This window comes from Comamonas sp. UBA7840, from assembly GCF_002501455.1.
GTDB classification, from domain to species: domain Bacteria; phylum Pseudomonadota; class Gammaproteobacteria; order Burkholderiales; family Burkholderiaceae_C; genus Comamonas; species Comamonas jiangduensis.
On the sequence record NZ_DLTI01000012.1, the window covers coordinates 56,858 to 111,756 of the forward strand.

At 58.8% G+C, this 54,899-nt stretch carries 63 protein-coding genes and 2 tRNA genes (2 of these 65 running past the window's edge); 12 read left to right on the plus strand and 53 right to left on the minus strand.

Features of this window, described 5'->3' with window-relative positions; translation table 11 throughout:
* Positions 1-143, minus strand: the start of a protein-coding gene (locus B3R00_RS02475) for a lytic transglycosylase domain-containing protein (protein WP_286997234.1). Its footprint begins 508 nt before the window's first position; only the first 143 of its 651 coding nucleotides appear in the window; the start codon lies at positions 141-143; its stop codon lies off the left edge, out of view.
* 115 nt (positions 144-258) lie between these two features.
* Positions 259-2,001, minus strand: a complete 1,743-nt coding sequence (locus B3R00_RS02480; RefSeq protein WP_286997235.1) for a proline--tRNA ligase — start codon at positions 1,999-2,001, stop codon at positions 259-261.
* A gap of 93 nt (positions 2,002-2,094) precedes the next feature.
* Between B3R00_RS02480 and B3R00_RS02485 the strand changes: the two genes are divergently transcribed.
* Entirely contained in the window at positions 2,095-2,754 is a 660-nt protein-coding gene (locus B3R00_RS02485) for an RNA pyrophosphohydrolase (protein ID WP_286997236.1), read from the plus strand.
* A 78-nt stretch (positions 2,755-2,832) separates the two neighbouring features.
* Here B3R00_RS02485 and proB read toward each other — a convergent pair whose 3' ends face one another.
* The 4 genes from proB to rplU all read right to left on the minus strand — a co-directional run bounded on the left by proB (position 2,833) and on the right by rplU (position 5,884).
* Positions 2,833-3,969: a glutamate 5-kinase gene (gene proB / locus B3R00_RS02490; protein ID WP_286997237.1), complete on the minus strand. Its 1,137-nt coding sequence runs from the start codon at positions 3,967-3,969 to the stop codon at positions 2,833-2,835.
* Positions 3,970-4,048: 79 nt separating this feature from the next.
* Positions 4,049-5,122 carry an Obg family GTPase CgtA gene (cgtA, locus tag B3R00_RS02495; protein ID WP_286997238.1) on the minus strand — a complete coding sequence of 358 codons (1,074 nt, stop codon included), beginning with the start codon at positions 5,120-5,122 and terminating at the stop codon, positions 4,049-4,051.
* A gap of 171 nt (positions 5,123-5,293) precedes the next feature.
* Positions 5,294-5,554, minus strand: coding sequence for a 50S ribosomal protein L27 (rpmA, locus tag B3R00_RS02500; protein WP_042416998.1), 261 nt, complete (start codon positions 5,552-5,554; stop codon positions 5,294-5,296).
* An 18-nt stretch (positions 5,555-5,572) separates the two neighbouring features.
* A complete protein-coding gene (gene rplU, locus B3R00_RS02505) occupies positions 5,573-5,884 on the minus strand; it encodes a 50S ribosomal protein L21 (RefSeq protein ID WP_174862979.1) in 312 nt (103 codons plus the stop codon).
* Between the two features lie 210 nt (positions 5,885-6,094).
* On the opposite strand from rplU, the gene B3R00_RS02510 reads away from it, so the two are divergent.
* From B3R00_RS02510 to B3R00_RS02540, 7 genes are all read left to right on the plus strand, one after another.
* The gene (locus B3R00_RS02510; protein WP_286997380.1) at positions 6,095-7,024 is read left to right on the plus strand and encodes a polyprenyl synthetase family protein; all 930 of its coding nucleotides are present in this window, start codon (positions 6,095-6,097) and stop codon (positions 7,022-7,024) included.
* A gap of 148 nt (positions 7,025-7,172) precedes the next feature.
* Positions 7,173-8,915, plus strand: a complete 1,743-nt coding sequence (pilB, locus tag B3R00_RS02515; RefSeq protein WP_376747638.1) for a type IV-A pilus assembly ATPase PilB — start codon at positions 7,173-7,175, stop codon at positions 8,913-8,915.
* Between the two features lie 89 nt (positions 8,916-9,004).
* Complete coding sequence (locus B3R00_RS02520; protein ID WP_286997245.1) at positions 9,005-10,228, plus strand: type II secretion system F family protein; 1,224 nt, start codon at positions 9,005-9,007, stop codon at positions 10,226-10,228.
* Complete coding sequence (locus B3R00_RS02525; RefSeq protein ID WP_286997247.1) at positions 10,228-11,097, plus strand: prepilin peptidase; 870 nt, start codon at positions 10,228-10,230, stop codon at positions 11,095-11,097. Before B3R00_RS02520 ends, B3R00_RS02525 begins: the two co-directional genes overlap by 1 nt.
* 2 nt (positions 11,098-11,099) lie before the next feature.
* Entirely contained in the window at positions 11,100-11,708 is a 609-nt protein-coding gene (gene coaE / locus B3R00_RS02530) for a dephospho-CoA kinase (RefSeq protein ID WP_286997249.1), read from the plus strand.
* Between the two features lie 94 nt (positions 11,709-11,802).
* Positions 11,803-12,558: a cell division protein ZapD gene (zapD, locus tag B3R00_RS02535; RefSeq protein WP_286997251.1), complete on the plus strand. Its 756-nt coding sequence runs from the start codon at positions 11,803-11,805 to the stop codon at positions 12,556-12,558.
* A gap of 27 nt (positions 12,559-12,585) precedes the next feature.
* A complete protein-coding gene (locus tag B3R00_RS02540) occupies positions 12,586-12,801 on the plus strand; it encodes a DNA gyrase inhibitor YacG (protein WP_286997252.1) in 216 nt (71 codons plus the stop codon).
* An 84-nt stretch (positions 12,802-12,885) separates the two neighbouring features.
* Here B3R00_RS02540 and B3R00_RS02545 read toward each other — a convergent pair whose 3' ends face one another.
* From B3R00_RS02545 to secA, 4 genes are all read right to left on the minus strand, one after another.
* Entirely contained in the window at positions 12,886-13,350 is a 465-nt protein-coding gene (locus B3R00_RS02545) for an NUDIX domain-containing protein (protein ID WP_286997253.1), read from the minus strand.
* A gap of 16 nt (positions 13,351-13,366) precedes the next feature.
* Positions 13,367-14,257: an ATP-binding protein gene (locus B3R00_RS02550; RefSeq protein ID WP_286997382.1), complete on the minus strand. Its 891-nt coding sequence runs from the start codon at positions 14,255-14,257 to the stop codon at positions 13,367-13,369.
* A 326-nt stretch (positions 14,258-14,583) separates the two neighbouring features.
* Positions 14,584-15,813 (minus strand): bifunctional glutamate N-acetyltransferase/amino-acid acetyltransferase ArgJ, encoded by a 1,230-nt coding sequence (gene argJ, locus B3R00_RS02555; RefSeq protein ID WP_286997254.1) that lies wholly within the window; start codon positions 15,811-15,813, stop codon positions 14,584-14,586.
* Positions 15,814-15,936: 123 nt separating this feature from the next.
* Positions 15,937-18,660 carry a preprotein translocase subunit SecA gene (gene secA / locus B3R00_RS02560; RefSeq protein ID WP_286997255.1) on the minus strand — a complete coding sequence of 908 codons (2,724 nt, stop codon included), beginning with the start codon at positions 18,658-18,660 and terminating at the stop codon, positions 15,937-15,939.
* A 232-nt stretch (positions 18,661-18,892) separates the two neighbouring features.
* Here secA and B3R00_RS02565 point away from each other — a divergent pair, with 232 nt between their 5' ends.
* Positions 18,893-19,219 carry a hypothetical protein gene (locus B3R00_RS02565; RefSeq protein ID WP_219163740.1) on the plus strand — a complete coding sequence of 109 codons (327 nt, stop codon included), beginning with the start codon at positions 18,893-18,895 and terminating at the stop codon, positions 19,217-19,219.
* A gap of 63 nt (positions 19,220-19,282) precedes the next feature.
* Here B3R00_RS02565 and B3R00_RS02570 read toward each other — a convergent pair.
* From B3R00_RS02570 to petA, 7 genes are all read right to left on the minus strand, one after another.
* Positions 19,283-19,358, minus strand: a tRNA-Thr gene (locus B3R00_RS02570).
* Between the two features lie 66 nt (positions 19,359-19,424).
* Positions 19,425-19,500: transfer RNA gene (locus B3R00_RS02575), tRNA-Thr, on the minus strand.
* Positions 19,501-19,548: 48 nt separating this feature from the next.
* Positions 19,549-20,091, minus strand: a complete 543-nt coding sequence (locus tag B3R00_RS02580) for a ClpXP protease specificity-enhancing factor (RefSeq protein ID WP_286997256.1) — start codon at positions 20,089-20,091, stop codon at positions 19,549-19,551.
* 51 nt (positions 20,092-20,142) lie between these two features.
* A complete protein-coding gene (locus B3R00_RS02585) occupies positions 20,143-20,754 on the minus strand; it encodes a glutathione S-transferase N-terminal domain-containing protein (RefSeq protein ID WP_054067369.1) in 612 nt (203 codons plus the stop codon).
* Between the two features lie 107 nt (positions 20,755-20,861).
* A complete protein-coding gene (locus B3R00_RS02590) occupies positions 20,862-21,620 on the minus strand; it encodes a cytochrome c1 (RefSeq protein ID WP_286997257.1) in 759 nt (252 codons plus the stop codon).
* A gap of 18 nt (positions 21,621-21,638) precedes the next feature.
* Positions 21,639-23,054 carry a cytochrome b gene (locus B3R00_RS02595; protein WP_286997258.1) on the minus strand — a complete coding sequence of 472 codons (1,416 nt, stop codon included), beginning with the start codon at positions 23,052-23,054 and terminating at the stop codon, positions 21,639-21,641.
* A 15-nt stretch (positions 23,055-23,069) separates the two neighbouring features.
* Complete coding sequence (gene petA, locus B3R00_RS02600; RefSeq protein WP_286997259.1) at positions 23,070-23,666, minus strand: ubiquinol-cytochrome c reductase iron-sulfur subunit; 597 nt, start codon at positions 23,664-23,666, stop codon at positions 23,070-23,072.
* 146 nt (positions 23,667-23,812) lie between these two features.
* On the opposite strand from petA, the gene mscL reads away from it, so the two are divergent.
* Positions 23,813-24,241, plus strand: coding sequence for a large conductance mechanosensitive channel protein MscL (gene mscL, locus B3R00_RS02605; RefSeq protein WP_286997260.1), 429 nt, complete (start codon positions 23,813-23,815; stop codon positions 24,239-24,241).
* A 66-nt stretch (positions 24,242-24,307) separates the two neighbouring features.
* Here the strand turns inward: mscL and pdxA are convergent, their stop codons facing one another.
* The 3 genes from pdxA to B3R00_RS02620 all read right to left on the minus strand — a co-directional run bounded on the left by pdxA (position 24,308) and on the right by B3R00_RS02620 (position 27,599).
* A complete protein-coding gene (gene pdxA / locus B3R00_RS02610) occupies positions 24,308-25,375 on the minus strand; it encodes a 4-hydroxythreonine-4-phosphate dehydrogenase PdxA (protein WP_286997262.1) in 1,068 nt (355 codons plus the stop codon).
* 48 nt (positions 25,376-25,423) lie between these two features.
* On the minus strand, positions 25,424-26,182 hold the full coding sequence (locus B3R00_RS02615; protein WP_286997264.1) for a Nif3-like dinuclear metal center hexameric protein: 759 nt from the start codon (positions 26,180-26,182) through the stop codon (positions 25,424-25,426).
* Positions 26,183-26,267: 85 nt separating this feature from the next.
* A complete protein-coding gene (locus B3R00_RS02620) occupies positions 26,268-27,599 on the minus strand; it encodes an MFS transporter (protein ID WP_286997265.1) in 1,332 nt (443 codons plus the stop codon).
* Positions 27,600-27,967: 368 nt separating this feature from the next.
* On the opposite strand from B3R00_RS02620, the gene B3R00_RS02625 reads away from it, so the two are divergent.
* Complete coding sequence (locus B3R00_RS02625; protein WP_286997266.1) at positions 27,968-29,116, plus strand: trypsin-like peptidase domain-containing protein; 1,149 nt, start codon at positions 27,968-27,970, stop codon at positions 29,114-29,116.
* A 233-nt stretch (positions 29,117-29,349) separates the two neighbouring features.
* Here the strand turns inward: B3R00_RS02625 and tatC are convergent, their stop codons facing one another.
* From tatC to B3R00_RS02780, 31 genes are all read right to left on the minus strand, one after another.
* Positions 29,350-30,144: a twin-arginine translocase subunit TatC gene (tatC, locus tag B3R00_RS02630; RefSeq protein ID WP_284214105.1), complete on the minus strand. Its 795-nt coding sequence runs from the start codon at positions 30,142-30,144 to the stop codon at positions 29,350-29,352.
* A gap of 120 nt (positions 30,145-30,264) precedes the next feature.
* Positions 30,265-30,762: a Sec-independent protein translocase protein TatB gene (tatB, locus tag B3R00_RS02635; protein ID WP_286997267.1), complete on the minus strand. Its 498-nt coding sequence runs from the start codon at positions 30,760-30,762 to the stop codon at positions 30,265-30,267.
* Between the two features lie 40 nt (positions 30,763-30,802).
* A complete protein-coding gene (gene tatA, locus B3R00_RS02640) occupies positions 30,803-31,036 on the minus strand; it encodes a Sec-independent protein translocase subunit TatA (RefSeq protein ID WP_286997269.1) in 234 nt (77 codons plus the stop codon).
* Positions 31,037-31,140: 104 nt separating this feature from the next.
* Positions 31,141-31,518, minus strand: coding sequence for a histidine triad nucleotide-binding protein (locus B3R00_RS02645; RefSeq protein WP_286997270.1), 378 nt, complete (start codon positions 31,516-31,518; stop codon positions 31,141-31,143).
* 64 nt (positions 31,519-31,582) lie between these two features.
* Entirely contained in the window at positions 31,583-32,623 is a 1,041-nt protein-coding gene (locus B3R00_RS02650; protein WP_286997272.1) for a patatin-like phospholipase family protein, read from the minus strand.
* Positions 32,624-32,669: 46 nt separating this feature from the next.
* Positions 32,670-33,062, minus strand: coding sequence for a DUF4870 family protein (locus B3R00_RS02655; protein WP_174862962.1), 393 nt, complete (start codon positions 33,060-33,062; stop codon positions 32,670-32,672).
* Entirely contained in the window at positions 33,059-33,457 is a 399-nt protein-coding gene (locus B3R00_RS02660; protein ID WP_286997273.1) for a phosphoribosyl-ATP diphosphatase, read from the minus strand. The genes B3R00_RS02655 and B3R00_RS02660 overlap by 4 nt, the downstream gene beginning before the upstream one ends.
* A gap of 5 nt (positions 33,458-33,462) precedes the next feature.
* The gene (gene hisI / locus B3R00_RS02665) at positions 33,463-33,852 is read right to left on the minus strand and encodes a phosphoribosyl-AMP cyclohydrolase (protein ID WP_286997275.1); all 390 of its coding nucleotides are present in this window, start codon (positions 33,850-33,852) and stop codon (positions 33,463-33,465) included.
* 113 nt (positions 33,853-33,965) lie between these two features.
* Positions 33,966-34,766: an imidazole glycerol phosphate synthase subunit HisF gene (gene hisF / locus B3R00_RS02670; protein ID WP_174862961.1), complete on the minus strand. Its 801-nt coding sequence runs from the start codon at positions 34,764-34,766 to the stop codon at positions 33,966-33,968.
* A gap of 47 nt (positions 34,767-34,813) precedes the next feature.
* A complete protein-coding gene (locus B3R00_RS02675) occupies positions 34,814-35,665 on the minus strand; it encodes a D-hexose-6-phosphate mutarotase (RefSeq protein ID WP_286997277.1) in 852 nt (283 codons plus the stop codon).
* Positions 35,662-36,423: a 1-(5-phosphoribosyl)-5-[(5-phosphoribosylamino)methylideneamino]imidazole-4-carboxamide isomerase gene (gene hisA, locus B3R00_RS02680; RefSeq protein WP_174862959.1), complete on the minus strand. Its 762-nt coding sequence runs from the start codon at positions 36,421-36,423 to the stop codon at positions 35,662-35,664. The genes B3R00_RS02675 and hisA overlap by 4 nt, the downstream gene beginning before the upstream one ends.
* A gap of 63 nt (positions 36,424-36,486) precedes the next feature.
* Positions 36,487-37,155, minus strand: coding sequence for an imidazole glycerol phosphate synthase subunit HisH (gene hisH / locus B3R00_RS02685; protein ID WP_286997280.1), 669 nt, complete (start codon positions 37,153-37,155; stop codon positions 36,487-36,489).
* An 84-nt stretch (positions 37,156-37,239) separates the two neighbouring features.
* The gene (gene hisB, locus B3R00_RS02690; protein ID WP_286997281.1) at positions 37,240-37,878 is read right to left on the minus strand and encodes an imidazoleglycerol-phosphate dehydratase HisB; all 639 of its coding nucleotides are present in this window, start codon (positions 37,876-37,878) and stop codon (positions 37,240-37,242) included.
* Positions 37,875-38,993, minus strand: coding sequence for a histidinol-phosphate transaminase (gene hisC / locus B3R00_RS02695; RefSeq protein ID WP_286997282.1), 1,119 nt, complete (start codon positions 38,991-38,993; stop codon positions 37,875-37,877). Before hisC ends, hisB begins: the two co-directional genes overlap by 4 nt.
* Before the next feature lie 66 nt (positions 38,994-39,059).
* A complete protein-coding gene (locus B3R00_RS02700) occupies positions 39,060-39,503 on the minus strand; it encodes a PIN domain-containing protein (protein WP_219163720.1) in 444 nt (147 codons plus the stop codon).
* Complete coding sequence (locus B3R00_RS02705) at positions 39,500-39,769, minus strand: hypothetical protein (RefSeq protein WP_286997283.1); 270 nt, start codon at positions 39,767-39,769, stop codon at positions 39,500-39,502. The genes B3R00_RS02700 and B3R00_RS02705 overlap by 4 nt, the downstream gene beginning before the upstream one ends.
* A 136-nt stretch (positions 39,770-39,905) precedes the next feature.
* Complete coding sequence (hisD, locus tag B3R00_RS02710) at positions 39,906-41,222, minus strand: histidinol dehydrogenase (protein ID WP_286997285.1); 1,317 nt, start codon at positions 41,220-41,222, stop codon at positions 39,906-39,908.
* A 32-nt stretch (positions 41,223-41,254) separates the two neighbouring features.
* Positions 41,255-41,905, minus strand: a complete 651-nt coding sequence (gene hisG, locus B3R00_RS02715; protein WP_174862953.1) for an ATP phosphoribosyltransferase — start codon at positions 41,903-41,905, stop codon at positions 41,255-41,257.
* On the minus strand, positions 41,906-43,171 hold the full coding sequence (murA, locus tag B3R00_RS02720) for a UDP-N-acetylglucosamine 1-carboxyvinyltransferase (RefSeq protein WP_219163717.1): 1,266 nt from the start codon (positions 43,169-43,171) through the stop codon (positions 41,906-41,908).
* A gap of 86 nt (positions 43,172-43,257) precedes the next feature.
* The gene (locus B3R00_RS02725) at positions 43,258-43,500 is read right to left on the minus strand and encodes a BolA family protein (protein ID WP_174862952.1); all 243 of its coding nucleotides are present in this window, start codon (positions 43,498-43,500) and stop codon (positions 43,258-43,260) included.
* 64 nt (positions 43,501-43,564) lie between these two features.
* Positions 43,565-44,320 (minus strand): ABC transporter permease, encoded by a 756-nt coding sequence (locus tag B3R00_RS02730; protein ID WP_286997383.1) that lies wholly within the window; start codon positions 44,318-44,320, stop codon positions 43,565-43,567.
* A gap of 11 nt (positions 44,321-44,331) precedes the next feature.
* On the minus strand, positions 44,332-45,237 hold the full coding sequence (locus tag B3R00_RS02735; protein WP_286997287.1) for an ABC transporter ATP-binding protein: 906 nt from the start codon (positions 45,235-45,237) through the stop codon (positions 44,332-44,334).
* Positions 45,238-45,296: 59 nt separating this feature from the next.
* Positions 45,297-45,596, minus strand: a complete 300-nt coding sequence (locus tag B3R00_RS02740; protein ID WP_286997288.1) for an STAS domain-containing protein — start codon at positions 45,594-45,596, stop codon at positions 45,297-45,299.
* Entirely contained in the window at positions 45,593-46,240 is a 648-nt protein-coding gene (locus tag B3R00_RS02745) for an MlaC/ttg2D family ABC transporter substrate-binding protein (RefSeq protein ID WP_286997289.1), read from the minus strand. The genes B3R00_RS02740 and B3R00_RS02745 overlap by 4 nt, the downstream gene beginning before the upstream one ends.
* A 42-nt stretch (positions 46,241-46,282) precedes the next feature.
* The gene (locus B3R00_RS02750; protein WP_286997290.1) at positions 46,283-47,011 is read right to left on the minus strand and encodes an MlaA family lipoprotein; all 729 of its coding nucleotides are present in this window, start codon (positions 47,009-47,011) and stop codon (positions 46,283-46,285) included.
* 40 nt (positions 47,012-47,051) lie between these two features.
* Positions 47,052-47,531, minus strand: coding sequence for an outer membrane lipid asymmetry maintenance protein MlaD (mlaD, locus tag B3R00_RS02755; RefSeq protein ID WP_219163712.1), 480 nt, complete (start codon positions 47,529-47,531; stop codon positions 47,052-47,054).
* Positions 47,532-47,559: 28 nt separating this feature from the next.
* On the minus strand, positions 47,560-48,336 hold the full coding sequence (gene mlaE / locus B3R00_RS02760) for a lipid asymmetry maintenance ABC transporter permease subunit MlaE (protein WP_219163711.1): 777 nt from the start codon (positions 48,334-48,336) through the stop codon (positions 47,560-47,562).
* Positions 48,333-49,139, minus strand: a complete 807-nt coding sequence (locus B3R00_RS02765) for an ABC transporter ATP-binding protein (RefSeq protein WP_219163710.1) — start codon at positions 49,137-49,139, stop codon at positions 48,333-48,335. The genes mlaE and B3R00_RS02765 overlap by 4 nt, the downstream gene beginning before the upstream one ends.
* Positions 49,140-49,352: 213 nt before the next feature.
* Positions 49,353-50,129, minus strand: a complete 777-nt coding sequence (locus tag B3R00_RS02770) for an amino acid ABC transporter ATP-binding protein (protein ID WP_286997291.1) — start codon at positions 50,127-50,129, stop codon at positions 49,353-49,355.
* On the minus strand, positions 50,110-50,763 hold the full coding sequence (locus B3R00_RS02775) for an amino acid ABC transporter permease (RefSeq protein WP_174862947.1): 654 nt from the start codon (positions 50,761-50,763) through the stop codon (positions 50,110-50,112). Before B3R00_RS02775 ends, B3R00_RS02770 begins: the two co-directional genes overlap by 20 nt.
* A 137-nt stretch (positions 50,764-50,900) precedes the next feature.
* Complete coding sequence (locus tag B3R00_RS02780) at positions 50,901-51,707, minus strand: amino acid ABC transporter substrate-binding protein (RefSeq protein WP_286997293.1); 807 nt, start codon at positions 51,705-51,707, stop codon at positions 50,901-50,903.
* A 184-nt stretch (positions 51,708-51,891) separates the two neighbouring features.
* Here B3R00_RS02780 and B3R00_RS02785 point away from each other — a divergent pair, with 184 nt between their 5' ends.
* Positions 51,892-52,314, plus strand: a complete 423-nt coding sequence (locus B3R00_RS02785) for a DUF3293 domain-containing protein (protein ID WP_286997294.1) — start codon at positions 51,892-51,894, stop codon at positions 52,312-52,314.
* Positions 52,315-52,528: 214 nt separating this feature from the next.
* On the opposite strand, the gene B3R00_RS02790 is transcribed toward B3R00_RS02785, so the two are convergent.
* Together B3R00_RS02790 and B3R00_RS02795 are read right to left on the minus strand one after the other, a co-directional pair.
* Positions 52,529-54,004: a glutamate synthase subunit beta gene (locus tag B3R00_RS02790; RefSeq protein WP_286997295.1), complete on the minus strand. Its 1,476-nt coding sequence runs from the start codon at positions 54,002-54,004 to the stop codon at positions 52,529-52,531.
* 78 nt (positions 54,005-54,082) lie between these two features.
* Positions 54,083-54,899 carry the 3' portion of a glutamate synthase-related protein gene (locus B3R00_RS02795; protein ID WP_286997296.1) on the minus strand. The gene runs 3,920 nt beyond the window's last position, so 817 of the gene's 4,737 nt are visible here — the last part of the coding sequence; its start codon lies beyond the right edge, outside the window; it ends in the stop codon at positions 54,083-54,085.

Genomic DNA, 54,899 nt, shown 5'->3' on the forward strand with positions numbered 1-54,899 from the left:
CTCAAGGCACTGCGCACAGAATCGGCCAGCGGTTCTTCCAACTGCGCCCCAGCCCATGCAGGCGCAGCCACGCTGGCCGCGCAGGCAGACAGCGCCCCCAGCCATTGGCGGCGCGTACAGATTCGGTGGGGGACTTCCCTCATGGTGTGTGATGCGGTCGTTGTTATGGGCTTTGCAGCACGCAGTGTGGCGCAGTTCTTGGCTGCCATCAATGCAAAAAGGCAGCCAAAGCTGCCTTTTGTGTGGCGCTGCGGCTAATTACAAGCCCAGCTTGGCCTTGAGGTGGGCCAGCACATCGCTAGGTGCAATCTTGGTGGCCTCGGTATCCCGGCGGGCTTGGTATTCCACCACGCCTTCCTTCAAGCCTCGGTCACCCAGCACCACGCGGTGGGGCACGCCAATCAGTTCCCAATCGGCCAGCATGGCGCCAGGGCGCTCGTCGCGGTCGTCCAGAATCACGTCCACGCCCAGTGCCAGCAGTTCGGCGTACAGCTTTTCCGCTTCGGCCTTCACGGCTTCGCTGCGGCCCATGCCGATGGGGCAGATCACCACGGTGAACGGCGCGATGGCATCGGGCCAGATCATGCCGCGCTCGTCATGGTTTTGCTCGACAGCCGCTGCAGGCAGGCGAGTCACGCCAATGCCGTAGCAGCCCATTTCGAAGTGCTGGGGTTTGCCGTTGTCACCCAGGAAGGTGGCGTTCATGGCCTGGGAGTACTTGGTGCCCAGATAGAAGACGTGGCCAATTTCAATGCCGCGCTCAATGGCCAGCTCGCCCGCGCCGTCGGGGGACTTGTCGCCCGCCACCACATTGCGCAGGTCGGCCACCACGGTGGGCTCGGGCAGGTCACGGCCAAAGTTCACGCCAGTGATGTGGAAGTCTTCCTCGTTGGCACCGCAGACCCAGTCGGCCATCACAGCCACTTCACGGTCCACCACCAGCTTCACGGGCTGCTTCAGGCCGATGGGGCCCAAGTAGCCGGGCTTGCAGCCAAAGTGCGCTTCAATCTCGCCCACGGTAGCAAAACGGAAGCCCGCCAGGCCCTCGACCTTGCAGACCTTGATCTCGTTCATTTCATGGTCGCCACGCAACAGCAGCAGCCAGACCTGGGTCTTGACGATTTCGCCCGCTTCATTGGTCTCATCAGTAGCCAGCACCAGCGACTTCACGGTGTGGCTCAGCGGCAAGCCCAACTGCGCCGCCACGGCTTCGCAGGTGCTATTGCCGGGGGTCGCCACCTTTTCCATGGCCTTGGTCGCCGCAGGGCGGGGGCCAGCTGGCGGCAGGCACTCGGCCTTTTCGATATTGGCGGCGTAGTCGCTGTTAGGGCAGTAGACGATGGCGTCTTCACCCGTGGAAGCGATCACCTGGAACTCTTCACTCAGGTCACCGCCGATGGCGCCCGAATCGGCACGCACGGCGCGGTACTGCAGACCAAAGCGGTCAAAGATGCGCTTGTAGGCTTCGCGCATGGTCTGGTAGCTGATCTGTGCGCTGTCGCGGTCTTTGTCGAAGGAATAGGCGTCCTTCATGATGAACTCGCGACCACGCATCAGGCCAAAGCGGGGGCGGCGCTCGTCGCGGAACTTGGTCTGAATTTGGTACAGGTTCTTGGGCAGCTGTTTGTAGCTCTTGAACTCCTGGCGCGCGATATCGGTCACCACCTCTTCGGAAGTGGGCTGAATCACAAAGTCGCGGCCATGGCGATCCTGGATGCGCAGCAGCTCAGGGCCCATCTTCTCAAAGCGGCCGGTTTCCTGCCACAGCTCGGCGGGCTGCACCACGGGCATGGTCACCTCAATGGCACCAGCACGGTTCATTTCCTCGCGCACGATGGCTTCCACCTTGCGGATCACGCGCAAGCCCATGGGCATGTAGTTGTAGATGCCTGCACCCAGCTTTTTGATCATGCCAGCCCGCGTCATGAGCTTGTGGCTGACCACTTCGGCATCGGCCGGAGCTTCTTTGAGGGTGGAGATAAGAAATTGGGAGGCTTTCATGGAACTGGCAATTCAGTGGAAATAGGCATGGCCCGCTTGTCGATCACAAGGGGCCATGCATAATGAACGCAATATATAAATTGGGGTTCGATTATGCTTGACCGGGACGGATTTCGCCCGAACGTCGGCATCATCCTGCTCAACCAGAAGAACCAGGTGTTCTGGGGCAAACGCATTCGCACCCACAGCTGGCAGTTTCCGCAAGGCGGTATTGATCGGGGTGAAACCCCTGAGCAAGCCATGTTCCGGGAATTGCATGAAGAAGTGGGTCTCATGCCCAACCACGTTCGCGTGGTAGCAAGAACAAGGGACTGGTTGCGCTACGAGGTGCCAGATCGTTACATACGCCGTGATGCGCGTGGTCATTACAAGGGGCAAAAGCAGATTTGGTTTTTACTCCAGCTGCTCGGCCAAGACTGGGACTTGAACCTGCGCGCTACCGACCACCCAGAGTTCGACGCTTGGCGCTGGAACGATTACTGGGTGCCACTGGATGTGGTGGTGGAGTTCAAACGGGGTGTCTATGAAATGGCACTCACTGAGTTGGCCCGCTACATACCCCGCTCCGAGCAACAGCGCAACCGCTATCTGCGCAGTGGCATGCGGCCACGCGATGGCCAAGATCCCTCGCAACCTGCGCCACGCACGGCACAGCCCCTGCGCAGTCATGGCCTGCTTCAAAACCCTGGTATGGAACTCCCGCCCGGTGCCAGTTTTGACCCAGACCCGCAAAACGAAGTCAATAATCGGTAAATCAAAAAATCCCGCTTGCCTTGCTGCACAGCGGGATTTTTTTATGGCTGCCAAACGGATTAGCGCACGCGCGCAGCCTCAGTGCTGCACCACCATATTGTCACGGTGCACCATCTCTGGCTCGCCACAGTAGCCCAGCAACTGCTCCACTTCAGAAGATGCATGCTTGCACAGCAAACGGGCTTCGGCGCTGGAATAGTTGGCCAAACCGCGCGCAATTTCCTTGCCCTCCGCATCGCGCACAGCAATCACATCGCCGCGTGAAAAGTCGCCGTCCACCGCCACCATGCCCACGGGCAGCAAGCTCTTGCCTTCCTCGCGCAGCTTGAGCACCGCACCGGCATCGATGGTGACCGAACCACGCATTTGCAGGTGATCGCGAATCCATTGCTTACGCGCTTGGTTTTTGTGCGTGGGCGCCACCAGCAAAGTACCAATCGATTCGCCCCGGGTCAGGCGCAGCAGTGCATCAGGCTCACGTCCCCAGGCAATCACGGTGGAGGTGCCCGAGCCTGCAGCACGCTTGGCCGCCAAAATCTTGGTCAGCATGCCCCCCGTGCCCACGCTGGAGCCTGCACCGCCGGCCATCGCTTCCAGCTGCGGATTGCCCGCCTGCGCTTCATGCACAAATTGCGCATCAGGGTTGCGCCGCGGGTCTGCGGTGTACAGGCCTTTTTGGTCGGTCAAGATGACATAGGCATCTGCATCCACCAAGTTAGCGACCAGTGCGCCCAAGGTATCGTTGTCGCCGAACTTGATTTCGTCGTTGACCACGGTGTCGTTCTCGTTGATCACCGGCACTACGCCCAGCTTGAGCAAGGTCAGCAAGGTAGAGCGCGCATTCAGATAGCGCTCGCGATCGGCCAAGTCCGCATGGGTGAGTAAGACCTGCGCACTGCCCACGTGGTGGTTGCGCAGCTTGGTTTCATACATCTGCACCAAGCCCATCTGGCCTACGGCAGCGGCTGCTTGCAACTCATGAATTTCTTTGGGGCGGGTGGCCCAACCCAAACGCTTCATGCCTTCTGCCACGGCGCCGCTGGAGACCATGATCACCTCGCGGCGAACCCCGTCATCACCATGCACGAGGGCTGCCAACTGGCGCGACCACTCTTCAATCGCAGCTTCATCGAGGCCACGCCCCTCATTGGTCACTAAACTGGAGCCGACCTTGACCACGATGCGGCGTGCATCTTGCAAAACACGGGAAGACATGATTTAAAGCTTTTTAGGCCTCTAACGCTTATGCAGCAAGCGCCAGAAGCTATCAATCAAGAAGCAGAAAGACTGCGTTTTACTCTGGCGAACCGCCAGCAAAACGTGGATCGTACTCTGCTTCTTGGGGCTGCTCTGCCTGCTGCACCACATGCACGTGCTTGAAGATCTCTTGCACCAAACGCTCGGTGCCTTCGCGCGCTAACGCCGAGATCTCAAACACGGGCCCCTTCCACTTGAAGCGCTTCACAAAGTCTTTGACCTTGGCGGCGCGCTCTTCGACCGGGATCATGTCCAGCTTGTTGAGCACCAGCCAGCGCGGCTTGCTGTAGAGCTCTTCGTCGTATTTTTTGAGCTCTTGGACGATCGCCTTGGCCTGTTCCACCGGGTCTATGCCATCGTCAAACGGTGCCAGATCGACAATGTGCAGCAGCAAGCGTGTGCGCTGCAAATGACGCAGGAACTGGTGACCCAGGCCCGCACCGTCGGATGCACCTTCGATCAGCCCTGGAATGTCGGCAATCACAAAGCTTTGCTCTGGGCCCACACGCACCACGCCCAGATTGGGGTGCAAGGTCGTGAAGGGATAGTCCGCAATCTTGGGGCGTGCATTGGACACCGACGAGATAAACGTGGACTTGCCGGCATTAGGCATCCCCAGCAGACCTACATCGGCCAGCACCTTCAACTCCAGCTTCAGCGCGAAACGCTCCCCGGCGCGACCTGGGGTTTTCTGGCGGGGTGCACGGTTGATGGCGCTTTTGAAGCGCAAGTTACCAAAACCGCCGTCACCGCCCTTGGCCAAAATGATCTTTTCGCCAGCTGTCAGCAACTCATGTAGCACTTCACCGGTTTCTTCATCCGAAATGATCGTACCCACAGGCAGGCGCAGCGTAATGTCTTTACCGGCTGCACCAAACATGTCATTGCCCATACCGTTTTCACCGCGCTGCGCTTCGTGGCGCCGGGAGTAACGGTAGTCAATGAGCGTATTCAAATTCACATCAGCCATGGCATAGACGTGGCCACCACGGCCACCGTCACCACCGTCGGGTCCGCCGAATTCCTTGTATTTTTCGTGGCGGAACGTGGCTGCGCCATTGCCACCATCGCCGGCGGCAATTTCAATATAGGCTTCATCGACGAACTTCATGAGGCTTTTCCGTGATTCATTAGAGAGACGAGCACCCACGGTGCCGGTCTGAAAGCATAAGCCAAGCATTGGCTTGGCCTGCTGCAAAGGGGCATTACCCACTCTGCTTCAAAAAACAACAAAGCCCCGACGCATCGGGGCTTTGTGTGTGTCAGCTGACGCTTGTGCTAATTAAGCAGCAGGCGTGATGCTGACCGTGTGCTTGGACAGAGCGCCCTTGGTGTCAAAAGACACGTGGCCGTCCACCAAAGCAAACAAAGTGTGATCCTTGCCGATACCGACGTTGGTGCCGGGGTGGAACTTGGTACCACGCTGGCGCACGATGATCGAGCCTGCGCTGATCAACTCGCCACCGAAGGCCTTCACACCCAGCATTTTTGGCTTGGAGTCACGTCCGTTGCGCGTAGAGCCGCCGCCTTTTTTCTGTGCCATGACTTAGCTCCTTCAGAATTAAGCAGCAATCGCCACGATTTGCAGCTCTGTGAACTGCTGGCGATGGCCTTGGGATTTAGCGTAGTGCTTACGACGACGCAGCTTGAAGATGCGTACTTTGTCGTGCTTGCCGTGAGCAACAATCGTTGCCTTCACAGTTGCGCCGGACACCAGGGGAGTGCCAACCTTCAGTTCTGCGCCGTTGCCGACTGCCAAAACTTGGTCGATCACGATTTCCTGGCCTACGTCCGCAGCAATCTGTTCTACCTTGATTTTTTCGCCAGCAGCAACACGATACTGTTTGCCGCCGGTTTTTATGACCGCGTACATGTAAACCTCTTTCGATTCTTGAGTCTCCGCAGACGATTTTCTACGGAAGCCGACTATTGTACGCACAAACATCTATTGCCGCCCAAGCCCCCAACCTTATTCCGACTAGGATATCGAGTGGCTCTTCCTATAATTGGCCACTCTCTTGGTGGCATTACCTTGAATACAGCAACTCTTACTTCCAACCCCCTCGCTCTGATCGCCGAAGACATGCAGGCGATGGACCGTGTCATTGCACAGCGCCTGACAACCAGTGTCCCCCTCATCGGTCAGATTTCCCACTACATCATTGCGGCGGGCGGCAAGCGTTTGCGCCCCGCGCTGCTGTTGATGGTGAGCAACGCGCTGGGCAACAGCCATCCTCACAAGCATTTGCTGGCAGCCGTGGTGGAATTGATCCATACCGCCACCTTGCTGCATGACGATGTGGTGGATGAGTCCACAATGCGCCGTGGCCGCCCAACCGCCAATGAGTCGTTTGGCAATCCGGCCAGTGTGCTGGTGGGCGACTTCTTGCACACCCGCTCCTTTCAGATGATGGTGGAAGCAGGCAATATGCGCATCTTGCAAGTGCTGTCAGATGCCACCAACATCATTGCCGAAGGTGAAGTGCAGCAACTCATCAACACCCACGACGCATCCCTGGATGAAAACGGGTATTTGCACGTCATTCGCTCTAAAACCGCAAAGTTGTTTGAGGCCAGCACCCAAATTGCAGCCATTTTGGCCAATACTTCGCCCGCAGTAGAAGCGGCTTGCGCCACTTTTGGCCAAGCATTGGGCACGGCCTTTCAGATCATCGACGACGTTTTAGACTATGACGGCGACGCCCATGAAATGGGCAAAAACCTAGGCGATGACTTACGCGAAGGCAAGTGCACACTCCCTCTCATCATTGCCATGCAACGGGCCAACGCCACCGATGCGGAGATCGTACGTCAAGCGATTGAGCAAGGCTCCACCGATCAGTTGCAGAGTATTTTGCAAATTGTGAAGACGACCGGAGCACTTGACGCAACCCGCCAAGCTGCGCATGACGAAGCCATGCGCGCCATCGCCGCACTGGAGATGCTACCCACCAATCCTTTCACGCAAGCCATGGAGCAACTGGCCGCACAACTGTTGTTGCGACGCACATGACCATGTAAGCAAAGGTACGTGCGTTTTATACCTAGCACGTCAAACCTAGTGAAAAAGCCTGCTCCTGCAGGCTTTTTACATCTATACAGCGTCTTCGCTATCGGGGATGATGCTCGCATCACATAAACAAAACTCCCATGCTTGGGCAATGACTGCTGCTACAACTGCTCACACCCTCACGTCCACTATGACCACTCCACTTGCGGGCTTGGCCCGCGCCTTGGTCAGCGCAGGGCATCTTTCCGAGGCTGCTGCGCAGGAAATTTCCCACAAAGCCAGTGCCAGCAAAAATAGCTTTGTGGCACAGTTGGTTGCCAGTGGACGCCTGCCAGCCATCGATTTGGCACATTGCATTGCACATATTTTCAGCACACCTTTGCTGGACTTGGATGCGGTAGACCCTGCGCGGCTACCAAAGGATCTGCTTGACGCCAAGTTGTGCGCTACGCACAAAGTACTACCACTGCTCAAACGGGGTAACCGCTTAGTCGTCGCAACCGCAGACCCCTCTGACAAGGAGGCTGCGGAAAAAATCAAATTTACCGCCCAAATGGGTGTGGACTGGGTCATCGTAGAACACGACAAGTTGCTTCGTCTCGTCGAATCCAGCACCAAGAGCGTGACAGAAGCACTAGATACCTTCAGTGCCGATGGTGATTTTCAGTTCGATGACATCAAAGACATCCCTGAGAACGAAGAAAAAGACGTAGGCGCCTCCGAGGTTGAAGATGCCCCGGTCGTCAAGTTTTTGCACAAAATGCTGATTGATGCGTTCAATATGCGCGCATCCGATTTGCATTTTGAACCTTACGAGCACACCTACCGCGTACGCTTTCGTATTGATGGAGAGTTGCGCGAAATTGCCTCGCCCCCCATTGCTATCAAGGAAAAGCTGGCATCACGCATCAAGGTTATCTCTCGCCTGGACATTTCTGAAAAACGCGTTCCGCAAGATGGCCGCATGAAGCTCAAGGTGGGCGCCGACCGCGTGATTGACTTTCGTGTCTCCACACTTCCCACGCTGTTTGGCGAAAAAATCGTGATCCGTATTTTGGATCCAAACAGTGCCAAGATGGGGATCGATGCTCTGGGCTATGAAGCCGATGAAAAAAAACGCCTGCTCGACGCCATTCAGCGCCCCTACGGCATGATTTTGGTGACTGGACCCACAGGCTCTGGCAAAACCGTATCCCTCTACAGTTGTTTGAACCTGCTGAACAAACCCGGTGTCAACATCTCAACAGCAGAAGATCCGTCTGAAATCAATATGCCGGGGGTCAATCAAGTCAACGTCAATGAAAAGGCCGGCCTCACTTTTGCGACGGCATTGAAGTCCTTCTTGCGCCAAGATCCTGACGTCATCATGGTCGGCGAAATTCGCGACCTGGAGACTGCCGACATCTCCATCAAAGCCGCGCAAACCGGACACTTGGTGCTATCCACGTTGCACACCAACGATGCGCCGACTACCCTCACGCGGATGCGCAACATGGGCATTGCCCCCTTCAATATCGCATCCAGCGTCATTTTGATTACTGCGCAGCGCTTGGCGCGGCGTTTGTGCCCGCAATGCAAGCAACCCCACGAGGTGCCCCACGAAACGCTGCTCGAAGCAGGCTATGCAAGCGATCAGCTCGATGGCACATGGGTGCCTTACAAAGCGGTCGGCTGCAGTGCTTGCAACAACGGCTACAAAGGCCGTGTCGGTATCTACCAAGTAATGCCGATCAGCGAAGCACAGCAACAAATTATTTTGCGCGATGGCAGTGCGCTGGATATCGCAGCGCAAGCCAAGCTTGAAGGGGTGAAGTCTTTGCGCGAATCTGGTCTGGACAAGGTGAAGCTGGGCGTTACCTCTTTGGAAGAGGTCTTGGCCGTCACCAATCTTTGACACCCAAGTTTTGATTTGAAGCCGGGCCGCGAAAACGAGCTGCCTGCAAAACACTTAACAACAACACTGACAGCAGAGGGAGCAGCGGTATGGCACACGCAGCAAGAGGCAAAGCCACTGCCAAAGAGTTCGTCTTTGAATGGGCGGGTAAAGACCGTCAAGGCAAAGAGTTACGCGGAGAAATGCGGGCAGCTGGCGAAGCACAGGTGCAAGCTTCTTTGCGTCGACAAGGTGTTTTCATCACCAAGCTGAAAAAGCGCAACATGCGCACGGGTAAAAAAATTAAGCCCAAAGACATTGCTTTGTTTACCCGCCAGATGGCCACCATGATGAAAGCTGGGGTGCCATTGCTGCAATCTTTTGACATTGTGGGGCGAGGCAACCCCAACGCCAGCGTCACCAAGCTGCTCAATGACATCCGCCAGGATGTGGAAACCGGCACATCGCTGAGCGTGGCATTTCGCAGGCACCCCATGTACTTCGATGCCTTGTACTGCAACTTGATCGAAGCAGGTGAAGCCGCAGGTATTTTGGAAACGCTGATGGATCGCTTGGCGACCTACATGGAAAAAACCGAGGCCATCAAAAGCAAGATCAAGTCCGCTTTGATGTATCCAACCTCTGTGGTCATCGTGGCTTTCATCGTGGTCACGGTCATCATGATTTTTGTGATCCCAGCGTTCAAGGAGGTTTTCACTTCTTTCGGCGCCGACTTACCAACGCCTACGCTGCTGGTTATGGCCATCAGTGAATTTTTTGTGGAATATTGGTGGCTGATATTTGGAGTACTGGGCGCGGGAGGGTACTTTTTTATGCAGGCATGGCGGCGCAGTCCAAAAATGCAGCGGGCCATGGATCGCATGCTGCTCAAAATGCCCATTTTTGGCACGCTTATCGACAAGTCCTGCGTGGCACGCTGGACACGTACCCTCTCCACCATGTTCGCCGCAGGCATACCTTTGGTGGAAGCTCTGGACTCCGTGGGCGGCGCATCGGGCAACAGCGTGTTCAAAGAAGCCACCGATCGCATTCAAAATGAAGTCTCTACCGGCACCAGCTTGAATATTGCCATGAGCAACACCAATGTATTTCCGTCGATGGTGCTGCAAATGTGCGCGATTGGCGAAGAATCTGGCTCAATTGATCACATGCTGTCCAAGGCTGCAGACTTTTATGAACAAGAAGTGGATGAAATGGTGGCCGGGCTTTCCAGCTTGATGGAGCCCATCATCATCGTGTTTTTGGGCGGCATTATTGGCGGCATCGTGGTGGCCATGTATCTGCCTATCTTCAAATTGGGGCAAGTGGTTTGATGGATTTCCTCATACAAGGCGACGTCGCCTTGGCAGCGCTGCTGGGCCTGCTGATTGGTAGTTTTTTGAATGTGGTGATCCATCGCCTCCCGCAAATGATGGAGGCGCAATGGGATGCCGAATGCGCAGAGCACCAAGCTGCCAAGGCGGGCGCCGAATACCGCCCCGCATCGCCCGCACTCACCCTGTGCCAACCACGCTCGCGCTGTCCACACTGCGGCCACGCCATCACCTGGCACGAGAACATTCCGGTACTGAGCTGGATTTTTTTGCGCGGCAAATGTCGTGTGTGCAAACAAGGCATCAGCGCACGCTACCCCCTAGTGGAAATCACCACCGCAGCAGTGTTTGCATGGATTGTTCACCGCTGTGGCTTCACCTATGAAGCCTGGGCGTGGTGCGGCTTTAGTGCTGCGCTGCTGACCCTGGCGCTGATCGACTGGGACACCACCCTGCTGCCGGACGACATCACCCTTCCTTTGCTTTGGGCAGGCCTGTTGAGCACGGCTTTGGGCTGGACAGGTATTGATCTGCCCAGCGCGCTGTGGGGGGCGGTTGCAGGCTATGGTTCTTTGTGGAGCATTTATTGGCTCTTCAAGCTGGTCACTGGCAAAGAGGGTATGGGCTACGGCGACTTCAAACTCTTTGCGGCGCTGGGCGCATGGTTTGGCTGGCAAGCGCTGGTCCCGATTATTTTGATGGCATCGGTGATTGGCGCCATCGTCGGCATTGCCATGAAGCTGAACAGCAAACTGCGCGAAGGCGGTTACATCCCCTTTGGCCCTTTTTTGGCTGGCGCAGGTTTTACCGCCATGTTCTTTGGCCATGAGCGCATTCTGTCCACCGTATTGCGCTCCTTGGGTTTGTGAAGATGCAGCGTGCTCGACGTATAGGTTTGACCGGCGGCATCGGCAGCGGCAAAAGCACGGTCGCCCAAATTTTGGCGCAGGCGGGCGCTGCCATCATCGACGCAGACGCCATCTCCCGCAGCCTGACCTCCGCCGGCGGGCTGGCGATTGCCCCCATCGAAGCAGCGTTTGGCCCGCAAGCAATCGATGCGCAGGGCGCACTCAACCGCGCCTTCATGCGCGACCTGATTTTTCAAAACCCTTGCGCCAAGCAGCGCTTGGAAGCGATTGTTCACCCCCTGATTGGCACCCTGACCGAACGCCAAGCTTTGCAAGCCGAAGCGTGCGGCACCCGGCTACTGGTCTTTGATGTGCCACTGCTGGTGGAGTCTGGGCGCTGGCGCCAGCAAGTCCACGCCGTGGTGGTGGTGGACTGCGAGGAAGAGACCCAGATCCAGCGCGTCATCGCGCGCAATCGCCTAGAGCGTGCGGCGATAGAAAAAATCGTGGCAGCACAGGCCACGCGCACGCAGCGCAGAGCCGCTGCAGACTGGGTCATCTACAACGAGGGGCTCGATTTCGCTGCATTACGTCAAGAAGTGCTATCAATTTCGGCACAGTTACAGCTATGATGGCAGCCAATGCGCCTGTAACACTTGGCATGCTTCGTGCACAGACGCTGCCAACACCCATTTTTTCGCCTGAGCCTACTGGGATACTGTCAGCGTGATTCTTTACGAGTACCCTTTCAACGAACGCTTACGCACTTATTTGCGACTGGAACAATTGTTCCGGCGTTTGTCCGAACTCGTCACGCGCGAATCTCCCGTAGATCACCACTTTGCGCTGGCCACCATCTTTGAGACGATGGAAGTTGCGGCCCGTGCCGACCTCAAATCGGATCTGCTGCGCGATTTGGATCGCCACAAAAACATGTTCGAAGGCCTGCGGGACAACCCCGCCATTGCCCAAGACATGCTGGACAACATCATTGCCCAGCTCGATCAGTGCTACAGCGCGCTACACGCGCAAAACGGCAAAACCGGCCAGCCACTGACAGAAATTGATTGGTTGATGGCTATTCGCAGCCGCATCAGCATTCCCGGTGGCACCAGCAGCTTTGACCTGCCTGCCTACCACCGCTGGCAAAACAAACCCGCGCATGAGCGCCAAGCCGACTTGCAGCAGTGGACACAGTGCCTCAAGCCATTGTCCGATGCACTCGGGCTGCTGCTGGGCTTGCTGCGCCAAACCGGTTCTCCCCAAAAGGTCGCGGCCAGCAACGGGCAGTTTCAACAAGCACTGCCTGCAGGCAAGGCCTACCAACTGCTGCGCCTGCGCATCCATCCAGACTCCGGCCTGATTCCAGAGATCAGTGCTAACCGCTTGATGGTGTCGGTGCGCCTGGTGCGCCCTAACGAAAGTGGCAGCCTGCAATCGACCACGGAAAACGCGGCTTTCGAGCTGACCTTGTGCGCATAACTGCAGCCTTGTGTCAGACTGCACGGCATGAGCGAGAACACCGCACCCAACACCCCACCTACGGTTGCATGCCCCACCTGTGGCGGCCCCAGCTTGTTTGCACCCAGCAACCCCTCACGCCCGTTTTGCAGCGTGCGTTGCAAAGACATTGATCTGGGCGCCTGGGCGGCCGAAGCGTTTCGCGTGCCCGCGCCGCCGCCGCAAGACAACCCCTTCGGTGATCCGCGCACCGAGAGCGACTAAAAACCATAGCTGCTTGTGCTGATAAAAAAAGGGATTGCAATACGTTTGTACTGCAATCCCTTTATTTTTGAGCGCTAGCAGCTCTTATTTTTGCTGCTCTGGCACTGCGTACACGCTGGCATCAAAAGGCAGGCCGCGCTCTTCGCTCAGCCACTGCAGCACGGGCAGCGAACCCTCCAGCACCGGGCGCACGTGCAGCGGCAACTGCTGCCAGGCCATTTGCTGGCCTTCGCGCATCTCAAAATCACCCTCCCACTGCGTGATCTTGCACCAGTGCAGGCGCACCAGCGCATGGCTGTAGGCGTGCTCGGTCACCTTCCAGGCCATGCAGTTCGTGATGGTAATACCCAGCTCCTCCTGCAACTCGCGGCGCAGGGCCTGCTCCACGGTCTCACCCGCTTCAAGCTTGCCGCCGGGAAACTCCCACCAGCCCGCACGCGGCTTGCCCTCCGGGCGGCTGGTGATCAGCAAGGCCCCGTCGCTTTCGCGGATCAGCACGCCCACGGCGACTTCGGTATGTTGGCGTTCAGTCACAGAGGAATCGGTCACAGTCAAACTATCTTTCTTAAATTTCCGCGCCGTCGGTCAAGCCTTCGACGTCGGCAATGCGTTGGTGCGGGGCCGCCGCACCTTCGTTGCGGCCCGCGTAGTCGCGCGCAAACTGCTGGGCCACACGGCCGCTGCGCGAGCCACGCTCCAGCGCCCAGACCAGGGCTTCAGGCTCTGCGGCTTGGATGGCGTCGTCAGGCAACCCCATGGAACGCAGCCACTGCGCCACCACGCGCAGGTATTCGTCCTGGCTGAAGGGGTAAAAACTCACCCACAGGCCAAAGCGCTCGGAGAGCGAGATTTTCTCCTCCACCACCTCACCGGGGTGGATCTCGCCGTCCTTGCCCTTGGAGGTTTGCAGGTTGTCGCTCATGTACTCGGGCAACAGGTGGCGGCGGTTGCTGGTGGCGTAGACCAGCACATTGGGCGTGGCGGCGCTGACCGAGCCATCCAGAATCGACTTCATGGCTTTGTAGCCAGGCTCGCCCTCTTCAAAGCTCAGGTCGTCGCAGTAGATGATGAATTTTTCGGTGCGACCGGCGACCACGTCGACGATGTCGGGTAAGTCCGTCAAATCCGCCTTGTCCACCTCAATCAGGCGCAGCCCCTGCGGCGCATAGGCGTGCAAGCAGGCGCGAATCAGCGATGACTTGCCCGTGCCGCGCGCGCCCGTCAGCAGCACGTTATTGGCCGTGCGCCCTTGCACAAACTGCTCGGTGTTGCGCGCAATCTTGTCTTTTTGGCCGTCAATGTTCTGCAGGTCCGACAGCTGCATCGCCCCCACGTGGCGCACCGGCTCCAGCACGCCGCAGCCGTTGGCACGCTTGCGGTAGCGCCAGGCAATCGCGGCACTCCAGTCAGCGGGCGCTTGCAGGGGCTGGGGCAGCACCGATTCAATGCGCTGCATCAGCTGCTCGGCACGCTCTACCAAGCGCTCCAACGGGTTTATCACATCTTGCACTGTCTGCCTCCATTCATTTTTTTGATAGCTGTTTGCGCCTGATTTCAAAGCATTTCAAATAGAAAACACCTTGAAATCATTGATTCACCAGCGCCAATAGCTCCTAAAACACAAAGGAGCCACCAGGCTCCTCATTGCGTTTGCAGCGTTGCACAACACTCAGCCCGCCTGTGCTGTGCAGGCGCGGCGCAATCGTCCAGACAGTGGCAGCGCCACGGCAAACGATTGCCACCAAGCCTGCAGGCCATTGCGCTTGGCAACACCACCGCTCATCAAGAGCGGTAGTCGGCGTTGATGGTCACGTAGTCATGGCTGAAGTCACACGTCCACACCGTCTGGCTGGCGGTGCCACGGCCCAGGTTCACGCGCACGGTGATTTCTTGCTGCTTCATCACGCGCTGGCCATCAGCTTCTTGGTAGCTGGGGTTGCGCCCGCCATCGACCACCACGTGCACATCGTCCAGGTACAGGTCAATCTTGGTCTGGTCCAGATCGGCAATGCCGGCGTAGCCCACAGCAGCCAGAATGCGGCCCAGGTTCGGGTCTGAAGCAAAGAACGCCGTCTTCACCAAGGGCGAATGGGCAATCGCATAGGCCGCCAAACGGCATTCTGCTTCGGTCTTGCCGCCGTCAATCTGCACGGTGATGAACTTGGTGGCACCTTCGCCGTCACGCACAATCGCTTGGGCCAGCAAACGCGCCACGTCCTGCAGCGCCGCTTTCAAAGCCTGGGCATCGGCGCTGTCCCAGTTGGTGATTGCAGCGTTGCCCGCCTGGTGTGTGGCTACCAGCACGAACGAATCGTTGGTGGAGGTGTCGCCATCGATCGTCACACGGTTGAAGGAGCCGTCGGCCAGTTCCTTGACCAAATCCTGCAGCAACTCCGGTGCAATGGCTGCGTCGGTGGCCAGATAGCCCAGCATGGTGGCCATATTGGGGCGAATCATGCCAGCGCCCTTGCTGATGCCGGTGATGTGCACGGTCTTGCCACCCACTTGCAACTGGCGGCTGTAGGCCTTGGGCTGGGTGTCGGTGGTCATGATGCCTTCTGCGGCCAATGCCCAGTTATCGGCCTTGGCTGCGGCAATCGCAGCAGGCAGACCAGCCACGATGCGGCCCACAGGCAGCTCTTCCATGATTACGCCGGTCGAAAACGGCAGCACTTGCTGCGCGCTCACGCCCAGCGCTTGGGCCAGAGCCTCACAGGTCTTGCGCGCATTAGCCAGGCCGGCTGCGCCCGTGCCTGCGTTGGCATTGCCGGTATTGATCACCATGGCACGAATGCTTTGGCCTGCCGCCAGATGCTCGCGGCACACCTGCACAGGGGCTGCGCAGTAACGGTTTTGCGTGAACACGCCTGCCACGCTGGCACCTTCATCCAGCAAAAACACGGTCAGGTCTTTGCGGTTGGCTTTGCGCACACCGGCTTCGGTCACACCAATACGCACACCAGCGACGGCAAACAGGTCAGCGGCGACGGGAACAGGCAAATTCACAGGCATTGCAGGGCTTCCTACAGAGAAACAGTTAGACGGCCATTATGGGTAAAAAACCATGCCGCACAACGCAAAACACGGGCCTGCGCCCGTGTTCTTTGGGGATGGCGGTGTTACCCGCTCAGCCGCTTAGTTCAACTTGCCGTGGCAGTTTTTAAACTTTTCACCGCTGCCGCAAGGGCAGGGGTCGTTACGGCCCACGCGCACACCGGGCGGCAACTCAAAGCTGTCGCTCTTGTCACTGTCCGCACTGGCGTAATGCATGCCGCCTTGCACGCTTTCGGCATGCTCTTCAATGCTTTGTGCGGCCTGCTCCAGTTGCTCGGGCTGCTGGATACGCACCGTGAGCAGCACACGCGTCACTTCGTTCTTGACCTGGTCAATCAGCTGGCGGAACAGCTCAAACGCTTCGCGCTTGTATTCCTGCTTGGGCTGCTTTTGGGCAAAGCCACGCAGGTGAATACCTTGGCGCAGATAGTCCAGCGCGGCCAAATGGTCGCGCCAGTTGGTGTCAAAGCTTTGCAGCAGCACCGCGCGTTGGAAGTTCATGAACTGCTCGGAGCCCACCAAATCCAGCTTGCCTTGGTAAACGTCGTTGGCGGCCTTGACACAGGCTTCCAAGATGTCTTCATCGGTGATGCTGTCAGAGGCCTTGACCATGCCTTGCAAGTCCACATGCACCTGCCAGTCGGCCAGTGCTTTTTCCAGCGCAGGCAGGTCCCACTGCTCTTCCATCGACTCGGCAGGCACGTACTGGCGCACCATGTCAGAGATGCAGTCTTCGCGCATGACCGTGATCATTTCGCTCAGATCAGAGGTGTCCAAAATGTCATTGCGCTGCTGGTAGATCACCTTGCGCTGGTCGTTGGAGACGTCGTCGTACTCCAGCAGTTGTTTCCGCATGTCAAAGTTGCGCGCCTCCACCTTGCGCTGGGCCGACTCGATAGAGCGGGTCACGATACCCGCTTCAATCGCTTCGCCTTCAGGCATTTTCAGGCGATCCATGATGGCGCGTACGCGGTCACCCGCGAAGATACGCATCAGCTGGTCATCCAAGCTCAAATAAAAGCGTGAAGAACCGGGGTCGCCCTGGCGGCCCGAGCGGCCACGCAGCTGGTTATCAATACGGCGCGACTCATGGCGCTCGGTGGCGATGATGCGCAGGCCGCCCAACGCCTTGACCTCTTCATGGTCTTTTTGCCACTGCGCACGCAGCGCAGCGATCTGCTCGGCCTTGGTGGCATCATCCAGCTCCGGATTGCCATAAATGGCCGCTTCCTGTTTGCTGATATTGCCGCCCAGCACAATGTCGGTGCCACGGCCCGCCATATTGGTGGCGATGGTGATCATGCCCTTGCGGCCGGCTTGGGCGATGATGTCCGCCTCCTTGGCGTGCTGCTTGGCATTGAGCACCTGGTGGGGCAAGCCAGCCTTGGTCAGCAACTGGTCGATGATCTCCGAGTTTTCAATCGAAGTCGTACCCACCAGCACGGGCTGGCCGCGCTCGTGGCATTCGCGAATGTCTTCAATCGCCGCGTTGTACTTCTCTGGGGTGGTCTTGTAGACGCGATCGAGCTGGTCTTCGCGCTTGCTGGGCTTGTTGGGCGGAATCACCACCGTTTCCAAACCATAGATGCTCTGGAACTCGTAGGCTTCCGTATCCGCAGTACCTGTCATACCCGACAGCTTGTGGTACAGGCGGAAGTAATTCTGGAAGGTGATGGAGGCCATGGTCTGGTTCTCAGCCTGAATGGCCACCCCTTCCTTGGCTTCTACGGCCTGGTGCAGACCATCGCTCCAGCGGCGGCCCGACATCAAGCGGCCCGTGAACTCATCCACGATCACCACTTCGCCGTTTTGCACCACGTAGTGCTGATCACGGTGGTAGATATGGTGGGCACGCAGCGCGGCGTACAAATGGTGCACCAGAGCGATGTTGGATGGGTCGTACAGCGACGCACCTTCAGGCAGCAAGCCTGCGGCTGCCAAAATGCTTTCGGCCTTTTCATGCCCCTCTTCGGTCAAGAAGACTTGGTGGCTCTTTTCATCCACGGTGAAATCACCGGGCTTGGTGACGCCTTCACCGGTACGCGGGTCTGCCTCGCCTTCTTGGCGCACCAGCTGAGGCGCCAGCTGGTTAATGGCTTGGTACATGGTCGTGTTGTCATCCGCCTGACCCGAGATGATCAAAGGCGTGCGTGCCTCGTCAATCAAGATCGAGTCCACCTCGTCGACAATCGCGTAGTTCAACGCACGCTGTACGCGGTCGGCCTTGTCATAGACCATGTTGTCGCGCAGATAGTCGAAACCGTATTCGTTGTTGGTACCGTAGGTGATGTCCGCCAGATAGGCCAATTGCTTGTCTTCACGCGGCGCATTCGGCAGGTTCACACCGACCGACAGCCCCAGGAAGTGGTAGAGCGGGCGCATGGTTTCGGCATCGCGACTGGCCAGATAGTCGTTCACCGTCACCACGTGCACGCCATCACCCGCCAGTGCATTCAAGTACACAGGCAGCGTTGAAGTAAGCGTCTTGCCTTCACCGGTGCGCATTTCAGCAATTTTGCCTTGATGCAAGGCCATGCCGCCCATCAACTGCACGTCAAAGTGGCGCATTTTCATGACGCGTTTAGACGCTTCACGCACCACGGCAAACGCTTCTTCCAGCAAGTCATCCAGCGAAGCACCCTGTGCCAGACGGTCTTTGAATTCTTGGGTTTTCGCTTTTAAGGTTTGGTCATCGAGCTTTTCGAGCTCCGACTCCATCGCATTGATGCGAGCCACCGCCTTGCGGTACTGTTTGAGAAGCCGGTCGTTGCGGCTGCCGAAAAGTTTGGTGAGAAAGTTGACCATGCGAACGGAAGCCGCTTACCAGCGCCAGAAAAAAGCACCAGCAGCAGCCAAATCCCTAGTATAGAGTTGCCATGCAGATGGGCCCACGCAACGTAAAAACAAGAGTCTTTGCGCTGGAAGCCAAAAATTGATTCTAACTGCCGCTCATGCTTTGCCACCAAGAGCACCCTTGCGCCAACGCACAAGCAACAGGCCGACTCATAATGGACAAGCACTCCCGAGGTCCAACGCCATGCATTCGCGCCGCCATATCGCCGTCTCTTTAGAGCAAGCCGCCCAGTCTTCGCCCACCCTGTCCCAACTGGTACGCCAAGCACGGGAAGCGAATGCACGCATGAAAGCGATTGAGCCCCTCTTGCCACCCGGTTTGCGCAACAGCATTCAACCTGGCCCGATCCAAGGCAGTACGTGGAGCCTGATTCTCAAAAACAATGCCGCAGCAAGCAAAGTGCGCTATTTGCTCCCCGCCCTGGAGGCACACTTGCGCACCAAAGGCTGGGATGTTGCGCACATTCAGCTCAAAGTCTTGAGCAGCTCTCCTTGGCAGACTCCGCAGTAAGCAGCTCAAAGCACCATAGCCGCAGTAGGCAAAAAAAAGACCCTTGAGGGTCTTTTTTAAATTTGGTGCCGGTTGTCGGATTCGAACTGACGACCTACCGCTTACAAGGCGGGTGCTCTACCAACTGAGCTAAACCGGCTATCCACGGCACAAGTTTTGCAATTTGCCACCGGGACAAGGTACTTCACCAAAAAGCACCTAAGTTTGGTGCCGGTTGTCGGATTCGAACTGACGACCTACCGCTTACAAGGCGGGTGCTCTACCAACTGAGCTAAACCGGCGAAGACAGAGATTCTAATACAAGTTTTCTACCCAAAAAGGCTTTATACCTATTTGACGCGTTTTAGTGCAGGACGACCTGCACCGCCAGCAGGCGGACGCGGCTCATCATTGCCATCCTCGGCAGGTTTGGGCGCGGAGCTTACCAATTGCATCAATTGCGCAGCAGAAGCGACTTCTTCATCTTGACCCTTCGACGCGATGGACGCGGCAGCTTGTGCACCACGCACATCCAATCCACCAGCATCATCTGGGAACTCCTCCAGCAAATCATCCACGACTGGAAAAGACATACCTTGCCCGGATTCACGTGCATAAATCGCTTGCACACGCTCCACAGGCACCATGATTTCCCGGGGCTTTCCACCAAAGCGGGCTTTGAATTCAATGTATTCATTGCCCAGCTGCAGATTACCTGTCGCGTCATAGCTGACGTTCAGCACGATCTCGCCGTCTTGCACAAACTCGCGAGGCACTTGTACAGAACGATCCACTTTGACTGCCAAATAAGGCGTCAACCCATTGTCCGTACACCACTCATGAAGGGCGCGAATCAAATACGGCCGTGTGGATGTGGTGGTGGGCTCGTTCATGTACAAATTCCAGCAAACAGCAAAAAACTCAAAGATCGCACAGTGCGCAAATTACTTGCGCATGACCTTTTCAGAGGGTGTCAGCGCCTCAATGTAAGCAGGGCGCGAGAAGATGCGCTCCGCATACTTGAGCAAAGGTGCAGCGTTCTTGCTCAGCTCAATGCCGTAGTAGTCCAGGCGCCACAACAGGGGAGCGATGGCGACGTCCAACATGGAGAAGCCTTCGCCCAGCATGTACTTGTTCTTCAAGAATACAGGTGCCAGTTGCGTCAAGCGATCGCGGATGTGCTGGCGTGCCTTTTCCACTTCCTTTTCATTGCCCTTGACGTTGCGTTGTTCCAGCGTATTCACGTGCACGAACAATTCTTTCTCGAAGTTCAGCAAGAACAGACGCACGCGCGCGCGATCTACTGGATCACCGGGCATCAGTTGAGGGTGCGGAAAACGCTCATCGATGTACTCGTTGATGATGTTCGACTCGTACAGAATCAGATCGCGTTCAACCAAGATGGGAACTTGGCCATAAGGGTTCATCGCCGCGATTTCCTCAGGCTTGTTGTACAAGTCCACATCGCGGATTTCGAAGTCCATCCCCTTTTCAAACAGCACAAAGCGGCAGCGGTGGGAATATGGGCAAGTCGTTCCCGAGTAAAGCACCATCATGGCGGAAGCTCCTAAAAATCAAAAAGAGTGGGACGCCTCAAAAGCGCCCACTCTGCTGTAACCGAAGCGCTTCACACTAAAGTGCAAAGCGGCAGCAGTCTATCTATTTATTTAACGTCTTTCCAGAATGCGGCGTTCAATCTCCAGGCGATCAAGATAAAGATGCCCAAGAAAATCAACACACCCACACCGACGCGAATACGGGTATTTTGGGCCGGTTCACCCATCCATTGCAGGAAGTTGACCAAATCACCGACTGTCTGATCGTACTCTTGTGTGCTCATTGTGCCCTGCGAGATGGTTTCCCAGCCCTTGAACACTTGGGTGTTTTGCCCATGCACTTCTACAGTTTCCAGGATCGCGCGACGCTCACCTTGCAATTGCCACAGTGCATGCGGCATACCCACCGATGGGAAGACCAAATTGTTCCACCCTGTGGCTTTGGTGTCATCGCGGTAGAAAGTACGCAAGAAGGTATAGAGGTAATCAGCCCCTGAACCACCCGCTCCTGCACGCGAACGCGCAATCACAGTCAAATCTGGCGGATTGGCACCAAACCAGCTCTTGGCTTGCTTGGGATCGATCGCGGAAACCATGGTTTCTCCCACCTTGTCGGTGGTAAAGAGCAGATTGTCCTTGATCTCTTGATCGCTCAAGCCGATGTCTTTCAATCGGTTAAAGCGCATGAAAGCAGCCGAATGGCAGCCCAAGCAGTAGTTCACAAACAACTTGGCACCATTTTGCAGCGAGGCTTGGTTGGTCGTATCAACCGGCGCCTTATCCAAGGCCACCAAACCACCAACAGCAGCATGCGCGCCACCGGCAATACCAAGCGCTGCGACCAGCGTAAGGATCAGTTTTTTCATTGTTCTTCGCTCCTAGGCTCAGTGAGGCTTGAAAGTCACGCGATCAGGCACAGACTTAGGCGTACCCAACTGGCTCCACCAAGGCATCAGCAAGAAGAAGCCAAAGTAGAACAGCGTACCAACTTGCGACACTCGCTCACCGGTGGGCGAAGGCGGCTGAACGCCCAAGTACCCCAGAATCAGGAAATTCACTACAAACACCGCATACAGGTATTTGTGCCAGCTTGGACGGTAGCGGATGGACTTCACAGGACTCAGGTCAAACCATGGCAGACCAAACAAGATCACCACGGCACCACCCATCACCACCACCCCCCAGAACTTGGCGTCAATCGACAACATCAGCACCACAGCCACAACAGCCGCCCCCACAATAACCAGCTTGAACAAGCCAGCCATCTTGGTCTTCAAGACTGCGAACACTGCCGCCAAGCCTACGCAGGCTACCAACACATACATCATCTCTGTAGTGATGGCTCGCAGCATGGAGTAGAACGGTGTGAAGTACCACACAGGAGCAATGTGCGCGGGCGTCTGCAGCGGATCAGCAGGAATGAAGTTGTTGTATTCCAAGAAGTAGCCGCCGAACTCTGGCGCAAAGAACACCACCGCCGAGAACAGAAACAAGAACACACCCACGCCAAAGATATCGTGCACGGTGTAGTAGGGATGGAAAGGAACACCATCCAGCGGATTGCCCTTGGCATCCTTGGGCGCGCCAGGCGCCTTGATTTCTACACCATCGGGATTGTTCGAGCCCACATCGTGCAGCGCCAGCAAGTGTGCAACGACCAAACCCAGCAGCACCAGCGGCACCGCAATCACATGGAAACTAAAGAAGCGGTTGAGCGTTGCATCGCCCACCACGTAGTCACCACGAATCAAAATCGCCAGATCTGGGCCAACGAATGGAATCGCGGCGAACAGATTCACGATCACCTGCGCACCCCAGTACGACATCTGACCCCATGGCAGCAGGTAGCCCATAAAGGCTTCAGCCATCAGTGCCAGGAAAATGGCGCAGCCAAAGATCCAGACCAGCTCACGTGGCTTGCGGTACGAACCGTAGAGCAACCCGCGGAACATGTGCAAATACACCACCACAAAGAAGGCAGATGCGCCGGTGGAGTGCATGTAGCGAATCAGCCAACCCCATGGCACATCACGCATGATGTATTCCACGGAAGCAAACGCTTTTTCAGCGTCTGGCTTGTAGTGCATGACCAGAAAAATACCGGTCACGATTTGGATCACCAGCACCAGCAGCGCCAGTGAGCCGAAGATGTACCAAAAGTTAAAGTTCTTCGGAGCGTAGTACTCCGACATGTGAACCTTGTAGGCCGAGAAAGCTGTGGGGAAGCGGTTCTCGAACCAGTTCGTCACCTTGGCGCCGGTAGACGCGTTCGGGTCGATGTCTTTGAATTCGTGGGCCATGTCGTTTTAACTCCCTCAAGCCTTGTCTTCACCGATCAGGAGTTTGGTCTCCGACAGGTACATGTGGGGCGGAACTTCCAGATTGTCCGGAGCGGGCTTGTTCTTGAACACGCGACCAGCCAAGTCAAAGGTCGAGCCGTGGCATGGGCACAAGAAGCCGCCCTTCCAATCGGCGGGCAGCGAAGGCTGGGCACCGGTCTGGAACTTATCGACGGGCGAACATCCCAAGTGCGTGCAAATACCCACGCACACCAGCACTTCTTCCTTGATCGAACGCCAAGGGTTGCGGGCATACACAGGGGTAAATTCGCTGGGTTTGCGTTTGGATTCGGGGTCTGCCAGTTGTTCATCCAAAGTGGCCAAATCCGCCAACTGCTCTTTGGTGCGGCGAATGATCCAAACTGGCTTGCCGCGCCATTCAACGGTAATCTTTTCGCCCGGCTGCAGGGCAGAGATATCAACTTCCACCGCAGCACCTGCTGCCTTAGCCTTTTCAGAAGGCTGGAAGGTACTGACAAAAGGAACAGCGGCTGCCACGCCGCCTACCGCGCCAGCGCAGGCAGACGTGATGATCCACGTCCGTTTGCTGGAGTCGACAGGTGTTTCGCTCATGGGGATCCTCGATAAAACATCGCTAGGTATAAGGACAATCGAGAAATTGTAGCGGAGCGAAAATTTGGAATCCAAGCACGCGTCTGACACTCTTCTTGCTTTAGATCATGCAATATGACCTATCTCAACGAAGTGGAGGTGCGCGCATGGGCATGATGCAAGAGTTCCGCGAGTTCGCCGTCAAAGGCAATGTGATCGATTTGGCCGTGGGCGTCATCATCGGCGGCGCCTTCGGCAAGATCGTTGATTCCGTCGTGAAAGATCTGATCATGCCGGTCGTCGGCATGGTGTTTGGCAAGCTAGATTTCTCTAATTTGTTCGTCGTTTTGGGCGATATCCCGACAGGTGTTCCGCGCACTTTGACGGCCTTGCAAGAAGCGGGTGTTCCTGTTTTTGCGTATGGCAACTTCATCACCGTCGCGGTGAATTTCACCATTTTGGCGTTCATCATTTTCATAATGATCAAGCAAATCAATCGCTTGAAACGCCAAGCGCCCGCAGTGCCACCTGAGCCAGCAGCCACGCCCGAAGAGGTTTTGCTGTTGCGAGAAATTCGTGACCAACTGCGCCGCTGAACGTAGCTGTCCCGCCCAACGGCTGGGACTCTGAACGCGCAATAACGGGGCGATCTGCCCCGTTATTTACGCCTGCAGGACGGCTGCACCCTGTGAATGCGCCGACAAGGAGCGCGCCATTTGCACCGCTTGCAGCAGGCTAGAAGGATCGGCCACTCCTTGCCCGGCAATGTCGAATGCCGTGCCGTGATCCGGGCTGGTACGCACCAAGGGCAGACCCAAAGTGACGTTCACCCCGTCTTCGACACCCAAATACTTGATCGGGATCAACCCTTGGTCGTGGTACATCGCCAACACTGCATCAAATTCCCCTGCGTGCCCGTCAACATTCCTTGCGCGCATAAAGATTGTGTCAGGTGCAAATGGGCCCTGCGCATAGATACCCTCGCTCCTTGCAGTGCGCACAGCCGGGGCAATCGTCTCTAGCTCCTCACGACCAAACAGCCCACCCTCCCCTGCATGGGGGTTCAGCCCCGCCACCCCGATACGTGGCGCACGACCCAGCATGCGCAGCAGCGCTTGGTGGGTAATGCGCAGCGTTTGCACAATGTTGTCGTGCGTGACGGCCTCTATCGCTTGGCGCAGCGAGACATGGATGCTTACCAGCACAGTGCGCAGCTCATGGTTCGCCAGCATCATGCGCACCGGCATCTCGCCCACCGCCACGCCCGCATGCTGGGCCGCTTCCGCTTGGAGCAGTTCGGTATGCCCCGGGTAATCTACCCCAGCGGCGTGCAGCGCTTCTTTGTGCAACGGCGCCGTCACCAAGGCTGCAACCTCTGCGCTCAGCGCAGCGCGCGCGGCCCATTGCACACTCAGGGCGGCTGCACGGCCAGCATCGGCGCTCACCACACCCCAGGGCGCAGGGCCCGGTATGCCGGGCAATTGCAGCACGGGCATGCAGCGTGGCGGGACGTTCACCACGTCCTCAGGGCTGTCGATGACCGCGACTGGCAGCGCGCTATCGCCGGCTTGGCAAATCGCCTTGGCACCACGACGCATGGTGGCCACATCCCCCACGACAAAACAAGCTTGCATCACCTGCGGCGCATCTCGAAATGCCTTGGCAATAATTTCCGGGCCAATGCCTGCGGAGTCGCCCTGGGTAATGGCGATGGCTTTTAGTTTCAACATGAAATAGTCCTCTAACGCTTATGCAACAAGCGCTGACAGCTATCAAAATTACGCGGGGTTGTCGATCTCAATAAAGTGATGCGACAGCCCCAGTTGCTGTGCCACCTGCGCGGCCACCGCAGCGGCACCATAACGCTCGGTGGCATGGTGCCCCGCTGCAATGAAGGTGGTGCCCGTCTCGCGCGCCAAGTGCGCCTGTGGCTCCGAGATTTCACCGGTGATAAAGGCGTCTGCACCCGCAGCCAGCGCGCTTTCGTAAAAGCCCTGGGCACCGCCCGTACACCACGCCAAGCGGCGGATGGCGCGCTCTGGTGCTCCGCTGACGCACGTCACGGCCCGACCCAGCACTGCTTGCACATGCGCTGAGAGCGCTGCGGCATTGGCAAAGTCGGCTTCACCCACCATGCCCAGCGCTTGCTCACCAAAGGTTGCATCCCACTGCACGCCCAGCTTCTGGCCCAACTGTGCGTTATTGCCCAGCTCGGGGTGTGCATCCAGCGGCAGGTGATAGGCAAACAGGCTGATGTCATGGGCCAGCAGCAGGCGGATGCGTTCCTTCATCCAGCCGGTGATGCGTCCATCCATGCCACGCCAAAACAGGCCGTGGTGCACAAAGATGGCATCGGCCTTGTCGGCAATGGCCGCCTCAATCAGGGCGCGGCTGGCCGTCACACCGCTGACGATGTGGCGGATCTCGGCTTTGCCTTCTACCTGCAGGCCATTGGGGCCGTAGTCTTTGAAGCGCTCGGGCTGGAGCAAAGCATCGAAATGGGCGAGGAGGTCTTGTCGCTGAATCATGCCAACCATTGTGCCAAGCCCACCATGGCCAGCACATGCACAGGCATAAAAAAGGGCAGCCGAAGCTGCCCTTGGAATATGGCTGGCACCACGTTTAGTGGGCCGTCACCTTCGGCTGCCAGCCACGCGAAGCGATGGGCCAGAACAAGCCAATGGCTGCCCCCAAGACACCCATGGCCGCAACATAGTGCGCAGGCGCCATCACGTCCACCTGCTGCCACATGGACACCAGCATCGGCGTCAAGCCACCGAACACCGCATAAGCCATGTTGTAGGCAAAGGACAGGCCCGTAAAACGCACCGCCACAGGGAAGGCGCGTACGCCCACCACGGGCAACAGCGAGATCGAGCCCACAAAGAAGCCCACCATGGCGTAGCGCAGCACCAGGGTCGATTCACCGGGCAAACCCAGGTAGAAGATGTAGGCCGTCACAGTCATGCCGCCCCAGCCGAACAGCATGGTCAGCTTGGTACCGATCTTGTCGCTCAACCAGCCCCAGAACACACAACCGATGGTCAAGGTCACGGTGGCCACGGCATTGGCCTTCATAGCGTCAGCAGGCAGGATGTGGAAAACCTTTTGCATGTAGGCTGGGGCCATCAGCACCACCACTACCACACCGGTGGACAACACCCAAGTCATCAAAGCCACCAGCCAACTGGCTTCCTTGTGATCGCGCAAGATAGTTTTGATGGGCAGTTCAGCATCAGCCGCCTTGCGCTTTTGCATGTCTTGGAACAAGGGGGTTTCGTGCAAAAAACGGCGCAAATACACCGATACCAGACCAAACACACCACCCACGATGAACGGCAAACGCCATGCCCAGTCGTGGATTTCTGCCGCGCTGTACGTGCTATTGAGCCACACGCCAAAGATGGAACCCAAGAAGATGCCGCCGGTGATGCCGGAGGTCAGCGTACCAATGGCCAAACCATAGTTCTTGGCGGGCGAGTGTTCGGCCACAAACACCCAGGCACCAGGCATCTCACCACCAATCGCGGCACCTTGCAGCACGCGCATCAGCAACAGCAGCAACGGGGCGGCAATGCCAATGGTTTCGTAAGTCGGTAACAAGCCAATCACCAAAGTGGGCACGGCCATCAAGAAGATGGACAGCGTGAACATTTTCTTGCGGCCAATCTTGTCACCGTAGTGCGCAATAACGATGCCGCCAATGGGGCGTGCCAGGTAACCTGCGGCAAAAATGCCCAGCGTTTGCAGCTGACGCATCCAATCGGGCATGTCAGCCGGGAAGAACAATGCGCCCAGTACGTTGGCAAAAAATACGAAGACGACGAAGTCGTAAAACTCCAGCGTGCCGCCCAGAGCGGACAGGCTCAGGGTTTTGTAATCGTCACGGTTCAAAGGACGATGGTGTGCACCACCCGCAACTTGGTGGGCTTGTGCATTCGGATGCTTACTCATGGGGTTGTCTTTCCAGTTACAAAAGGTCAGACAGCGCTAAAACCGGGGCAACGGATAGATGCTTCAAGGCGAGACTGGACTGTTCTTTCAAGCTTCACGGTAATGCAGCTTGGCGTTTCTTGGCCTTCGCGGGTGTGCCAAGGCAAGAGCGAACACAGTGTGGCGCAGTCGAAAAAACATTCTAGGGTTAACACTCATAGGGTTTTGGACAACCATCGCGGTTCACGATGTGGTTTCGCGAAATAGATGCACCCCATCTCTTTGCGCGATGACAAAACACAGCACGCACCACCGATACCCCAAGTCCTGACGCGAGCGCGCATTTGCGCGTACGCTTTCACCATTCACCGCCCTCTGCGAATTACTTTATGAAGCGTTACTGGCTTTTGTTTTCCCAAGCTGTCACCGTGCTGCTGGCGGCTTATTTCATCGTGGCAACCTTGCAGCCCAGCTGGCTCAAACGCGGCGCCACTTACAGCCGTGCAGGCATTTCTTTGCTGGAAGCACCTTCCGAGCCGCGCACCGAGTTTGCGCCCGGCAGCTTGGCCGGCGCCGCCCAGAAAGCCATGCCGGCCGTAGTCAGCATCAACACCAGCAAAGAAGTGCGCCACCCGCGCAGCAACGATCCCTGGTTCCAATTCTTCTTTGGCGATGTGGGCGCGCAGCAACAGGCCGGCCTGGGCAGCGGCGTCATCGTCAGCCCCGACGGCTACATCCTGACCAACAACCACGTGGTGGAAGGCGCCGACCAGATTGAAGTCACCCTGGCCGACAGCCGCGTGGCCGTGGCGCGCGTGATTGGCACCGACCCCGAAACCGATCTGGCCGTGCTCAAGATTGAGCTGGACAAACTGCCTGTCATCGTGCTGGGCAACTCCGACCACGCCCTGGTGGGCGACACCGTGCTGGCCATTGGCAACCCGTTTGGCGTGGGCCAGACGGTGACCAGCGGCATCGTCAGTGCCCTGGGCCGCAGCGAGCTGGGCATCAACACCTTTGAAAACTTCATCCAGACCGACGCTGCCATCAACCCCGGCAACTCGGGCGGCGCGCTGATTGATGTGGACGGCAACCTGCTGGGCATCAATACCGCGATTTACTCGCGCTCGGGCGGCAGCATGGGCATTGGTTTTGCCATTCCCGTCTCGACGGCCAAGATCGTGATGGACGGCCTGGTCAAAGACGGCAAGGTCACCCGTGGCTGGATTGGCGTAGAGCCCAACGAACTGTCGCCCGAGCTGGCGGAAACCTTTGGCGTCAAAGCCAGCCAAGGCATCATCATCACCGGCGTGCTGCAAGCCGGCCCCGCTGCCAAAGCCGGCATGCTGCCCGGGGATGTGATTGTGGAAGTGGACGGCCACAAGATCCGCAACGTGGGCGAGATGATGACTGCTGTGGCTGCCTTGCAGCCCGGCACCAGCGCCCCGTTTGTGGTGCAGCGTGGCAACGCAAGCCTGACGCTGGACATCGTCCCCGCTACGCGGCCCGTGCCGCAGCGCATGCGCCCACAGCGTTAATCGTTAGCCGCTAATGGCCGCAAGCAGCATCAAAAATATGAGCTGCTTGCGCCCACCAATCCATGATTTCCATAGTTATTCATACGCAATCAACGATTTAATAAGCGCCAGAAGCTCTTGTTTTTAATCATTCAGGCATCAGAAATTGCACAAAAAAACCGCAGGCTGTTAACAGCACTGCGGTTTTTTTATGCAGACCCGTTCAGCGCGAATCGCTAGCGGGGCACAAAGGCTCACACCTGATCGGGCTCTGCCTCTTCATCGCCTGGTTTTTTGGAGACCTTGGAAAACCAGCCCGCTCCGATGATGCCCACCTCGTACAGCAAGCACATGGGAATGGCCAGCGCCAGCTGCGAGATCACATCCGGCGGAGTCACCACCGCCGCCACAACAAACGCCAGCACCACAAAGTAGCCACGGAAGCTCTTGAGCTTGGCCACTTCCACAATGCCAAAGCGCACCAGCAGCATCACCACAATCGGCACCTGGAAGGCCATGCCAAAAGCCAGGTACAGCGACAAGATGGCTTCCACATAGGAAGCAATATCGGGCGTAGCGGCCACGCTATCGGGCGTAAAACCTTGGATAAAGCCGAACATCTTGTCCAGCACAAAGAACTGCACAAAGGCAATCCCGACGTAAGCCAAGAAACTGCCAAAAATGATCAAAGGCAGCGCAAACTTCTTTTCATGCGTGTACAGCCCGGGTGCCACAAACGCCCACAACTGGTACATGATCCAGGGCAGCACCGCCAGCATGCCCACCATCATCAGCACCTTCAGCGGCACGAAGAAGGGTGAGAACACGCCCACCGCAATCAGCTTGGCATCGGGCGGCATGTGCGCCTTGATGGGCATCGCAATAAAGTCGATCAAGCCATTGGGGCCAGGCCAGATGGCCAGCACAGCCACCGCCACGGCGATGCCGTAGATGCAATACAGCAGTCGGTCACGCAGCTCCATGAGGTGCTGCACAAACGGCTGTTCAGAGCCGGCCAACTCGTCGTCTTTGGTGGGTTTGGTGGACATGGTCGAAAAAAGAACCGGGCCTCAAGGCCCTGCGGATCAAGAGAAAACACCAGCGCAGCTTTTTGCTATGTTGCAAAAACGACTGCGCTGTCTGTACCAATGCCAAGCGCCCCAGGGCAGTCAGCGCTTGGGCCGAAAGCGCGCCACACGCGCTGCGCCCGATTGCACATGCGTGCGCACACCGGCGCGCGCCTTGTACCAGCGGGGCACAGCGCCGCGCTTGAGGCGGAAGTTTTTCCCGGGGTTTTTATACGCAGGCGTGACGGTGCTGTGACTGTCAAAGCCGCTGTAGTCGCTCGCAGGCGTGCCCACGCTGCCGCTGTTGTAGTCGGACTCGAAATCGGTGGCCGCTCGCCAGTCCTTTTCAAAGTCACTGGAAGCAGTGTGCACGGTCTTCTCGACATCCTGCACCGCCGTCTCCATCGACTCTTTCATCTTCTTGAGCTCATCGAGCTCCATGGAGCGGTTGACTTCTGCCTTGACGTCAGACACGTAGCGCTGCGCCTTGCCAAGCAACGTACCCACGGTACGCGCCACGCGCGGCAGTTTCTCTGGGCCGATGACAATCAACGCCACTGCGCCAATCAGCGCCAGTTTGGAAATACCAATGTCAATCATGCCAACGCCCCTTGCAGGTGCTTGCGGTCATGCTGACGCATCAGCTCTTTTGCTTGGCGTCGACGTCAATCGTGGTCTTGTCGGCGTTGGACTGGTCAGCCACAGCGGTCTTCTCGGCCGTGGCTTCACCTGCGGTGCCGTCCTTCATGCCATCTTTGAAGCCCTTCACTGCGCTACCCAGATCGCCGCCCAAATTTTTGAGCTTCTTGGTACCGAACACCAAAACCACGATCAGCAGCACGATCAGCCAGTGCCAGACGGAAAACGTTCCCATGCGATATCTCCTAACGAATACGAGCCATTTTAGACGGGAGACCGCAACATAGCGCCTGAGATGGCCTTATGTTTACGCGGTATCCCGGTTGTGTCAGCAAAGTGTTAACCACGTTTCCAAGGGCGCGGACCACCCAGCACGTGCACATGCAGGTGGTGCACTTCCTGGCCGCCTTCTGTGCCAGTGTTGACCACCGTGCGAAAGCCGCCATCCGGATAAGGGTTGCAGCCCTGCTCCAGCGCCAGCTTGGGGGCCAGCACCATGATGCGGCCCAGCAGCGCCTCATCAGCAGGTGTCACATGCGCCAGCGAGAGCATGTGCTTTTTGGGCACGATCAAAAAGTGCACGGGGGCAGCAGGGTTGATGTCGTGGAAGGCGAAAAGTTCATCGTCTTCATACACTTTGCGGCTGGGGATCTGGCCTGCAGTGATCTTGCAAAAAATACAGTGGGGGTCGTGCGCAGTGTGTGCGTGGTCGGTCATCGGAAATTCAATCTATCTGTAGCGGAAATGTCAGCACAGGCACCCCAAGGTGCAGGCCTGAAAACTATGGATTGTCCACAATCTGCAAGGTCTCGCGCACCCCCACGTCATCGCGGTGCGCCTGCACCCAGCGGGCGCCTTCTTTGCGGCCCAGCGCAAACAGCTGGAGCAAAAAGCCCATATCTACGCGCGTTTTACTGGCGGCGCCAAAATGGCTCAGGGCTGCGCCACCATCAATGCGGTGCATCAGCACACTTTTGTAGCGTTTTTTGTCCAAGCGCCCCTCAGCCAGCAAGCGGCGTACAAAGTCAATCGCCCGCAGTTCACTGAGCAGGCTCGCGTTGAACATCACCTCATTCATGCGCTCGGCAATATCGCCCGCCGTATCGGGCACGCTGTCATGCTCGATCGGGTTGATCTGCACCAGCAGCATGTCGCTGCAATTGGTCCGGTAAATCAGGGGGTACAGCGCCGGGTTGCCGGAAAAACCACCGTCCCAATAGCGTTCACCCTCAATTTCTACGGCCTTGTACAGCTGCGGCAGGCACGCAGAGGCCATGATGGCGTCCGCACTCAGGCGGTTGCCGCTAAAAATTTCCCCTTTGCCAGTGCGCACATTCGTGGCACAGACAAACAGCTGGGGCATGCCCTCCACATCCCAGGCTTGGGCCAGCATGCCAAAGTCGACCACGCGCTCGAGCAACTTGCGCAGCGGATTGATGTCCAGAGGATTGGTCTGGTAGGGCGAGAGAAACTGGCTCATCATGCCCATGAGCGGGTTGCTCATCACGGGCACACCCAAGGTGAAAGCGCCCATCGCCCCAACGCCCTCCCACAGTTTGCGCAGCGCTGCGCGCGCTTGCTCGCAAGCTTGTACCTGGCGCGCTACGGGGTCATGGGGATGGGCCAGGGCTGCGGATGCAAAGCCTTGCGCCAGCGCCACCGCATTCATGGCCCCCGCGCTGGTGCCACTGATGCCGGGGAAGCGAAAGCCACCGTCTTCCAGCAAGGCGTCGAGTACGCCCCAGGTAAAAGCCCCATGCGAGCCACCGCCTTGGAGCGCCAGATTCAGGCATTGCGGCGGGAGTGGATGGGGCGGGCTCATAAGCAAGCTTTCAGTCGTTGCGGGCGAAGCTGGCGCGCGTTGCCGGTTACTGTGGCAAAGGCTCGTACTTGTTCATGGCGATCATGCCGCGCACGATGCGGTAGAGGAACCAGATGGAGATCAGCACCCAGGCGGGGTTAAACAGGAACAGTCCCAGCAGGAAGAAGGGAAACGTCACCACGTAAAGCACCCCGGCCCAGATGACGCTGCGCAGCCGCCAGGAGAAGTGGCTCTCATGCCATGTGCCGCGTGCGTCTGAGCGTTTGACCAGGTCAATAACCAGCGCCACCACCAGCACCAGCACGCTGATCTGCGCGCCGGGAATGACGGCCCCGATGGCCACGAGCAGATGGAGGATGTAGCTGACCCAGCCCCAGGCCTGGAGGCCATCCAGCGTCGCTTGGTCTACCGCGCGGACTTCCACAATGTCATCGTTCACTCGGGTTTTCCTTCCTGCGCCGCCCGGTCTTTGGCTTTGCGCAATGCTTTTTCTTCCAGCCCGCTGGTGCCTTCACGGCGCTCCAGCTCGGCCACCACGTCGGCAGGCGTGAGCCCATAGTGCGACAATGCAATCATGGAGTGAAACCACAAATCCGCCACTTCATAAAGGATTTTTCCTTTGTCAGCACCGGCATCCACATCCTTGGCCGCCATCACCACTTCGGTGGCTTCTTCGCCAATCTTTTTCAGGAAAGCGTCGGGGCCTTTATGCAGCAAGCGCGCCACATAGCTTTTTTCAGGGTCGCCGCCATTCACAGTTTTGCGGCTTTCAATGACGGCCGCAAGACGGGTCAAAGCACCTTCGACCGATGCAGGGTTGGTAGTTTCAGACATGGTGTTTATTTGTAGATGGAAGCTGGATCTTTCAAGACGGGGTCAATCGCCACCCACTGGCCGTCTTTGAGCACGCTGTAAAAGCAGGAATGGCGGCCGGTGTGGCAGGCAATGCCGGGCTCGTGCCCTTCCTGGGTAATTTTGAGCAGCACGACGTCGTTGTCGCAGTCAATGCGCAGCTCGTGCACGGTTTGTACGTGGCCTGACTCTTCGCCCTTGAACCACAGCTTGTTGCGCGAACGGCTGAAGTAGACAGCGCGGCCCAGCTCGGCTGTTTTGGCCAGCGCCTCGTGGTTCATCCACGCAAACATCACCACATCGCCGCTGCTGCGTTCTTGCGCAATCACGGGCACCAGGCCCTGCGCATCCCATTTGACTTGATCGAGCCAGCTCATAGGAATTCCTGTTTTGTATAGCTGCCAGCGCAGGCCAACAGCTAATTTGAATCACAAAACATACGGAAAGCCGCCTGGAACCTGCGCAAGCTGCTCTCAAAAACTTTTAGCCGTTACAAACGCACGGGAATGCCGCGCTCGCGCATGCGTTCCTTGGCTTGCTGGATGGTGTACTCACCATAGTGGAAGATGCTGGCGGCCAGCACCGCATCGGCACCGCCCTGCTGCACGCCATCGGCCAGGTGGTCCAGATTGCCCACGCCGCCTGAGGCAATCACGGGCACGCCCACGGCATCGCTCACGGCCCGGGTCAGCGCCAAGTCAAACCCGCTCTTGGTGCCGTCTTTGTCCATGCTGGTGAGCAAAATTTCGCCCGCGCCGCGCTGTGCCATTTCTTCGGCCCAGCGCACCACATCCAGCCCCACGTTTTTGCGGCCGCCGTGGCTGTACACGTCCCAGCCGGGGCCCATGGGCGTGCCACCGGGGCCGATGCGCTGCTCGTCCTCGGGCGTGCGGCGCTTGGCATCAATGGCCACCACAATGCACTGCGCGCCGTACTTGTCGCTGCAGGCGTTGATGGTGCTGGGGTTGGCAATGGCGGCGGAGTTGAAGCTGGTTTTGTCCGCACCCGCGTTCAGCAGGCGGCGCACATCTTCCACGCTGCGCACGCCGCCGCCCACGGTCAGCGGAATGAAGACCTGGCTGGCCACGGCCTCAATGATGGGCAGGATCAAATCACGGCCATCGCTGGTGGCGGTGATGTCCAGAAAGGTCAGCTCGTCCGCGCCCTGCGCGTTGTAGCGCGCAGCGATCTCGACCGGGTCGCCCGCATCGCGCAGCTCCAGAAAATTGACGCCTTTGACCACGCGGCCACCGGTGACGTCCAGGCAGGGAATGATGCGTTTTGCGAGCATGAAAAGACTTTTTCTATCGATTGAACAGCGAACACCGGCAAACGCCTTCAGGCGATCACCTGCAAAGTTTGGGCCGCCTGCCAGTGCTGACCGGGGTGCAGCGCCACCGGCTGGTTGATGGTCGCAGCTTCTACGCACAGCATGCGCATCCAGTCGGCGCTCTGCATATCGGGCAGCGTGGCGCACAGGGCCGGTCCGGGGTTCCAGACCACCGTCTCTGGCCATGCGGCGTCTTGACTGATCTGCAGCGTGCCGGCGGCATCACGCAGCTCCAGCGGCTGGGCACTGCGGGCATACACCCGATCGACTTCTTCACCCAGTGCCACCGCGCCGCTTTGCACCACAGGTGAAAAGGCTTTTGCAGCATCCCAGAACGCCGCGCCTTCCAGACCCTGCAAGGCTGCAATGTCTGCACCCTGCACCGCCAAATAGGTGTGCAGCGCCCCCGTGAAGGCCAAGGCGCTGCTGCCAGTATTGGTAGCCGATAGTGCAATGCGCAGCTGATCGGGTGCCACCGTCACCGCCAGCTCGGCCCGCAAACCGTGCGGAAATTCGGCATGCAAAGGCGCGGCAGCCTCCCAGCGCCAGAGCGCCGTGATGGCATCGCCCTGCACCGATGCACCTTCGTAGTGCCACACGGTGCGGCGGGCCAGACCGTGCTTGGGCAGCGGGCCCCGCGCGTTGAACTGGGGAAAGCACACAGGTACGCCACCACGAATGGCCGCACTGCCATCGAGCACGGCGCGCTCGGACAGGAACATGCGCTCGTGCCCGCGTGCCGTCCAGGACAGCACTTGGGCGCCGAAATCAGAGACGCGCACGCAGTCACCGCTGGGCAAGCTGATCTGCGTGCATGCAAGGCCGCGCCAGAGTGTACGCGCGGCTTGGGGCTGGGTCATTCCGCGGCTTCTTCTTCGTCGTAGCCGCTGAGCTTGTCAGCCAGTTTCTGGCCTTCTGCAAAGTCCAGATCACCCGTGTAGATGGCACGGCCGCAGATCACGCCTTCAATGCCTTCATCTTGCACGGCGCACAACTGCTCAATGTCTTTGATACTGGCCAGACCGCCCGAAGCAATGACAGGGATGCGCACGGATTGCGCCAGCTTGACGGTGGCGTCGATGTTGATGCCCGAGAGCATGCCATCACGGCCAATGTCGGTGTAGATGATCGAGTCCACGCCCCAGTCTTCAAAGCGCTTGGCGGTCGGAATCACATCCTGGCCAGTCAGCTTGCTCCAGCCGTCAATCGCGACCTTGCCGTCTTTGGCATCCAAGCCCACGATGATGTGGCCGGCAAATGCGGTGCAGGCATCTTGCAAGAAGCCAGGATTCTTCACGGCAGCGGTACCGATGATGATGTACTCCATGCCGATGTCGATGTAACGCTCGATCGTGTCCAGATCGCGGATACCGCCACCCAGTTGCACGGGGATTTCGCCATCGACTTCTTTCAAGATGGCTTTGATGGCCGCCAAGTTTTTAGGCTGACCGGCAAATGCACCATTCAAGTCCACCAAGTGCAGGCGGCGCGCACCGGCATCCAGCCAGCGGCGCGCCATTTCGGCGGGGTCACCAAAGGTGGTGGATTGGTCCATATCGCCTTGTTTCAGGCGAACGCATTGACCGTCTTTGAGGTCGATGGCGGGGATCAGCAGCATGATGTGCGGGTGGCTTTGCCTAAATTCGGCCGAACAGGGTTGTGGCCGGGGTTGAAGAAAAAGTTACGGGTTCCAGTGCAAGAAATTGCGGTACAGCGCAATCCCATGGTCTGCGCTTTTCTCAGGGTGGAACTGCGTGGCAAAAATCTTATCGCGTGCCAGCGCAGATGCAAACCTTCCACCGTAATCTGTCTCAGCCGCGCAATGCGCCGCGTCAGCCGGGGCCGCATAAAAACTGTGCACAAAGTAGAAATACGCCCCATCGGGAATACCTTGCCACATGGCGTGGCGCACGCCGCCGGGTGCTGTCTGGAACACCTGGTTCCAGCCCATTTGCGGCACTTTGTAGCGGCTGCCATCGGGTTGAATGCGCCCCGCCAGATCAAAGCGTTTGACTTCACCGGGAATCAGCCCCAGCGAAGGCGTGTCACCCTCTTCGCTGTGATCCAGCAGCATTTGCATGCCCACACACACACCAAACAGCGGTTTGGTGGTGGCGGCTTCAAGCACAGCTTCTTGCAGGCCCGAGGCTTTCAGCGCGGCCATGCAGTCGCGCATGGCGCCCTGGCCGGGCAGCACGATGCGGCTGGCCGCGCGCACTTCGGCCGGATCTTGGGTGACGATGACGCGCACGTCCGTGCCTTGCGCTGCGGTCATGACCGCTTGGGAGACCGAGCGCAGATTGCCCATCTCGTAATCGACCACGGCCACGGTGTTGTTCATGGAACTCATAGCACTTTGCGCTTGTTGTTGCAGGGTTTCAACGCTTTAGCGAAGGCAATTGTTTGACTGACTTTCGCTAGCTGCTCACATTTTTTAGAGACTACCCTTGGTGGAAGGGATCACGCCCGCCATGCGCTCATCGCGCTCCAGCGCAAAACGCAGGGCTCGGGCGAAGGCTTTGAAAATGGTTTCGCACTGGTGGTGGGCATTAAAACCCTTGAGATTATCAATGTGCAGGGTCACGCCGGCGTGGTTCACAAAACCCTGGAAAAACTCAAACACCAGTTGGGTGTCCAGCTCGCCAATGCGGCCTGCGGTGAACTTGCAGTCCATATGCAGACCGGGGCGGCCCGAGAAGTCGATCACCACGCGGGAGAGCGCCTCATCCAGCGGCACGTAGGCGTGGCCGTAGCGGCGAATGCCCTTCTTGTCGCCCACGGCCTTGGCAAAGGCCTGGCCCAGGGTAATGCCAATGTCTTCCACGGTGTGGTGGCCGTCAATGTGCAGATCGCCCTCGCAATCAATGTTCAGGTCGATCAGGCCGTGGCGGGCAATTTGATCGAGCATGTGGTCCAGAAAACCAATGCCGGTGGCCAACCGGGCCTTGCCGGTGCCGTCCAGGTCCACGTGGACGTAGACCTTGGTTTCGGCGGTGTTGCGCTGCACCTCCGCCACGCGGGCGGTGCATTCAGCGGCTGCGGTAGCGGTGGAGGGGACGAGTGCATGGCTCATAGCGATTCCTTCAAGGCTGCCAACATTTGGGCATTTTCTTCACGGGTACCCACGGTCAACCGCAGGCAATTGGCCAGCAGCGGGTGCATGGCCGAGACATTTTTTACCAGTACGCCGCGCTGCTTCATGGCGGCTTGGGCCGCGCCCGCATTCCGCACGCGCAGCAACACCATATTCGCTTCAGAGGGCCAGACTTTTTCTACACCCTCCAAGGCCGTCAGCGCATCAATCAAGGGCTGGCGCTCGGCGCGGATCGCCTGCGCCTGCGCGGCGTACAAATCGGCCTGCTCCAGCGCAAAAATCGCGGTTTCACAGTTCAGCACGCTGATGTTGTAGGGGGGGCGGACTTTGTCCAGCTCATTGACGATGGCGGCAGGGCCAATCAGGTAACCCAGGCGCGCACCGGCCAGCCCGAACTTGCTCAAGGTGCGCATCAGCAGCACATGGGCGTTGCGCTCAGGCTGCGCCTGCATCTGGCTGATCCAACTGCGGCTGGCAAAGGGCTGGTAGGCCTCATCCATCACCACCAAACCACCAATCTGTGCCACGGCATCAATCACTGCCTGCACTTGGTCTTCGGGCCACAGCGTGGCGGTTGGGTTGTTGGGGTAGGCAATGTAGGTGATGGCGGGCTTGTGCTCGGCAATCGCGGCCTGCATGGCAGGCACATCCAGGTCAAAGTCTGCCGTCAGCGGCACGCCCACAAAATCCAGGCCCTGCAGCTGTGCCGACAGTGGGTACATCACAAAGCCGGGCATGGGCGCCAGCATGGTGGCGCGGCCGGCAGCGCTGGGCTGTGCGGTGGCCAGCGCCAGCAAGGTAATGATTTCGTCCGAGCCATTGCCCAGCAGCACGGCGCTGCCTGCGGGCGCACCGGCGTAGTCTTTGAGCATTTGCTTCAAGACTTCCAAACGCTCACCGGGATAGCGGTTGATTTCCAGTGCACCCAGCCGTTCACCCAGCGCCTTTTGCAACGCGGCAGGCAAGCGGAAGGGATTTTCCATGGTGTCCATCTTCAGCAGACCTTGCGACGGCTGAATATGGTAGGCCGACATGGCGCGCACGTCGGAGCGAATGCGTTGCAAGGCTTGGGCTTGGCTTGAAGCTGCTGACATGGGGTTCACACTTTCCAATTTCTTCTTCACTCAATGGGGCGCGGGAGCGGTCGTCTTGGCGGCGGCTCAGGCGCCTGGCGATCCTGCCTGCGGGGCCTGCTGCAGCGGGTGCACCATGGTGACGCCACCGTACTGCGCGCCGTGGGGCAAATGCAGGGTCAACATCCGTTCGCAGCCGCTGTGCTGCGCGCAGGCCACAGCCAAGCAGTCCGCAAACGGCAGGGCATGGCGCGCTTGCACGGCCCATGCGGTTTCCAGCGTGGCAGCATCGGTTTGCCAGGGTGTCCACGTCTGGTAACGGCGAATGGCGGCACGCGCATCGCCTTGCGGCAGCGGGGTTTCGGCGGTGGTGACCTGTTCGTAAAACTCCACCAGTGCCTGGTTGCTGGTGCGGCCCGTGCGGCTGTGCCACAGCACATCCAGCCACGCCAGCACAGCGTGGTGCAAGGCGGGCTGGCCCACGTCTTCAGCGGCAATCAGCACCGAGGTATCGACGAATACGGGGTTCACGCCACACCTTTACTTTGTGTATCTTTGGGGCCTGCAGCGCGCCTGCCACCTACGCTGCGCGCTGTGGTTTTAGGAGCGTCCTTGGCTTTCCACGTGCGCTCGTCGGTTCGCCACGCCAGATAAGCGCGCTCGTACGTGTCCTCGCGCCGCTGCATCTCGGCCATGAAGTCACCCAGCATGCGCGAAACACTGGTGCCGCGCCGCGCTGCCTCGATGCGTGCCCATTCCAGCACGCTGTCTTCCACGGTAATGGTGACGTTTTTCATGGGTCAAATGGTACACGAAATTCGTGTGACACGAAATTCGTGTCATCTTGGTGTGCGATGCCTGCAATCTAAAGTGCACAAAAAAGCCGCAGCACCTAGCGGTCTGCGGCTTTGGCACCCAGCATCAAGGCTGCGCTTATTTCAACCGCATCTCGGCTGCGCGGGCGTGGCCCTGCAGGCCTTCACCATGTGCCAGCACCGAGGCGATCTGACCCAGCACCTGGGCGCCCTGCTCGCTGACTTCGATGAGGGAGCTGCGCTTTTGGAAGTCGTAGACGCCCAAAGGCGAGCTGAAACGCGCCGTGCCGCTGGTAGGCAGCACGTGGTTGGGGCCGGCGCAGTAGTCGCCCAGGGATTCGCTGGTGTAGGCACCCAGGAAGATGGCGCCCGCGTGCTTGAGCAGCGGCTCCCACTTGTGAGGGTCGTTGCTGCTGACTTCCAGGTGCTCTGGCGCAATGCGGTTGGAGATGGCGCAAGCCTCTTCCATGTCGCGGGTCAGGATCAGCGCGCCACGGTCGTTCAGGCTCTTGGCGATGATGGCCTTGCGCGGCATCTCGGGCAGCAGGCGGTCGATTTCGCGCTGCACGGCATCGAGATAAGCGGCATCAGGGCACAGCAAGATGGACTGGGCCAGCTCGTCGTGCTCGGCCTGGCTGAACAGGTCCATGGCCACCCACTCGGGCGGCGTCGTGCCGTCGGCCAGCACCAGAATTTCCGAAGGGCCGGCAATCATGTCGATGCCGACCACGCCGAACACGCGCTTTTTGGCGCTGGCCACATAGGCGTTGCCGGGGCCGGTGATCTTGTCCACCTTGGGCACGGTGGCCGTGCCGTAGGCCAAAGCCGCCACGGCCTGCGCACCGCCGACGGTGAAGGCACGCGTGACGCCGGCCACATAGGCGGCCGCCAGCACCAGCGGGTTCTTCTCACCCTTGGGCGTGGGCACGACCATGATGATTTCGGGCACGCCGGCCACATGGGCGGGAATGGCATTCATCAGCACACTGGACGGATAAGCCGCCTTGCCGCCGGGCACGTAGATGCCCACGCGGTCCAGCGGCGTGACCTTCTGGCCCAGCAGCGTGCCGTCTTCGTCGCGGTAGCTCCAGCTTTCGCCGTTGGCCTTCTTCTGCGCCTCGTGGTAGCTGCGCACACGGCGTGCGGCAGACTCCAGCGCTTCGCGCTCGACAACGGGCAGGCTGTCGAAGGCCGCTTTCAACTCTTCCTTGGTCAGCTCCAGAGCTGCCATGGAATCAGCACTCAGCCCGTCAAAGCGGGCCGTGTATTCCAGCACGGCGGCGTCGCCGCGCTGCTGTACATCGGCCAGAATGTCGGCCACGCGCTGCTCGATCGCAGCATCCGTGTCGGCCGACCAATGCAGGCGCTGCGCAAAATCATGCTCGAAATTGGCGTCTGCGGTGGATAGGCGGAGAGGTTTTGCTGCGATTTCCATAGTGCTTACTGCTTCAACAGTGGAGAGATAAATTAGTTGTTTTTGGCTTGCACAGCCTGCGTAAACGCATCGATGATGGGGCGCAGAGCGCGCTGCTTGAGCTTGAGCGACGCCTGATTGACCACCAAGCGCGAGCTGATGTCGATGATCTGCTCCACCTCCACCAGGTCATTGGCCTTGAGGGTGTTGCCCGTGGACACCAAGTCCACAATCGCATCGGCCATGCCGGTCAACGGTGCCAGCTCCATCGAGCCGTACAGCTTGATCATGTCCACGTGCACGCCTTTTTGGGCAAAGAACTCACGGGCAATCGTGGTGTACTTGGTGGCCACCTTCAGGCGTGCGCCTTGCTGCACGGCGTGTGCATAGTCAAAACCATTGCGCACGGCCACACTCACGCGGCACTTGGCAATCTGCAAATCCAGCGGCTGGTACAGGCCCTGGCCGCCATGCTCAATCAGCGAGTCCGAGCCCGAGACACCCAAGTCTGCACCACCGTACTGCACATACACAGGCACGTCGGAAGCGCGCACCAGCACCACGCGCACATCGGGGCGATTGGTGTCAAAAATCAGCTTGCGCGACTTTTCGACGTCTTCGGTCACCTCAATCCCGGCGGCAGCCAGCAGGGGCACGGTTTCTTCAAAGATACGGCCCTTGGACAGGGCAATGGTGATGCTCATTTAGGAAACTCTTTCAATGTCAGCGCCCAGACCACGCAGCTTGGCTTCCATGCGGTCATAACCACGGTCCAGGTGATAAATGCGGTCTACCAAGGTTTCGCCCTTAGCTACCAGCCCCGCAATCACCAGGCTGGCCGACGCGCGCAGATCGGTGGCCATCACCGTGGCGCCTGACAGCGGTGCACCGCCTTCCACCGTGGCAACGCGGCCATCGGTGGCAATGTGCGCGCCCAGGCGCAGCATTTCATTGACGTGCATGAAGCGGTTTTCAAAAATGGTCTCGGTCACCACGCTGGTGCCTTCGGCCACCAGATTCAGCGCCATGAACTGCGCTTGCATGTCGGTGGGAAAGCCGGGGTACTCGGTCGTGCGAAAGCTCTGCGCCTTCACGCGGCCTTGGCTGCGAACGCGAATGCCGCCTTCTTCCGCCTGCACTTGCACGCCCGCGTCATGCAGCTTGTCGATGACGGCACCCAGATGGTCGGCGCGGCCATGGCGCAAGAACGCTTCGCCGCCGGTGGCCGCCACGGCGCACAAAAAAGTACCGGCTTCAATCCGGTCAGCCACTACCGCATGCTCACAGCCGTGCAAGGCCTCCACACCCTGGATGGTGATGCGGCTGGTGCCGTGACCTTCAATCTTGGCGCCCATCTTGATCAGCATTTCGGCCAGATCGGAGATTTCGGGCTCCATGGCCGCGTTTTCCAGCACGGTCTCACCTTCCGCCAGCGCAGCCGCCATCAGGAAATTTTCCGTGCCGGTCACCGTCACCATGTCGGTGGTGATGCGCGCACCCTTCAGGCGCGTGCGGCCTGCGGGCAGGCTGGCGTTCATGTAACCGTTTTCCACGGTGATGATGGCGCCCATGGCCTGCAGGCCCTTGATGTGCTGATCTACAGGGCGCGAGCCGATCGCACAGCCACCAGGCAACGACACCTTGGCCTTGCCAAAGCGCGCCAGCAGCGGGCCCAGGGCCAGCACGGAGGCACGCATGGTCTTGACCAGCTCATAGGGCGCTTCGGGGTTGTTCAGCCCCCCCGCGTTCAGGTGCACCGTGCCGTTGTCATCACGCTCGGCGGTCACCCCCATGTTGCGGATGAGCTTGAGCATGGTGGCCACGTCTTGCAGACGGGGCACGTTGTGCAGCGTAACCGGCTGGGCCGACAGCAGTGCAGCGCACAGCTCGGGCAAAGCCGCATTTTTGGCGCCAGAAATCAGCACTTCACCGTGCAAAGCACGGCCGCCGCGAATCAGGAGTTTGTCCATGGCTTCAAGCCTTGAATCGAAATTTAAACAAAATCAGGCTCAAACCCTTATGGATCAAGCGCTAACAGCTATCTATTTATTTGGCTTCAAGCGGCCTTGGCCGCCCATTCTGCCGGTGTGAAGGTCTTCATGGACAGGGCGTGCACCTCATCCGTCTTGATGCGCTCACCCAAGGTGGCGTACACCAGCCGCTGGCGTGCCAGCAAGCGCTTGCCTTCAAATTCAGCCGACACCACGGTCGCATACCAATGGCGGCCATCGCCTTCCACGGCCAGATGCTCGCAGTGCAAGCCGGCAGCGATGATGGATTGGAGGAGGTCAGCATTCATAGTGGTCTCTGTGCCGCAGCGCTCGTGCTGACGGCGAAAAGTGGCGCGCCCCAGCGCACCACGGTCAATGGCGAATTTTGTAGCCAATGCGCAGCAGATGAATGGCCAGAGCACTGACCACCAACCACGCCACGCCGACGATACCCAGACTCACCCACGGAGAGACATCGCTTTGGCCAAAGAAGCCATACCGGAAACCGTCAATCATGTAGAAAAACGGGTTCAGGTGGCTGACCTGCTGCCAAAAAGGCGGCAGGGATTGAATGGAATAGAACACGCCGGACAGAAATGTCATGGGCATGATCAAAAAGTTCTGGAAAGCGGCCATCTGGTCGAACTTGTCGGCCCACAGCCCGGCGATCAGCCCCAGCGTACCCAGCAAGGCAGCGCCCAGCACCGCAAACACCACGATCCACAATGGCGCAGCAGCCACCGCAGGCGTGAAAAACAGGGTGACGATGTACACGCCCAAGCCCACCACCAAGCCGCGCACGATGGAAGAGCCCACATAGGCACAAAACCAGGCCCAGTGCGACAGCGGCGTGAGCAAGATGAACACCACACTGCCCATGATCTTGCTTTGCACCAGACTCGATGAGCTGTTGGCAAACGCGTTTTGCAGCACGCTCATCATCACCAGCCCGGGCACCAAGAACGCCGTGTAGCCCACGCCGTCAAACACTTGCACATGGTCTTCCAGCACATGGCCAAAGATCAGCAGGTACAGCACCGCCGTCATCACCGGCGCGGCCACGGTCTGAAAGCCCACCTTCCAAAACCGCAGAATTTCTTTGTAGAACAGCGACGTCCAGCCTTGCATGGAGGGCAGCATCATGCAGCTCCCTTCATCACTTGCAGGAACACATCTTCCAAATCCGCACGGCGAATTTCCATGTCTTCCATCACCACCCCGGCTTCACGCAAGGTGGCCAAAAAGCGTTCGATATCGTGGGGCCCCTGCGCTGGCAGCTGCACCACACGCCCGGTCACACGCGCCACGGGGGCCAGTGCTTCAGGCAACGCCTGGTCCGTCTTGAACTGCAACACGTTGGACGATGCGGTTTTGAGCAAATTCGAGGTCTCATCCAGCGCCACCACGTTGCCGTGCTTGAGCATGGCAATGCGGTTGCACAAGGCTTCCGCCTCTTCCAGGTAGTGCGTGGTCAGCAGCACGGTGTGCCCTTGCTTGTTGAGCTTGCTGACAAAGTGCCACAGAGTTTGGCGCAGTTCCACGTCCACACCGGCCGTGGGCTCATCCAGCACGATGATCGGCGGCTTGTGTACCAAGGCCTGCGCCACCAGCACGCGGCGTTTCATGCCGCCCGAGAGCTGGCGCATATTGGCGTGGGCCTTATCGGCCAGCCCGAGGCTTTCCAGCAGCTCGTCAATCCAGGCGTCGTTGTTCTTGACGCCAAAGTAGCCGGATTGCAGGCGCAGCGTCTCGCGCACATTGAAGAAGGGGTCAAACACCAACTCTTGTGGCACCACCCCCAGTTGCTTGCGGGCAGCTGCAAAGTCTGACTGCACATCCTGGCCCATCACGGTGATGCGCCCGGAGGTGGCCTTGGTCAGGCCGGCCAAAATGCTGATGAGTGTGGTTTTGCCCGCGCCGTTAGGGCCGAGCAGACCAAAGAACTCGCCCTCTGCAATTTCCAGGCTCACATGGTTGAGCGCCTGGAAACCACCTTGGGAGGTCGCGTAGGTCTTGGAGACAGATTGGATGGAAATGGCTGGCATGAGAGCCTGACATTCTAAGGCGCTCGTGGCCGCTCAGCCGAGGCCATGGTCTTGCACCCTTACGCCGCCTGGGGGGGCACAGCGGTATCGAGCAAAGGCATCACGCCATACACCTGCGCCAGCGACTGCAGGCTGCTGGTCCAGCCCTGTACGCGCAAGCTTTGCCGGCGCGCATGCGCCGCGCGCAGGCACGCCAGCAACAAGGCCAGGCCGGCCGAATCAAAGGACTGCACCCCTGAGGCATCCAGCACAATGTGCGCGCCCTGGGGCTGCGCCTGCATGCTGTGCAGCAGTTGTGCTTGCGCTGCCACCACGGTGTCAGCGGTTAGCACTGGCGCAAGTGCAATCGTGTGGCTCATGGCTGCGCTGACTTCGCGGTTTTGGCGTCGGCAGCGATGGTGCGACTGGCCAACGCGTTGATCAGCCCGTCAATCCCACCTTTGTTCAACTCCTGCGCAAACTGGGTACGGTAGGTCTCCACCATCCACACGCCCAGCACATTCAGGTTGTAGATTTTCCAGCCCTTGCCGTCTGTGTTTTCCAGACGGAAGTCCAATTGTACGGGCTCACCCTTGCCATGCACTTCGGTGCGCACCAAGACATCTTTGTCATCGGGTGCCGCGCGCAAAGGCTTGACCACTACGCGCTGGTCACTCACCTGCTTCAAGGCACCGGCATAGGTGCGAATCAGCATGAGCTTGAACTCCTGCTGCAGGCGCTCACGCTGTGCCGGCGTGGCCTGGCGCCACTGGGGACCCACCGCAGCCGATGTCATGCGGCGGAAGTTCACATGGGGCATGACAGTGTTGTCAACCACCTGTGAAATGCGCGCAATATTGCCATTGCGCAACTCAGGGTCTGCCTTGATCGTTTCCAGAATATCGGCAGACAGGCGTTTAACCAGAGCGTCCGGGGTCTCTACAGCGGCTGTAGCCAGCGGCGCAGCCAGCCACAGTGCAGAAAAAGCGGCCACACCAGCGGCCAAAGTACGACGTTGCATCATTGTGATTCCTTACTTGCCAAGGCCTCAGGCCCTGGCCCTCGCTCAGTCGTCGAAGCTTTCGACGCGACCAGCGTTGTCATCATTGGACGAATTAGCAGCAGGATTGCGCTGCTTCAGATAAAAATCCCGTATCAAGGTGTAGCGATCCAGTGCTGCGGCATCCAGCGTATCGGTAGCATCCAGCAAACTGGCGCGCTTGCTCACCAGGCTCAAGCCCATCAAGCTATTGCGGTGCGATACGGGCTTCAAATCCGCCAGCACATAGCCTTGCCAGTCAATCGGCAGCGCCAGCGTGTCGCGCACGGTCGAGGGGCCAAAGAAAGGCAGCACCAGATAAGGCCCGGGCTTGACACCCCAGCTTGCCAAAGTCAAACCGAAGTCTTGTTTGTTACGCTCCACCTGCATCTCGGTCGCGATGTCCAGCAAGCCCCCCAGACCCAGCACCGTATTGGTGGTGAAGCGCACCATGTGGTTGTAGGTTTGCTCACCATTGCCTTGCAAAGCATGGTTCACCATCGACCACAGGTCACCCAAGTTGGTGAAGAAGTTGCTCACCCCCGTGCGAACGGGCGAAGGTGTCACCGTCTTATAGGCCGTGGCCGCAGGCTTTAACACCGCATCATCCACGGCGTCGTTGAACTTGGTCATCGAGCGGTTGTAACCCTCGTAAGGGTCTTGAGGGTTGGTGGCCTGCGTGGAAGCACAACCTGTCAACGCCAAACCCGCCACGATCAAGCAGGCGGCGCCTGCCTGGCGCCAGCGTGCGGACATTGCAAAGTGATTGTTTTGCATCGTAGATTCCTGTTTGTTGTTATTTCCCTGCCCCATCAGCGCCGCCTTCTTCGGCCTTGCTGTAGAGGAATTGCCCGATCAAATTCTCGAGCACCACGGCTGACTGGGTCGCCGTAATGCGATCACCGTCTGCCAAGTTGACATCGTCCGCACCCGCTTCAATGCCCACATATTGATCTCCCAGCAAGCCACTGGTCAGAATTTTCAGCGAACTGTCTTTGGGAAAGGCGTAGCGCTTTTCCATCGCCATGTGTACGGTAGCTTGGAAGGTTTTGTCATCAAAAGTGATGTTTTCTACACGCCCCACCACTACACCCGCGCTTTTGACGGCCGCTTTCGGCTTAAGGCCGCCAATATTGTCAAAGCGTGCGGTGACCTTGTAGCTTTCTTGAAAGCTCAGGCTCAGCAAATTTGCCGATTGCAGCGCCAAAAACGCCAGCGCCAACGCGCCAATCAACACAAAGAGGCCGACCCATACGTCGTTTTTAGATGCCTGCATATCTCGTCCTTATTTGAATCTTTGCGCTTCAGATGCTGAACATCGAAGCGGTGAGCAAGAAGTCCAGCGCCAGCACAGCCAGCGAAGCCACGACCACCGTGCGGGTCGTGGCGCGCGAGACGCCTTCGGGCGTGGGTTTGGCGGTATAGCCTTGGTACAGCGCCACAAACGTCACGGCCACACCAAACACCACACTCTTGATGACGCCATTGCCCAGGTCATACCACCAGTCCACACCGGACTGCATCTGGCCCCAGAAAGCACCACCATCCACCCCAATCATCGCCACGCCCACCAGCCAGCCGCCCATCACGCCAACGGCAGAGAACACGGCCGCCAACAGCGGCATGACAATAAAACCTGCCCAAAATCGCGGCGCCAAAATCCGCTTGACGGGGTCGACCGCCATCATCTCCATGGCCGAAAGTTGCTCGCCAGCCTTCATCAGGCCAATTTCCGCCGTCAGTGCCGTGCCCGCACGGCCAGCGAACAGCAGTGCCGTCACCACTGGGCCCAGTTCACGCAGCAAAGACAGCGCCACCAGCAACCCCAAGGCCTCAGCCGATCCGTAGCGCTGCAGCGTGTAATAACCTTGCAGCCCCAGCACAAAACCCACAAACAGGCCCGAGACAGCAATGATGGCCAGCGAATAATTGCCCAGAAAGTGAATCTGATCCTTGAGCAAGTGAAAACGCCCCAAGGTGGCGGGCAGCATGCCCAGCAGGCGCACAAACAATGCACTGGCCTGGCCCACTGCCACCAACTGACGGCGCGTCCACAGCCCTAATGCAGCCACAGCCTTCATGCGCGGCCTCCAAAGTCTTGTTCCAAGCTCGGTGCCGGATAGTGAAAAGGTACGGGCCCATTGGGGCGTGCATGGATAAATTGCTGCACCAAAGCATCGGGGTTGGCCTGCACTTGCTCAGGTGTGCCCTGTGCCGCAATGCCGCCCGCGCCCAAAATCACCACATGGTCAGCCACGTGGAAGGTTTCTTCCAGGTCGTGCGACACCACGACACTGGTCAGCCCCAGTGCATCGTTGAGGGTACGAATCAAGCGCGCAGCCGTGCCCAGTGAGATGGGATCTAAGCCAGCAAATGGCTCGTCGTACATGATGAGCTCCGGGTCCAGCGCAATCGCGCGGGCCAGCGCCACCCGGCGCGCCATACCGCCTGAAATCTGGCTGGGCATCAAGTCACGCGCACCGCGCAAACCCACCGCGTGCAGCTTCATGAGCACGATATCGCGCACCATGGATTCGGGCAGCTGGGTGTGCTCACGCAGCGGGAAGGCCACGTTGTCCAGCACGCTCATGTCCGTAAACAATGCGCCAAACTGAAACAGCATGCCCATGCGTCGGCGCATGGCATACAGCTGCGCGTTTTGCATCTGCCCCACATCTTTGCCATCAAACAGCACCTGACCTTGCTGGGCCTTGATTTGCCCGCCGATCAAGCGCAGCACGGTGGTCTTGCCACCGCCGGAGGCCCCCATCAGTGCGGTGACTTTGCCACGCGGCACCTGCAGGGAGACGTCACGCAAAATGGTGCGATCACCATAGCCAAAGGTGACATTGCGCAGCTCCACTAAAGGTGCAGGGTGACTCATGCGGTGCAAATCTCAAGAAAAAGTGAAAGGCGACATTGTGCAGACAAGCCACATACCTGGCTGCATCGAGGTGCCAACAAACATACATCTCTGTATGTTTCTGAATGCGTGAACGGCGCTCAAAGCTCTAAAAAATATAGCTTTTAACGCTTGCCAGACAAACGTTTCAACGCATTTAGGCACTAAAAAATCACAGCCTAGGTTGCAGTTTTTTTACAACATGTTCTGTAAAAAGGCCCGGGTGCGCTCGTGCTGCGGATTGGCAAAAAAGGCTTCCGCCGCGTTTTCTTCCACGATGTAGCCACCGTCCATAAACACCACGCGGTTGGCCACTTCGCGGGCGAAACCCATTTCATGGGTCACCACCAGCATGGTCATATGCTCGCTGGCCAATTCACGCATGGTGCGCAGCACCTCGCCGGTCAACTCAGGGTCGAGGGCCGAGGTGGGCTCATCAAACAGCAGGATGTCGGGGTCCATCGCCAGCGCGCGCGCAATCGCCACGCGTTGCTTTTGGCCGCCCGACAAGCGGTTGGGGTAAGCATCCCGCTTTTCAGACAAGCCGACTTTTTTCAGCAGCGCCTCGGCCTTGGGCACGATGTCGGCACGCTTCATCTTTTTCACCAGCATCGGCGCTTCAATCAGGTTCTCCAGCACGGTGAGGTGCGGAAACAGATTGAACGACTGGAACACCATGCCCATCTTGTGACCAATCTTGCGGATCTGGGCCTCTGGCACATAGTGCGCCTTGCCGCTGGCATCGTTTTGCGCCAGCACATCGCCCTCCACCACGACGCTGCCGCTGTCAATGGTTTCCAGGTGATTCAGGCAGCGCAAAAAGGTGCTCTTGCCGGAACCCGAAGGGCCAATTACAGCCACCACTTCACCACGCAGCAAATCCAGCGATACACCGCGCAGCACCTCGTTACCGCCAAAGGCCTTGTGGATGCCTTGGGCAGAAATCATCACATCAGGCGTCATACTTGGCATAGCGTTTCTCCAGGTACTGGAAGCCCCAGGTCAACACCAAGGTCATCACTAAATAGAAGCAAGCGGCCACGATGAACGGCGTGGTCGTAAAGTCGCGCTGAACAATACCGCGCGCGGCGCGCAGCAGGTCGTTCAGGGCCAGCACGTAAATCAGCGAGGTGTCCTTGACCAAGGTGATGGTCTCGTTGGACAGCGGCGGCAGGATGCGCGGCCACACCTGGGGAATGACGATGCGGCGCATGGTCTGGGCATAGCTCAGGCCCAGTACCTTGGCGCCTTCGTACTGACCCCGGTCAATCGACTGGATACCCGCACGGAAAATTTCAGCAAAGTACGCGGCGTAGTTCAGCGTGAACGCCACGATGGCGGCGGGGTAGTCGTCAAAGCGAATACCAATCACGGGCACAAACGGCAGCGCGAAGTAAATAAACAGCATCTGCAGCATCAGCGGCGTGCCACGCATCAGCCAGATGTAACCACCCACCAACGCGCGCAGCCCAGCAAAGCGGGACAGACGCAGCAGTGCCAGCACCAGCCCCAGCGGGACAGACAGCACCAGCGTGATCGCAAAGAGTTTGAGCGTCACTACCGCGCCTTGCGACAGTGGCCCCAAAAGAGAAATAACGTAATCCATGAACAGGCCTTTAGCGCGACCGCTTAACGGGTGTCGCAGGCACACCGACGGTGCCCCGGTGCATGGAAAACCCATGCCCACAAAAAACACCGGCGTGGCCAAGGCGGGCCACGCCGGTGTATGGTCAAGCGCGAAGCTTACTTGACAATGTTTTCACCGAACCACTTCTTGGAAATTTCAGCCGCAGCGCCGTCGGCCTTCATGTCCTTGAGCGCCTGGTTGACCTTGCCCAGCAGCTCGGTGTCATCCTTGCGGAAGCCCACGCCGTAGTCTTCGGTGCCGAAGTTGTCTTCCAGCACGGTGTAGGTATCGGCCTTCTTGGCTACGTGAAAGCGCCCCACCACTTCGTCCACCACCACGGCGTCCAGACGGCCGGCTTCCAGGTCCATCAGCGCAGTGATGTTGTCACCGAACTGCTTGAATTCCTTGAAGGTCTTGAAGACTTCTTCTTCCTTCTTCATGGCATCCACGGCAGACGACGATTCCTGCACACCCACAATCTTGCCTGCCAGACCGGCCTTGTCCTTGATGTCAGAGCCAGCCTTGACGATGATGATCTGGCGGTTAGCCATGTAGGGGTCGGTGAAAGCGATGTGCTGCTTGCGCGACTCCAGGATGGTCAGGCCGTTCCACAGCACGTCGATGCGCTTGCCGTTCAGCTCGGCTTCCTTGGCGCTCCAGTCGATCGGCTTGAATTCCACTTCCATGCCCAGGCGCTTGGTGGCTTCACGGGCCATGTCGATGTCAAAGCCGACCAGCTCGTTCTTCTCGTCGCGGAAACCCATGGGAGGGAAGTTGTCATCCAAGCCCACCACGATCTTGGTCACTGCAGCGGGTGCAGGTGCTGCTGCAGGAGCAGCCGAGGTGGCAACAGGTTCAGACTTGCCGCAAGCAGCGAGGATGGCGGTCAGGGCCAGCGATGCGAGAAGGGTGCGTTTTTTCATGGCTTCAAAGTTGAGGTGGAAAAACCGGTGTGGCCCACAGCACCAGCACTACGCGTAAACCCGCACAGCTGTATGCCGCAATGGCCGAATCCGGTATTGTCGCGCAGACAAGCCCCAGTTGCTACCTGTGTGGGCCATAACCACGCATGCAAGCCACATGCCTGTGCCTTGGAGACACCTTTTGATGGCCGATACCGTTCTACCCGAGCCCCTGCTGCACGCCTACCGCGCCACCCACTACCGCGTTCAACCCTACGACTGGTTTTTACAACTGGGGCAAACCCAGCCTGCGTTGGCGGCCTTCTACCAGCGCCACGCCGTGCGCTGCGCCACCTACCTGACAGCTTGCAATCCGCTGGGAGAGTTGCTGCCCGATCACCTGAATGCACGCCGCATGGCCCAGCTGCGCGCCGCCTTGCAGCGCGCGGGCTGGTCGTGGCTGGACGGGCGCGGCCACGACCCCGAAGGCCACTGGCCCGGTGAAGACAGTGTGCTGGTGTGGGGCATGAGCGAGAGCAACGCCCGCGCCTGGGGGCAGCAATGGAACCAGAACGCCGTGGTGTATTGCGGCGCAGACATGGTGCCGCAGCTGATGCTGCTGCGCTGACCGTGTTGGCGCAGGCAACAATAATCAAAAACAATAGCTTTTAGCGCTAACCAATTAATACTTTCAGGCCTTAAAGCATTGGAAGTTGCTGATTTAAAAGCGCTGACAGCTCACTTTTTATTACAACACTGACTGTCCCCGTCTGCCTTTGCCCATCAAAAAGGGCGCCCGAAGGCGCCCAGCACATTGGCAACGATGAAAACCTCTGCAGCGATCAGCGTGGCAAGGTGGTTGCCCCCATCAGGAACTCGTCCACCGCGCGGGCAGCCTGGCGGCCTTCGCGGATGGCCCAGACCACCAAGGACTGGCCGCGGCGGATGTCACCGGCCGCAAACAGCTTGGGCACGCTCGTGGCGTAGCCGCCGACCAGATCGGTCGAAGCCTTGACATTGCCACGCGCATCCTTGTCCACGCCAAAGGCATCCAGCACGGTCTGCACGGGCGAGACGAAGCCCATGGCCAGGAACACCAGGTCGGCCTTGAGGATCTGCTCGGAACCGGGCACTTCCGTCATCTTGCCGTCCTTCCATTCCAGGCGCACGGTCTTCACGGCGGTCAGCTGGCCCTTTTCGCCAATGAACTCCTTGGTGCCGATGGCGAACTCGCGCTCACAACCTTCCTGGTGGCTGGAGCTGGTGCGCATCTTCAGCGGCCAGTAGGGCCAGACCAGGGGCTTGTTCTCCTGCTCGGGCGGCATGGGCATCAGCTCCAGCTGGGTCACGCTGAGCGCGCCATGGCGGTTGGAGGTGCCCACGCAGTCGGAGCCGGTGTCACCACCGCCGATGACCACCACGTGCTTGCCGTCGGCGCGGATCTGGTTCTTCAGCTTGCCGTCGCGCGTCACCTTGTTCTGCTGGGGCAGGAACTCCATGGCGAAGTGCACGCCCTTGAGGTCCCGACCGGGCACGGGCAGGTCGCGCGACTGCTCGGCACCGCCGGTCAGCAGCACGGCGTCGAACTCGGCCATCAGCGCCTCGGGGGCGATGGTTTCCTTGGCCCAGTTGGTGACCTTGCTGTCCGCACCCAGACCATCCTTGCCCGCCACCAGCACGCCGGTGCGGATCTTCAGGCCCTCGGTCACCAGTTGCTCGACGCGGCGGTCGATGTTGGCCTTGTCCAGCTTGAAGTCGGGGATGCCGTAGCGCAGCAGGCCGCCGACCTGGTCGTTCTTCTCGAACAGGGTCACGTCGTGGCCGGCGCGCACCAGCTGCTGGGCCGCCGCCAGGCCCGCGGGGCCGGCGCCGACCACGGCCACCTTCTTGCCGCTCTGGGCCTTGGGCAGCTGGGGCTTGACCCAGCCTTCTTCCCAGGCTCGGTCGATGATGGCGTGCTCGATCGACTTGATGCCGATGGGCTTGTTGTTGATGTTCACCACACAGGCCGCCTCGCAGGGTGCGGGGCAGATGCGGCCGGTGAACTCGGGGAAGTTGTTGGTGCTGTGCAGCACCTTGATCGCGTTCTCCCAGTCACCGCGGTACACCAGATCATTGAAGTCCGGAATGATGTTGTTGACAGGGCAGCCGTTGTTGCAAAACGGTGTGCCGCAGTCCATGCAGCGCGCGCCCTGGATCTTGGCCTGTTCTGAGGTCAAGGCGATGACGAACTCTTTGTAGTTCTTCACGCGCTCGGCCACGGGCAGGTAGCCTTCTTCGATGCGTTCGTATTCCAGAAAACCGGTGGTCTTTCCCATGATGTCTATTCCTTCAATCTGTGTTCGCTTAAGCAGTGCCGGTGGCGGGCGGGGCCGCGCCACCGTTTCAGGCTGTGATTACTTCGCGGCTACTGCTTCTTTTTGAGGAGCTGCTGGCGCTTGCGCTGCTTGCTTTTCCTTTTGTTTGCGTTCATAGATTTCGCCCAGAGCTCGCTGGTACTCGGTCGGGAACACCTTCACGAACTTGGCACGCGCGGCGCCCCAGTTGTCCAGCAGGTCGCGGGCACGCTGGGAACCGGTCCAGCGGCTGTGCGCCTCCACCAGGGCACGCAACTGCTGGTCGTCGCTCTGGTCGTGGTGCCAGATGCCGCGCGGCACGGTGGCCAGGAACTCCTCGTGGGGCAGCACCTTCTCCAGCTTCACGCTGGCGGTGTTGCAACGCTCGGCAAACTTGCCGTCTTCGTCGTACACATAGGCCGCGCCGCCGCTCATGCCCGCCGCGAAGTTACGGCCGGTCTTGCCCAGCACCACCACGGTGCCACCGGTCATGTATTCGCAGCCGTGGTCGCCCACGCCTTCGACCACCGCCGTGGCGCCCGACAGGCGCACGGCAAAGCGCTCGCCAGCCACGCCGCTGAAGAAGGCCTCGCCCCGGGTGGCACCGAACATCACGGTGTTGCCGACGATGGTGTTGGCCGTGGACACGCCACGGAACTCATGGCTGGGGCGCACGATCACGCGGCCGCCCGACAGGCCCTTGCCGGTGTAGTCGTTGGCTTCGCCGGTGATGTTCAGCGTGATGCCCTTGCACAGGAAGGCGCCGAACGACTGGCCACCCGTGCCTTCGAAGTGGATGCGGATGGTGTCATCCGGCAGGCCCTCGGGGTGCACCTTGGTGACCGCGCCGGACAGCATGGCGCCGACGGAGCGGTTC

Excerpts from the sequence above, each read along its gene's own strand:
- B3R00_RS02480 (WP_286997235.1), bottom strand. The coding sequence starts at position 2,001 with ATGAAAGCCTCCCAATTTCTTATCTCCACCCTCAAAGAAGCTCCGGCC.
- B3R00_RS02485 (WP_286997236.1), top strand. The coding sequence starts at position 2,095 with ATGCTTGACCGGGACGGATTTCGCCCGAACGTCGGCATCATCCTGCTC.
- proB (WP_286997237.1), bottom strand. The coding sequence starts at position 3,969 with ATGTCTTCCCGTGTTTTGCAAGATGCACGCCGCATCGTGGTCAAGGTC.
- cgtA (WP_286997238.1), bottom strand. The coding sequence starts at position 5,122 with ATGAAGTTCGTCGATGAAGCCTATATTGAAATTGCCGCCGGCGATGGT.
- rpmA (WP_042416998.1), bottom strand. The coding sequence starts at position 5,554 with ATGGCACAGAAAAAAGGCGGCGGCTCTACGCGCAACGGACGTGACTCC.
- rplU (WP_174862979.1), bottom strand. The coding sequence starts at position 5,884 with ATGTACGCGGTCATAAAAACCGGCGGCAAACAGTATCGTGTTGCTGCT.
- B3R00_RS02510 (WP_286997380.1), top strand. The coding sequence starts at position 6,095 with ATGCAGGCGATGGACCGTGTCATTGCACAGCGCCTGACAACCAGTGTC.
- pilB (WP_376747638.1), top strand. The coding sequence starts at position 7,173 with ATGACTGCTGCTACAACTGCTCACACCCTCACGTCCACTATGACCACT.
- B3R00_RS02520 (WP_286997245.1), top strand. The coding sequence starts at position 9,005 with ATGGCACACGCAGCAAGAGGCAAAGCCACTGCCAAAGAGTTCGTCTTT.
- B3R00_RS02525 (WP_286997247.1), top strand. The coding sequence starts at position 10,228 with ATGGATTTCCTCATACAAGGCGACGTCGCCTTGGCAGCGCTGCTGGGC.
- coaE (WP_286997249.1), top strand. The coding sequence starts at position 11,100 with ATGCAGCGTGCTCGACGTATAGGTTTGACCGGCGGCATCGGCAGCGGC.
- B3R00_RS02540 (WP_286997252.1), top strand. The coding sequence starts at position 12,586 with ATGAGCGAGAACACCGCACCCAACACCCCACCTACGGTTGCATGCCCC.
- B3R00_RS02550 (WP_286997382.1), bottom strand. The coding sequence starts at position 14,257 with ATGCAGCGCATTGAATCGGTGCTGCCCCAGCCCCTGCAAGCGCCCGCT.
- argJ (WP_286997254.1), bottom strand. The coding sequence starts at position 15,813 with ATGCCTGTGAATTTGCCTGTTCCCGTCGCCGCTGACCTGTTTGCCGTC.
- secA (WP_286997255.1), bottom strand. The coding sequence starts at position 18,660 with ATGGTCAACTTTCTCACCAAACTTTTCGGCAGCCGCAACGACCGGCTT.
- B3R00_RS02565 (WP_219163740.1), top strand. The coding sequence starts at position 18,893 with ATGCATTCGCGCCGCCATATCGCCGTCTCTTTAGAGCAAGCCGCCCAG.
- B3R00_RS02580 (WP_286997256.1), bottom strand. The coding sequence starts at position 20,091 with ATGAACGAGCCCACCACCACATCCACACGGCCGTATTTGATTCGCGCC.
- B3R00_RS02585 (WP_054067369.1), bottom strand. The coding sequence starts at position 20,754 with ATGATGGTGCTTTACTCGGGAACGACTTGCCCATATTCCCACCGCTGC.
- B3R00_RS02590 (WP_286997257.1), bottom strand. The coding sequence starts at position 21,620 with ATGAAAAAACTGATCCTTACGCTGGTCGCAGCGCTTGGTATTGCCGGT.
- B3R00_RS02595 (WP_286997258.1), bottom strand. The coding sequence starts at position 23,054 with ATGGCCCACGAATTCAAAGACATCGACCCGAACGCGTCTACCGGCGCC.
- petA (WP_286997259.1), bottom strand. The coding sequence starts at position 23,666 with ATGAGCGAAACACCTGTCGACTCCAGCAAACGGACGTGGATCATCACG.
- mscL (WP_286997260.1), top strand. The coding sequence starts at position 23,813 with ATGGGCATGATGCAAGAGTTCCGCGAGTTCGCCGTCAAAGGCAATGTG.
- pdxA (WP_286997262.1), bottom strand. The coding sequence starts at position 25,375 with ATGTTGAAACTAAAAGCCATCGCCATTACCCAGGGCGACTCCGCAGGC.
- B3R00_RS02615 (WP_286997264.1), bottom strand. The coding sequence starts at position 26,182 with ATGGTTGGCATGATTCAGCGACAAGACCTCCTCGCCCATTTCGATGCT.
- B3R00_RS02620 (WP_286997265.1), bottom strand. The coding sequence starts at position 27,599 with ATGAGTAAGCATCCGAATGCACAAGCCCACCAAGTTGCGGGTGGTGCA.
- B3R00_RS02625 (WP_286997266.1), top strand. The coding sequence starts at position 27,968 with ATGAAGCGTTACTGGCTTTTGTTTTCCCAAGCTGTCACCGTGCTGCTG.
- tatC (WP_284214105.1), bottom strand. The coding sequence starts at position 30,144 with ATGTCCACCAAACCCACCAAAGACGACGAGTTGGCCGGCTCTGAACAG.
- tatB (WP_286997267.1), bottom strand. The coding sequence starts at position 30,762 with ATGATTGACATTGGTATTTCCAAACTGGCGCTGATTGGCGCAGTGGCG.
- tatA (WP_286997269.1), bottom strand. The coding sequence starts at position 31,036 with ATGGGAACGTTTTCCGTCTGGCACTGGCTGATCGTGCTGCTGATCGTG.
- B3R00_RS02645 (WP_286997270.1), bottom strand. The coding sequence starts at position 31,518 with ATGACCGACCACGCACACACTGCGCACGACCCCCACTGTATTTTTTGC.
- B3R00_RS02650 (WP_286997272.1), bottom strand. The coding sequence starts at position 32,623 with ATGAGCCCGCCCCATCCACTCCCGCCGCAATGCCTGAATCTGGCGCTC.
- B3R00_RS02660 (WP_286997273.1), bottom strand. The coding sequence starts at position 33,457 with ATGTCTGAAACTACCAACCCTGCATCGGTCGAAGGTGCTTTGACCCGT.
- hisI (WP_286997275.1), bottom strand. The coding sequence starts at position 33,852 with ATGAGCTGGCTCGATCAAGTCAAATGGGATGCGCAGGGCCTGGTGCCC.
- hisF (WP_174862961.1), bottom strand. The coding sequence starts at position 34,766 with ATGCTCGCAAAACGCATCATTCCCTGCCTGGACGTCACCGGTGGCCGC.
- B3R00_RS02675 (WP_286997277.1), bottom strand. The coding sequence starts at position 35,665 with ATGACCCAGCCCCAAGCCGCGCGTACACTCTGGCGCGGCCTTGCATGC.
- hisA (WP_174862959.1), bottom strand. The coding sequence starts at position 36,423 with ATGCTGCTGATCCCCGCCATCGACCTCAAAGACGGTCAATGCGTTCGC.
- hisH (WP_286997280.1), bottom strand. The coding sequence starts at position 37,155 with ATGAGTTCCATGAACAACACCGTGGCCGTGGTCGATTACGAGATGGGC.
- hisB (WP_286997281.1), bottom strand. The coding sequence starts at position 37,878 with ATGAGCCATGCACTCGTCCCCTCCACCGCTACCGCAGCCGCTGAATGC.
- hisC (WP_286997282.1), bottom strand. The coding sequence starts at position 38,993 with ATGTCAGCAGCTTCAAGCCAAGCCCAAGCCTTGCAACGCATTCGCTCC.
- B3R00_RS02705 (WP_286997283.1), bottom strand. The coding sequence starts at position 39,769 with ATGAAAAACGTCACCATTACCGTGGAAGACAGCGTGCTGGAATGGGCA.
- hisD (WP_286997285.1), bottom strand. The coding sequence starts at position 41,222 with ATGGAAATCGCAGCAAAACCTCTCCGCCTATCCACCGCAGACGCCAAT.
- hisG (WP_174862953.1), bottom strand. The coding sequence starts at position 41,905 with ATGAGCATCACCATTGCCCTGTCCAAGGGCCGTATCTTTGAAGAAACC.
- murA (WP_219163717.1), bottom strand. The coding sequence starts at position 43,171 with ATGGACAAACTCCTGATTCGCGGCGGCCGTGCTTTGCACGGTGAAGTG.
- B3R00_RS02725 (WP_174862952.1), bottom strand. The coding sequence starts at position 43,500 with ATGAATGCTGACCTCCTCCAATCCATCATCGCTGCCGGCTTGCACTGC.
- B3R00_RS02730 (WP_286997383.1), bottom strand. The coding sequence starts at position 44,320 with ATGCAAGGCTGGACGTCGCTGTTCTACAAAGAAATTCTGCGGTTTTGG.
- B3R00_RS02735 (WP_286997287.1), bottom strand. The coding sequence starts at position 45,237 with ATGCCAGCCATTTCCATCCAATCTGTCTCCAAGACCTACGCGACCTCC.
- B3R00_RS02740 (WP_286997288.1), bottom strand. The coding sequence starts at position 45,596 with ATGAGCCACACGATTGCACTTGCGCCAGTGCTAACCGCTGACACCGTG.
- B3R00_RS02745 (WP_286997289.1), bottom strand. The coding sequence starts at position 46,240 with ATGATGCAACGTCGTACTTTGGCCGCTGGTGTGGCCGCTTTTTCTGCA.
- B3R00_RS02750 (WP_286997290.1), bottom strand. The coding sequence starts at position 47,011 with ATGTCCGCACGCTGGCGCCAGGCAGGCGCCGCCTGCTTGATCGTGGCG.
- mlaD (WP_219163712.1), bottom strand. The coding sequence starts at position 47,531 with ATGCAGGCATCTAAAAACGACGTATGGGTCGGCCTCTTTGTGTTGATT.
- mlaE (WP_219163711.1), bottom strand. The coding sequence starts at position 48,336 with ATGAAGGCTGTGGCTGCATTAGGGCTGTGGACGCGCCGTCAGTTGGTG.
- B3R00_RS02765 (WP_219163710.1), bottom strand. The coding sequence starts at position 49,139 with ATGAGTCACCCTGCACCTTTAGTGGAGCTGCGCAATGTCACCTTTGGC.
- B3R00_RS02770 (WP_286997291.1), bottom strand. The coding sequence starts at position 50,129 with ATGCCAAGTATGACGCCTGATGTGATGATTTCTGCCCAAGGCATCCAC.
- B3R00_RS02775 (WP_174862947.1), bottom strand. The coding sequence starts at position 50,763 with ATGGATTACGTTATTTCTCTTTTGGGGCCACTGTCGCAAGGCGCGGTA.
- B3R00_RS02780 (WP_286997293.1), bottom strand. The coding sequence starts at position 51,707 with ATGAAAAAACGCACCCTTCTCGCATCGCTGGCCCTGACCGCCATCCTC.
- B3R00_RS02785 (WP_286997294.1), top strand. The coding sequence starts at position 51,892 with ATGGCCGATACCGTTCTACCCGAGCCCCTGCTGCACGCCTACCGCGCC.
- B3R00_RS02790 (WP_286997295.1), bottom strand. The coding sequence starts at position 54,004 with ATGGGAAAGACCACCGGTTTTCTGGAATACGAACGCATCGAAGAAGGC.